Below are 57,671 nucleotides of genomic sequence, written 5' to 3'. Positions count from 1 at the left end.
CCGACACCGTGAAGCTGCTCGCCAAAGGCCTGAACGAACGCCGCCAGTGGTTCGCCACCCACCCTGAAGATGCGCAGAAAGCCATCACCCAAGGTGCCTCCAAGCCCGATCCCAAACTCGACCCCGCCGAACTCGCCGCCTACACCACGACGGCGGGTGTGCTCATGAATCTGGATCGCGTCGTGACCCGTGACTGAAGAAGAGAAGTAGGCAGTGCTCAGTCCACCCCGCACAACTGAGCACTGAGCACGACCCCGCCCACATTCCCTTCTTGACCCATTCCCACCTTTCTGTCTTTCCTCATCCCGTGACTCCCGAACAAACCAACCTGCTCCTCCTTTCCCTCGCCTCTGTGGCCGTGCTCATCGTGCTCATCGCCTGGGTGCGCATGAATGCCTTCCTCGCCCTCCTGCTCGCCGCCATGGTCATGGGTCTCGGCTCCGGCATGGACCCCATCGCCATGATGACCGCCTTTGAAAAAGGCATGGGCGGCACCCTCGGTGGCATCGCTGGCATCCTCGGTCTGGGCACCATCCTCGGCGGGCTGCTCGCCGCTTCTGGAGGCGCGGAAGTCTTGGCAAAGGCCCTCATCGGCGTCTTCGGGCCGAAGCGCGTCCACTGGTGCCTCATGATCCTCGGCCTCCTCATCGGCCTCACCACCTGGTTCGCCGTCGGGTTGGTGATGCTCGTCCCCATCCTCCTCACCCTCACCCGCGAGACCAAGGAGCCCTTCCTCAAGCTCGCCATCCCCCTTCTCGCCGTCCTTTCCATCATGCACGGCGTCATGCCCCCGCATCCCGGCCCCGTCGTCGCCCTCCAGGCACTCCATGCCGATCTCGGCAAAGTCATCCTCTGGGGCCTGCTCGCCGCCGTTCCCGTCGCCGCCATCTCCGGCCCGATCTTTGCCAACTGGGTCATCAAGCGCGTGAAGGTCGAGGCCCCCGAGCCCCCGCCCGTCGATCCCGCCATCGCCGCCCGGCCAAAACCCTCCCTCGGCATCACCATCGCTGTCCTCACCGTCCCCATCCTCCTCCTGCTCACCCAGACCATCGCCGAGCTCATGTTTGCTGACAAAACCCACACCGTCCGCCAGATCACCGCCGTCATTGGCAATCCCACGTTGGCTCTCGGCATCTCCGTCATCTTCGCCGGCATCGCCTTCCGCTTCTCCCGCAGTGAGGCCCTGAAAATGGGCGAAAAAGCCATCGCCGCCGTCGGCATGACCCTCCTCGTCGTCGGGGGTGGCGGTGGGTTCAAAGGCGTCCTCGAGGCCAGCGGTGCCGCCACCGCCATCGGGGCCATGGCCACCGCCGCCCACCTCCCGCCCATGATCTTTGGCTGGCTCTGCGCCGCTCTCGTCCGCGTCGCCACCGGCTCCGCCACCGTCGCCATCACCACCGCCTGCGGCCTCGTCGCCCCCGTCGTGCTCGGGCATCCTGAAGTGAACCCCGAACTCGTCGTCGTCGGCATCGGCTGCGGCTCCCTCTTCCTCTCCCACCTGAACGACGCCGGCTTCTGGATCGTCAAAGAGACCCTCGGCATGACCGTCTCCCAGACCCTCCGGACCTGGACCGTCACCGAGACCCTCGTCGGCATCACCGGCCTCTTCGTCGCCTGGGGCCTCGACAGCGTGTTTTAAACAGACAGGCCCATCAGCCGGGCCACCTCACACCGCCGCCCCGAACAACGCGCCGACTCCCGCCGTCAGCCCCATCGCCAGAGCGCCCCAGAAAGTCACACGCAGGGCTGATTTCAAAACGGGCGAGCCACCTGCACGAGCTGCCAGCGCCCCCAGCAGCGCCAGGAAAAGCAGCGAACTCAGCGACACCGTCCACACCAGCGCCGACGCAGGCACCACCAGAACCAGCAACAACGGCAGCGCTGCACCGACGGCAAAAGTGCCCGCCGAGGCAAAGGCCGCCTGCACAGGTCGCGCACTCAGCGTTTCAGAAATGCCCAGTTCATCGCGAGCATGAGCCGTCAGCGCATCTTTCGCCATCAGTTGAGTCGCCACACGCCCGGCCAGATCCACATCGAGACCACGCCCCACATAGATCCCCGCCAGCTCAGCGTGCTCATGCACAGGGTCCGCCGCCAACTCCTGGCGCTCGCGCTCCATGTCCGCCTGCTCCGTGTCGGATTGGGAACTCACCGACACATACTCCCCCGCCGCCATCGACATCGCCCCGGCCACCAGCCCCGCGATACCCGCGACCAGCACATTCCCCGGACTCGACTCCGCCGCAGCCACCCCCACGATCAAACTCGCCGTGGAAACAATGCCATCATTGGCTCCCAGCACCGCAGCCCTCAGCCAGCCAATCCGATGTGCCCGATGATTTTCAGTATGTCTCATGCAGGCAGTTTCTGGCGCATGAGCCACCCCCGCAAGTAGGATCATCCTGCAAAAGATTGCGGGCGCTCACCTTCTGTGGTGTAGGTCCTTCAGGTCTGGTGAGGTGCATCACCCCAATGATGTGATTGTCTGGCTGACTGCGGGTTTCTCCCACCCACGACACACCATCGGACTCCACGCGAAACGACATCATTTCGGCGACACACTCTTTGGTGCCCACTCGGCCTTCGTCACAAACCCGAAATTGAATTCATGGGAACCCGCCCCATGATTCGTCTCAAGCATCGTAAAACCTTTGCTCCCGCCGCCGTGGACCTCAAGCTCATCAACCGCGAAATCCTGCTCTCCTTCTGGAAGGTGCATGTGCTGCATCATGCCGCCGAGGGTGAGGTGATCGGCCAGTGGATGCTGAAGGAACTCGCGCACCATGGCTACGACGTCAGCCCAGGTACGCTTTATCCCTTGCTCAAACGCATGGAGACCAACGGCTGGCTCACCTCCACCGCCGACGCCACCCGTGGCCCCAAGGCCCCGCGCAGCTACAAAATCACCAAGGATGGCCGCGAGGTGCTGAAGATCGTCCGCAAGCAGCTCAAAGAGCTCGGCGTCGAAGTGGGGAAGCACTAAAAAGCGGTCCTTCGAGGAAAGATATTTGCGCTCCCACGTTTTACGGTGCCCGTAATCGCCGCCCGTTCTTCATTTGTCGCTATTCGTCACTCCCGCATGTCCCTGCCTCGCTTCGCCCTCCGCCATCCCTGGACCATCCTCGTCATCGTCGTGGCGATCCTCCTCGGCGCTTGGCAGGCGAAGGAAAAAATGGCGCGCGATGTCTTCCCGCCGCTGGGCATTCCCACCATCTACGTCGCGCAGCCTTATGGCGGCATGGATGCGGCACAGATGGAAGGCTACCTGACCTACTACTACGAGTACCACTTCCTCTACATCGCGGGCATCGAGCATGTGGAATCGAAGAACATCCAGGGAGCCTCCATCATGAAGCTCCAGTTCCATCCCGGCACGGACATGTCGGCTGCGCTTTCCGAAACCATCGCCTATGTGAACCGCAGCCGCAGCTTCATGCCGCCCGGCACGCCGGGGGCCTTCGTGACGCGCTTCGATGCCGGCAGCGTGCCCGTGGGCAATCTCGTCTTCGCCACCGACAACCCCACGCGCACCGTCGGCCAGATGCAAGACGCCGCGCTGAACATGGTGCGCCCGCTCTTTGCCACGCTGCCGGGCGTGAGCGCTCCACCGCCCTTCGGCGGCAGTGCCCGCACCATTTTGATCAACGTGAAGCCCGACCGCCTCCGCGCTTATGGTTTGTCCCCCGACGACGTGGTCAAAGCGATAACCGAGGCGAACACGATGAGCCCCAGCGGCAATCTCGCCCTGCCAAACAGCTTCCCCATCGTGCCGACAAACGCCTTCGTGAAGAACATCCAGGACCTCGCCGCCGTGCCCCTGAAGGTCACCGACAAAGGCGCGGTCTATGTGCGCGACATCGGCGAGGTCAGCGACGGCAGCGACCTCATGACCAGCATCGCCATCGTGAACGGCAAGCGCACTGTGTACATGCCCGTCACGAAACGCAGCGATGCTTCCACGCTCAGCGTCGTCGAGCTGGTGAAAGCGAACCTCGGCAAATTCAAAGCCGCCTGTCCCGAGGACATCAACGTCACCTTCGAGTTCGACCAAAGCCCCTGGATCATCCACGCCATCGACGACCTCGTCAAAGAAGGCATCCTCGGAGCCGCGCTCACCGGCCTGATGGTGCTCATTTTTCTGCGTGATCTGCGCAGAGTGTTCATCGTCGTGCTGAACATCCCCATCGCCATCGCCGCCGCCGTTTTGGCGCTGTGGATCGGTGGTTATACGATCAATCTGATGACCCTCGGCGGCCTCGCCCTCGCCGTCGGCATCCTCGTCGATGAAGCCACCGTCGAGATCGAGAACATCCATCGCCGCATGAAGCAAGGCGGAGGTAACAGCCTGCGCCGCATCGTCCTGGATGCCTCCGAAGAAACCATCGGCCCGCGCTCGCTTTCGATGCTCTGCATTCTCGCCGTCTTCGTACCCAACTTCTTCATGACTGGCGCTGCGAAGGCTTTGTTCCTGCCGTTGTCCCTCGCGGTCGGCTTTGCCATGATCGCGTCGTATCTGCTCTCCAGCACGCTGGTGCCCATTTTGAGCATCTGGTGGCATCGGGAGCCTCGTCCGACGAGTCAGACAGGTCCGACGAGTCCGACTGCCTTGCGCTGGCTCTTCCTCCCCAGCATCTCCACGCGCCACATCCTCGTCCCCGCCTACCTCGCAGGCACGATCTTCGCCATCACGGTGTTCATTCCCTTCCTAGGCACCGAGATCTTCCCGCAGATCGACGCCGGCCAGCTCCAGCTCCGCCTCCGCGCCCCCACCGCCACGCGACTCGAAACCACCGAACAAATCGCCACGTGCACGCTCGCCATCATTGGCGAAGAAGCCCCCATCGCCACCAGCATGGGCCTCATCGGCGTGCATGCGCCAAATTACCCGGTGAACCTCATCCACCAATGGAACAGCGGCCCCGAGGAGGCCACGCTGCAAATCCAGCTCAAAGAAGATGGCAGCCGGATGCCCATTGACGAGCTGCGCGAAAAACTCCGGGGCCGACTTGCCGTCGAGTTTCCCGGCGTTTTGTTCTCTTTCGAGCCTGCCGACATCGTTTCGCGCGTCATGGCACTCGGATCTCCCACGCCCATCGAAGTCGCCGTCAGCGGCAAAGACTTCGCCGCCAGCCGTGCGCATGCCGAAACACTGCGCACCAAACTCGCCGCCCTCAAGGACCTGCGAGACGTGCAATTCAGCCAAACCCTCGACTACCCCAGCGTCGATGTGAACATCGACCGCGAACGCGCCGGCCTGCTCGGCGTGAAGATGAGCGATGCCACCCGCAGCCTCGTCGCCGCCACCGCCAGCAGCCGCTTCACCGTCCCGAACTACTACGCCGACCCCAAAACCGGCCAAAGCATGAGCCTCCAGGTACAAGTGCCAGCCACGATGATGAAAAGCCTCGAAGACCTGCGCAACCTCCCCATCAGCGCCGCCGACAAAGCGCCCGTGCCCTTGCGCAACATCGCCAAAATCAGCGAAGGTAGCACCATCGGCCAATACGACCGCTACAACATGTCGCGCACTGTCTCGATCATCGCGAACCTGCACGATCAACCGCTCGGCAGCATCGCCAAGCAGGTCGAAAAAGTCATCGCCGACAACCCCGCGCCCACCGGCGTCAATGTCGCCCTGCGCGGCCAGGTCCCGCCGATGAAGGAACTGCAAACCGGCCTGCAAACCGGCCTCCTCATCGCCATCGTCACCATCTTCCTGCTCCTCGTCGCCAACTTCCAAAGCCTGCGCCTCGCCGTGATCGTGCTCACCACCATTCCCGCTGCACTGCTCGGCGTCGTGCTCGCCTTGAAGCTCACCGGCAACACGGTCAATATCCAGAGCTTCATGGGCGCCATCATGGCCATCGGCGTTGCCGTCGCGAACGCCATCCTGCTCGTCACCTTCGCCCACCGCGCCCAGCTCGGCGGCATGACCAAACGCGAAGCTGCCCTCGAATCCGCCACCACCCGACTGCGCCCCATTTTGATGACCAGCCTCGCCATGATCGCCGGCATGATCCCCATGGCCCTCGCCAAATCACAAACATCTCCTCTGGCTATTGCCACCATCGGTGGTCTCGCTTTGGCAACCGTCGCCACACTGCTCGTGCTGCCCGCTGTGTATGCGCTGCTAGCGAGCAAGACGGCGAAGAACGCCTCACTGGAGCCCATCGACTGAGGTATGAACGCTCACGACTATTTGATCGATCACAGCAGCCTCGATTGGAACGAACTGTTGGAAGAGTGGGATTGGCTCCTGCCGAATAAGTTTAGCATTTGGCTACTCACACGCGCTGGTGACTTGTTCATCCAACTGCCCGATGATTCAATTATGATGCTCGAAGTTGGAGGTGGTGAATTGAACCGTGTGGCAGACTCCCCTGAAGACTTTTACTTGAAGCTAGATGAACCAGACCAAGCCCGGGACTGGTTCTCGATTCCTGTCATCGATGACATGACAAATGAAGGTCATGTTTTGGATTCAGGCAGATGTTTCAGCTATCGACATTTGCCAGTCTTGGGTGGCTCTTACGGGATTGAGAATCGCGTCAGCTTTCCCATTCGTGAACACTTTGGGGCCTGGGGATCGATTCATCGCCAGATCAAAGACCTCCCTGATGGTGCGCGAGTCATTATTGAAGCTACAGATTAGGTCCATCTACACATCAACGACTGAAATGAACCTCACCCCCAAATTCCAAGCCGCGATCAAGCAACTCAAGCTCGAAACTAAGTTCCTCGAAGCCGACTACTATCCCGGCGCTGCGGATGAAGAAACACGTCTGCGCTGTGAGAAACGCGTGAATGCCTTTTTAGACAAGTGCGAATCACTGCTCTCTCGCAGCACCACCGACCGCGTTCTTTATCGCGCCGCCGAAGAGCTTCAGGAGCAGTTTGATGAAGAGAACGCCGAGGAAGCGGAGCACGTCGGCAATTACATCGGCGACTTCATGAAGATCGTCGGCCTCGATGACTGGACTGAGTTTGTTTAACTTTGAATACCGCCATGCGCCCCCTGATCTTCCTCGCACTCACCACCCTCGCCGGAGCCCTCGAGCTCCCGACGACGAAACCCACCACCGGTCTTATCCACCGCTGGGTTTCCCTGCCCTCCACGCTCGCGCCATGGCAGCAGGCCACGCTGCATGCCAAAGTCACCGGCTACATCGCCACGCTCACCGTCGATAAAGGCGATGCCGTCAAAGCAGGCCAAGTGCTCGCCACGCTCGAAGTGCCCGAACTCCAGGCCGACATCGCCAAATCGAAAGCCGAAGTCACAGCGGCCAGCATCGAAGTGAAGCGCCTCCACGCAGCACGAGCGAAGTCTCCTGATCTCATCTTGCCACAAGCCATCGATGACGCCGAGGCCAAGCTCGCCATCGCCCAAGCTGGTCTGGAGCGCAGCGAAACACAGATCCAGTTCGCCACCCTCAAAGCACCCTTCGACGGCATCGTCACAGCCCGTCATGCCGATGTTGGTTCCCTCGCCATCGCGAACACAACGAAGCTTCTCGAAGTCACCGACCTCAGCACCCTGCGCCTGCAAATCCCCGTCACCGAACTCGAAACCGGCCTCGTGACCGTCGGCAAGCCAGTGAAAGCCCAAATCGACGCAACCGGCCCCACGCCTATCGAGGCCAGCATCAGCCGCATCGCCTACGCGCTCGATCCCGCCACGCGCACCATGCTCGCCGAGGCCGACCTCAAAAACCCCGACCTCAAACTCCGCCCCGGCATGTATGCCATGACCAAGATCGCCGTCGAAAAGCATGACAACGCAACGCTGATCCCCGTCGCTGCGCTCGTGATGGAAAAGACCAACGCCTTCGTCTTTAAGCACGCCGATGGCAAAGCGATGAAGACCGCCGTGAAGATCGGCTTCAACGATGGTACGAACGTCGAAGTGCCGGAGCTGAAAGCGGAGGACGTGCTTCTTGTTCCCGGAACCGTTGCACTGACCGACAAGCAGGCCGTCACCGCCAAACCCTGATTCGCAGCCAGATGAAAACGTTCCTCTTCCTCCTCGCCGCCACAGTTTCCACTGCCGATCCGGTCCACGTCGATCTCCCGACCGTGATGAAACTCGCTGGCGCGAACAACGACGAGATCCAACTCGCTCGAGTGAAGCACACGGAGACCATCGCGGAGTCGAAGCAGGCCTGGCAGCGCTTCTGGCCGTCTCTGAGCCTTGGCGTGGGCTACAAGCGGCATGATGGCAACATCCAGGATGTCGCGGGAGCGGTCTTCAATGCTTACAAGCAGCAATACACCGTCGGCACGAACATCATGATCGACTGGTCGCCGGGCGATCTCTATTACTCGGCGCTCGCGGCCAAACAAAAGGCACTCGCCGCCGAGCAACTCGCCGAGAAATCGAGGCGCGACATCGTGACTCAGGCCACAGCGCGCTACTTCGATTTGCTGAGCACGGAGGCCAGCGTCGCGATCATCGAGGACGATTTGCAACTGACGCAGGATTATGAAAAGCAGCTCGAAGGAGCCGTCACCGCCGGCACGGCCTTCCGTGCGGATTTGCTACGGGTAAAAACTCAGGTCTCACGCGCCAAGCTCGCCATTCGTCAGGAGCAGGAGAAGCGCGACCTCGCTGCTGCTGCACTCGCTGAGACGCTGCGTCTGCCAGCCCAGTCCGAACTCCGCCCCGCGAAGGCCGATCTCGTACCCGTGCGCCTCAATGGCAAAACCGGTGTCGCCACTCTGCTCACGCAGGCCACACAGCACCGCCCGGAACTCAAAGCCGCCGGAGCTGCCACCACGGCTGCGCAGCTTGAGAGCGACCGCGCCCGCATCGCCCCAATCATCCCGAATGTGCAGGCAGGCTACGGCGCAGGCGGCCTTGGCGGTGGTTTTGGCAACAACACGGGCAACTTCGACGACACCCAGGACTTCTACATCGGCCTCGGCTGGAAGATCGGCCCTGGCGGGCTCTTTGATAAACAGCGCAAGGTCATCGCCAACGCCCGCGAAGAAGCTACGAACCTGCAAACCGAACAGATCAAAGCCGCCATCGGCCGCGAGGTCGTCGAAGCCGCCGCGAAGTCCCAAAGCGCGCATGATCAGATATCCATCAATGACGAAGCTGTGGCAGCAGCCGAAGAGATGGTGAAGCTGGCCAAGGAACGTCAGGCAAGCCAGCTCGGCGTCGTGCTCGAGTACTTGCTAGCCCGCGAAGAGCTCACCCGCGCGCGCCAAAGCCGAGTACAGGCAGTGACAGAGTTCAACAAAGCCCAGCACGAGTTGAAGCGCGCTGTCGGGAAGTAACTTGAGCTATTCCAGCAACTCGGGATAGCGCGCATTTGCCATGGCGCGGCATTTGTCCAAACCGGTGCTCGTGCAGCCGAGGTTCATGACTTCCTCGGTCAGTGTACGACAGTCGGCGGCATTGAGCTGGCGGATGGCGTGCTTCACGCGGGGGACCTGACTTGTGGCGACACTGAGTTCATCGAGCCCGAGGCCGACGAGCAATGGCGTGAGCTCGACATCGGAAGCCATTTCACCACAGATGCAGACGCGAATGCCAGCAACGCGTGCGGCATCGACGGTCATTCGGATGAGGCGCAGCACGGCAGGATGCGTGGGCTGGTAAAGGCCAGCCACGCGCTCGTTCAGGCGATCCACCGCGATGGTGTACTGGATGAGGTCGTTGGTGCCGAGGCTGAAAAAGTCCACCTCGCCGGCGATGAGATCAGCCGACACGGCAGCGCTGGGGATTTCGATCATGGCCCCGATGGCGATGTCGTCACCGATGGGCACTTTGGCGTGGAGAAGATCGCGCGCGCATTCATCGAGCAGGGCGCGGGCTTCCCGCACTTCCTCCACACAACTGACCATGGGGAACATGATGCCGATGCGACCATGTGCGGAGGCACGCAGAAGAGCGCGGAGCTGACGGCGGAAGAGATCTTTCCTGCCAAGAGAGGCGCGGATGCCACGCCAGCCGAGGAAAGGATTGGGCTCGGCCTCGAAGGTCATTCGTGGGTCCATCTTGTCCCCGCCGAGATCGAGCGTGCGGAAGATGACCTCTCCGGGTGTCATGGCCTGCACGGCGCGGGTGTAGCAGTCAGCCAGCCAGTCTTCGCTGCCTTCGGGGTCCTCGAGATGAAGAAACTCGGTGCGGAAGAGGCCCACATGCTCGGCACCACTGTCACGGATGGCGGACATTTCCTCGATGAACTCGGCATTTGCGCTGACCATCACTGTGCTGCCATCGGAAGTGATGGCAGGCTGGTGACGCGTGGTGTGCAGCGCATCTTCGCGAGCATCCGTCTGAGCTTCACGGCTGCGATACTTTGCCAGCGTGGCTGCGGAAGGATTGCGGATGAGCAGACCTTCATCACCATCGAGCAGCACGGCGTCACCGGAGTGCAGTTCCTCGCAGATGTTGTGCATGCGCACGACGGCAGGCAGAGAGAGAGAGCGAGCGATGATGGCCGCGTGCGAGTTCGCACTGCCCATCTCGATGGCAAAGCCGAGTACCTTCGTGCGATCGAGCTGCACGGTGTCCGAAGGCGTGAGGTCATGTGCCACGATGATGACGGGATCATCAAACATCGGGTGATCCAGCATCTCACCACGCAGATGACGCATCACACGATGGGTCACGTCCTTGATGTCGAGGAAGCGCTCGCGGAGATAGGAGTCCGAGAGGCCGCGCAGGGCGTCCATGTGCTTGCACATGAGCCGATAATACACGGCGTCCACGCAGATGAGCTGCTCGCGCACGGTCTTCTCCACCTGCTTGCGGATGGAGTTGTCATTGAGGATGAGCAGATGGGCTTCAAAGATATCCGCCTCTGCGCTGCACTCTTCACCGGACATCGCCGTTTGCAGAGCCTCGATCTCTGTCTGAGTCACCTCAAGGGCACGGTGCCAGCGGGCGAGATCGCTCTCGACCTCTTCGGGGCCGATGGGCGTGGCGTCAGGTTCATCGAAGTGATCCTTCATGACATGCACCACGGCATGGGCCACGCCGGTGGAGACGGCGGTTCCTTGCCAGATTTTTTCGGGTGCGATGATGGCTTCAGACATGAGGCGCGGATGATGGGGAGCAGGACATCCCTTGGCAATCACGAATCAGGCCAGAGCCGACGAATCCGTATCGACATCAATTTCGAGATTGGATAAATGGGAGGGCATGTCCTCCATGAATCGCCGTCGTTTCCTCCAGTCCAGCGCCGCACTTGCTGTGCCTACCTTTGTCTCTGCGGCTCCGGCAGCCACGCGCATCATCGACACGCACACGCATTTCTATGACCCCACGCGTCCGCAAGGCGTGCCCTGGCCGGGGAAAGGGACGAAGCTCTACCGCAAGGTGCTGCCTGCCGACTGGCGCGCTTTGGCAGAGCCACATGGCATCAAGGAGACGGTCATCGTCGAAGCCAGCCCGTGGGTGGAGGACAACCAGTGGATTCTCGATCTCGCGGCGAATGAAAAATGCATCGTCGGCTTTGTCGGCAATCTTGATCCGACCACGCCCGAGTTCGCGGCGAACGTGAAGCGTTTCGCCGCCAATCCCATCTTTCGCGGAGTCCGCTGGCGATCTGATCTGGTAAAACTGGATGCGCATCACGAAGCCGCCCTGAAAGGAGCACGCGTGCTCGCCGATCACGGGCTCGAACTCGATCTCAATGGTGGCCCCGATGCTCTGCCCCGCGCGGCGAAGCTTGCAGCCGAGATGCCCGATCTGCGCATCGTCATCAATCATCTCGGCAGCAGCGGCGATCCGAAGTCGCTCAAACCAGAGTGGAAAGAGAACATCACCACCATCGCGAAGCAAAAGAACGTCTGGATGAAGGTCTCCGCGCTCGTCGAGCAGGTGAAAGGCGCGGAAGGCAATGCTCCACACGATGTCGGCTATTACCTGCCCATCCTCGATCATCTCTGGGAGAGCTTCGGCCCGGATCGCCTCATCTACGGCAGCAACTGGCCGGTCAGTGACCGCGCCGCCCCTTACGAGGTCGTGTTCGGCATCGTGCGCGATTACTTCAGCACGAAAGGCAGCGAAGCCTGCGAGAAGTACTTTTGGAAGAACTCGCGAGATGCCTATCGCTGGATTGAGCGCGGATGAAAAGACGCCCGGCCTTGCGGCGGGGCGTATTCTCCGCATGTCTGCATCCATGGACGAAGCCACCCTCCAATCCGCCCTCTCCAATCCTCAGAACCTCGGCGAAATGCCCGACGCTGACGCCGTCGGCACCGTCGGATCGCCAGACTGTGGCGACATGGTCCGCATGTGGCTGAAATACAAAGAGCAGGATGGTCGCAAGGTGATCGACAAAGCCAGCTTCCAGTCCTTTGGCTGCCAAACCGCCATCGCCGTTGCCAGTCTGGCCACCGAACTCATCCGTGGCAAAACCAAGGAGGAGGCCCTGCAAATGAGCGCCGCTGAACTCAGCGCGCCGCTCGGTGCCCTGCCTCCGATGAAAATCCACTGTGGTCAGATGGTGGAAGGCGCGCTCAAAGCCGCCCTCGAAGCTGAGCAGGGCTCTGCTGCACCTGCTCCCGCCACACCGAGCATCACCACAGGCCCCACTCTCGCCGACGCCCTGAATGCCTCCGGCAAGACCGCCGGTAAAATCAAGATCGTGCTGCAATCCTAATCTCTCATGGCCCGCGTCGAAAAAGTCCCCACGGCTCCCTTCAGCCCCTTTTATGGCTGCGCCATCATGCTCATGGCCGCGCTCACCTTTGGCGGCATCATTGGATGGAGCGCCTACTCACTGTTTCAGCAGGACAAGGCCATCGCCGAGTTCGCGCAGGATCAGCCGCAGAAATTTGCCGCCATTGAACTGACCCCGGAAGCCAGGTCTGCCTTGGAAAAGAAGCTCGCGGATTTGAAAGCAGGCTCTGCGACGGAAATCACGCTGAGCATTGCCGAACTGAACGGGCTGCTCCTGCTGGCCCCGGACTCGGGCTACGGCGTTTACACCGAGATGCTGCGCTTTGACCACACCGAACCGGAGAAGAATCGCGTGATCGCCCGAGTGAGCCTGCCGATGAATCACATCAAATTCTGGGAGGACAAAAGGCGCTACCTCAATGGCGAAGCCGCCTACGAGGTCATGGTGCATCAGGCAGGCGTGGATGCGAAGGTCGTGGACGTCAAAGTGCCCGGCAAGACCGTCGCGGAAGGTTTCATCGCTGGCATCGGCACCTGGACACTGCTGGCACCTTATCAAAAGATCGAGCCCATCGGCAGCGCTTTGAAGCTCGTGAAGAAAGCCACGGTCACGGCTGCAGGAGTCACGCTGAGCACGAAGCCCTGAAAGTCGGCGCACACAGAGCCGTTCTCAGCGGCCATGAAGCGCACCGCCTTTGTTTCCAGCCTCCTCTGTCTCGCCACCACCATCACCTTTGCCGCCGATGCCCCGGCCAAAAAGCGTGTCCTCCTGCTCGGTGACTCCATCTCCATGGGCTACACGCCTGTGGTGCAGAAGCTGCTGGCGGATGAGATGACCGTCCTGCGCCCGATGCGCGGCACGAAGATGGAGAACTGCAGCGGAACCACCGCAGGCGTGGCCAACATCGACCGCTGGCTCCAGATCGACGGAGGTAAATGGGATGTCATCCATTTCAACTGGGGCCTGCATGACCTCAAGCACATGAAGGCCGATGGCAAGACGACCTCCGACCTCGCCATTGATCCTCCACAGGCCACCGTGGAAGTGTATGAGAAGCAACTGCGGGAGATCCTGGCCAAGCTCAAAGCCACTGGCGCGAAGCTCGTCTTCGCCACCACCACGCCGGTGCCCGATGAGCCGATGAAGGTGTATCGCAACAACGCCGATGTCATTCGCTACAACGAAGCCGCACTGCGAGTGATGAAGGACAACGGCATTGCCATCAATGATCTCTACACACTCGTGAAGCCACGCATGAAGGAACTGCAGATCCAGCCAGCGAATGTTCACTTCGTCCCCTCCGGCTCCGAAGTCCTCGCCGCCGAGGTGGTGAAGGCCATTCGCGCCGCCTTGAAATGATGCAGACTGCCGAAGAACAATCTTGAACGAAGGCGTGGCGGCGGGTGTATTCTCCGCTGCCATGCGTCGAACCCTTCTCCTCTCCACTCTAGCCATCAGCGCCCTCGCCTTTGCCGAGGAGCAGAAGCCCAAACCGGCGGAAGCCGCAAAGCCCGCCGAACAAGCGGCTGCGGCAAAGCCGGACCCGCTCGAAGCCATCAAAGCCGAGACGGCCAAGCTCGTGGCGGAGCGGGAGAAGATCGCAGCGCAGATCGCTCTGGATCAGACGAAACTAGATGAAAAGCTGGCCCCTCGGAAGCGTGCTCTGGCCGAGATCCAAATTCAGATGGAGGAGATGAAAATGCAGCTCGACCTCGCTGAAGCCGAGCGCCGGGCCAAAGATGACCCAACCCTGGTGGAACTGCGCCGGAAGAATGAGAAGCTGCTCATGGAGTATGGCATCGCCAAGAACGAAGCAGACATCGACGGCTTCAAGATGCGTCTGCAAGAGAACAGCGTTCGCAGCAAGACCTCAGCGCTCAGCTTGCAGATGGAGCTTCAGCAAAAAGAAGCCGACGCACGCAGCTATGCCGTGGGCAAGGCTCCCGCGTATCCAAAAGATCCACTCGTGGGCAAGAAGCTCGTGCTTTCCGACCGCACCATCGGGCTCAATGGCGTGATCACCCAGAAGACCGCCGACAGCGTGGCGGACCGCATCGCCTACTATAACAACCGAGATGCCGAAGCTCCCATCTTCATCGTGATCGATGACTGCCCCGGCGGCAGCGTGATGGCTGGCTACAAGATATTGAAGGCCATGAACGGCTCCACAGCGCCGGTTTACACCGTGGTGAAATCCTTCGCCGCGAGCATGGCGGCATGCATCACCACGCTTTCGAAGAAGTCGTATGCTTATCCCAATGCGCTCATCCTGCACCATCAGCTCAGCGTCGGCGTGATGGGCAATCTCACGCAACATCGCGAGAACGTGAAGGAACTCGAAGAATGGTGGAAGCGTCTCGCCGACCCCGTGGCGCAGAAGATGGGGATCTCGCGCGAGGAGTTCATCGCCCGCATGTACAAGGAAGCCTCCACGGGCGACTGGAACGAATTCGCCGATGATGCCCAGAAGCTGAAGTGGGTGGACGTGATCGTCGAAGAGATCGAGGAAACCGCGCTGCTTCGCCATCCTGACACCGTTCAGCCGCAGCCAACGAATACACCAACTCGGATCTCGGGTGACCCGATGACCTCGGCAGGCATTGTCGAATCCACCGATGAACGCGGCAAACCCATCTCCCTGCTGCCACGCCTGAATCCGCTGGATGCCTACTGGCTCTACAATCCCGATGGTTATTACCGCATGCAGTAATCCATGAGACGCATCCATCTCGTTTTCCTCTTCGTCGTCTTGCTCCTGATCGGCCTCGGCTGGTTTGGCTGGTGGGCTTTTGGGCGGTCGCCTCAAGACCAGCTCATGGCCCGCCAGACTGCGTTCCTCCTCGCCATAGAGGAACGTGACTGGGACGACGTGAAGGCCATGCTCACCGACGATTACATGGACGACTATGGGCATGATCGAGATAGCGCTGTCGAAGATGCACGGCAGGTGCTCGGCGGATTCTTTGCACTCACCATCAAGTCTCAGGTCGTGCAAATGCAGGCTGTGCCGGATCTCGGGATGGTGAAGATCAAGATTCGCATTGAGGGCAAAGGCATGGGCTTCAGCGATGCGGTGATCTCGCAGGTGAACAGCATCGAGCAACCGTGGTTCTTCCACTGGCATAAGAAGGGCCGCTGGCCGTGGGACTGGAAGGTCGTGCAGATCCACAATGACGGGCTGCATGTGCCGCAGCTTTGATTGCTCTCCGCTCAAGTCTGGCTTTATAGCATCCTTCACATGCTTCGCTTCCTCCTCAGCCGCGTCTTGCAGGGCATCGCCGTCATCCTCGGCGTGCTTTGCATTACCTTCCTGTTGCTGCGGATGGCTCCAGGCGGGCCTTTCCAGGGCGAGCGCGTGGTCGCAGAACATATCCGTCAGGCCCAGGCGGCGCGCTACGGCTTCGACAAGCCGCTGCCCGTTCAGCTTTGGAACCACATCGTCAGCTTCGTCACCTTTGATTTCCCCCCTTCGCCCATGATGCCGGGACGTGGTGTCGATGAAGTCATCGCCCAGGGATTCCCCGTCTCCGCGCAGGTGGGGCTAGCCGCCCTTTGCATCGCGCTTGCCATCGGCATTCCGGTGGGAGCGCTGGCCGCGTTGAGACCAAATACGCTGGAAGATCGCGCCAGCACGGTGGCCGCCACGCTCGGCATCTGCACACCGAGCTTGGTGCTGGGGCCGTTGATCGCGCTGATCTTCGGACTGAAGCTGCGCTGGTTCAATGCCTCCGGCTGGTATGATGCCGACGACTGGGTGCTGCCCGCCATGACGCTGGGCATCATTTACAGCGCCTACATCGCACGCCTCACACGCGGAGGCTTGCGTGAAACACTCGCGCAGGAATTCATCCGCACAGCACGAGCCAAAGGTGCCTCCGAGACAGCTATTGTCTTCCGACACGCCTTCAAACTCGCCTGCCTGCCCGTGCTGAACTTCCTGGGGCCAACGGCAGCAGGATTGATGACCGGCTCTATCGTCACGGAAAGCGTGTTCCAGCTTCCCGGACTTGGTCAGCACTTCGTCGGAGCGGCGGTGAATCGTAACTACGAACTCGCCATGGCCACTGCTGCCTTCTACGCGCTGCTGATCGTCGCCTTCAATCTGCTCGTGGATGTCGTGCAGGCCATGTTGAACCCCAGGATTGGATTCAAGGAATGAGCCAGTCCACCTCCCAGTCTCCGACTCAGCAGGCCTGGCAGCGGCTCACTCGTTCGCCTGTCACCATTGCGGCCATGCTGACGCTGGCCTTCATGATCCTCATCTGTGCCGTGGGGCCGTGGTTTTCGCCCTATGGCGAGAGTGATCAGGATCTCGAACTACGCGCGACCGCACCCAGTGCCCAGCACTGGCTCGGCACTGATCCACTCGGGCGTGATCTCGCCACCCGCATCCTTTTCGGGGGACGCGTGTCCCTGCTCGTCGGTGTCCTCGCCACCGCCGTCGCTGCAGTCATTGGCGTGGGTTATGGTCTCATTGCAGGGCTCAGCGGACGCCGGACAGATGCGCTGATGATGCGTCTGGTGGATGTGCTCTATGCTTTCCCCTTCATCACGTTCGTCATCCTGCTCGTGGTCATCTTCGGCAGGCAGTTTGTGCTCATCTTCGTGGCCATTGGAGCGGTGGAATGGCTCACCATGGCGCGTGTCGTGCGCGGTCAGGTTCTGTCTTTGAAGGACCTCGAATTCGTCCTGGCGGCACGGGCCAGTGGAGCTGGGTTCTGGCACATCCTCTTCAAGCACATGCTGCCGAACGTCATGGGGCCCGTGATCATCTACGCCAGCCTCACCGTTCCTGGCGTCATGCTGCTGGAGGCCATGCTGAGCTTCCTCGGACTCGGCATTCAGCCACCGGATGCGAGCTGGGGTGTCTTGATCAGCGAAGGGGCAGCAAGCATGGCCGTCCACCCATGGATGCTCATCGGCCCCAGCGTGTTCTTTACCCTCACGCTCCTGGCCCTGAATCTCCTGGGAGATGGACTGCGTGACGCCTTTGATCCGAAGTCGGCGCGTGAGTGATCGGGCGTTGCACCGCCTCCAAAATCACCCCAAAATTCCTCACGACGCTCCGAGGCAAAATGAATAGCCTCGCCCCGCTTGCATCTACAAGCCACCGACATGGAAACCATCCCCACCTCATCCGCTCCGGCTGCCCAGCCCGGTCTCTCGACAAAGAAGATCCTTCTCATCATTCTCGGTGCCGTGCTTCTGACGGCGGGACTCGCCATCGGCGGCACCATCTGGTGGGTGAAGTACAATTTCGATCCGGCCCCCATGAAGCCCGTGGTGCTCTCCGAAAAAGAGCGCACCGACTTCGATTCGAAACTCGCTCTCTTCGGCGATCCCCCCATGGCTCCGGTCACCGTCAATGTGTCCGCAGCACCACAGCAGCCGCCTCCACCGCCGGCCGTTCCGCAGATCGAGCCTGGTGCCGAGAACCGCACCATCATCATCACCGAGCGTGAAGTGAACGCCTACCTCGCCAAGCAGAACCTCGGCGAGCATGTGCAGCTTAGTTTCAGCGAAGGGAAGATTGCCGCAGGGCTCATCATCATCGCTCCGCCGGACTTCCCGCTCTTTGCCGGGCAAAAGGTGCGAGTCCGCCTCACCTTCGGCAGTGGGCTGACCCCCGAACACAAGCTCTCCTTCGCGCTCGATGACATCAGCGTCGGTGGCATCTCCATGCCAAACGCCTGGCTGGGCGACATCAAAGGCGAGGACCTCGTGGCCAAGAACCTGGAGTCCGATCCCGCTCTCCAGCGCTTCCTCGCAGGCATCCAGACCTTTGAGATCCACAACGGCAACCTCAAAGTCGTGCTGAACCAATGATCGACTGGAGAAGCCTCTCCACGGTGGGCAAAGTCAGTCTTCGGGAGCGCCTTCCTCGCCGTGGCCTTCTTCGGCCATGCGCTGGATGATGGTGCTGAGGTGGGCGATGTAGCCGTGGACGTCGAGGTGCTCGTCTTCGGGCTCGCCTTTCACGGAGTAGAGCCAGCCGACTTCATAGGGGTCGCTGCGGACGACGCAGGCGTCCTCCTTGAGGTAGGGGTTTCCCTCCACAAAGCTGCCTTTCATGACGCAATAGACGTCAGACGCTGCCTTGAAGCCTTCGACGCTGCCGATGGTCTGGCCGGGCTCAACGGGCTCACCGGCTTTGGGTTTCCAGTCGGAGTCCACGAGTTCCCCGAGCATGCGGGTGGCGAATTTGGTGAAGCCCACGCGCCAGAGCCCCTCCTGGCCCTCCACGGGTGCCATCCAATAATGGGAGCGGGAGTAGCGGTAGGTCTCGGGGAAACGGGCGGAGAAACGGGCGTGCTTGAAGCGAACGGTCGGGAGGGACATGCGGGGTGGAAACTGGTTTGAGGAAAAGCTAGCGCTAGGTGGAGGGGATGCGAGCAATCATCAAGTGGGTGAGTGAAGGCGATACACAGGGTTCTTCAGCTCTGGACCCCGGAGGGGTCGTCACTCGTACCCGGAGGGGTCGTCGCTCGTACCCAAGGGGTCATGAACGCTATGGGGCGGAGGCACCGACGGCGCTACGTGCCCTATTTGGCCTCTAGGCAGAGGACCTTTCCGGGGGCGTTCCGCACATAGAGGCGGCCATTGGCCAGGACGGGGGCGCTCCAGCAGCGGCCGCTGAGGACTTGGGCCCGGGTTTGTTCGTCGAATTTCTCGGGGGTGATGCGGGCGATGACGAGCTCGCCTTTCTCCGTGAGGATGATGAGTCGGCCATCGGCGGCCATGAGGGAGCCGAAGCCGATGCTCTTTTCTTCCCACGCGACTTTGCCATCGGCGAGCTTCACGCACTTGAGGGCGCAGCGGCTGTTCTGGTCGCCATCGATGCCGTAGAGGTGGTCGCCGATGAGGACGGAGGAGTTGAACTGGTTCTTGAGGACCTTGCTTTCCCAGACCTTCTCGGGCTGGCTGGAGGTGAGCTTGAGGAGGGTGCAGCCTTTATTATACCCGGTGGAGATGAAGAGGGTGTCGCCGCTGAGGATGGGGTCGGTGGCATTGACGCCGTAGCGGGTGGCCCAGCGGTAGGACCAGACGGGGGTGCCATCGGCGACCTGGACGGCGGTGTAGGCGTCCCCGGAGCCGATGACGACGAGCTTTTTGCCATCGCGGGTGATGGGGTAGGGGGTGGAGTAGCCGGCGCTGTCGGTCTCGCTCTTCCAGGCGATCTTACCGGTGGCTTTTTCCACGGCGAGGCCGGCTTTGCCGACGTTGAGGATGAGGAGGTCGCCCTGGACGAGGGGGGCGCCTGCAAAGCCCCAGTCGGGGAGGTTGGCCCCGGTTTCTTTCTGGATGTTCTTCTCCCAGACGACTTTGCCGGTGGGGGCGTCGAAGCAGAAGAGGTCGCCCCAGCGGGAGAGGTGGTAGGCTTTGTCGCCGTCGAGGGTGGGGGTGTTGGAGGTGCCGCCCTCGTAGTATTTGTCGCCGAGATCGGCGGGGTAGGAGTGGCTCCAGAGGACTTTGCCGGTGGCGGAGTCGAGGCACCAGACGGTGTCTTTGCCATCGGCATGGCCGGAGGTGAGGACGCGCTCTCCGGCGACGACGAAGGAGGCGAAGCCGAGTCCGACTTCGGCTTCCCAGAGGGTCTTGGGCTCGGCGCTGATCTTCCACCCGGTCTCGGTGGAGATGCCGTCATAGGTGGGGCCGCGCCAGATGGGCCAGTCTGCGGCGGTGGCGAATGAAGCGCCGAGGGCGAGGAGCGTGAGGGTGGGGAGCAGTGGGGGCGTCTTCATGCGGGAGCAACAAGGCGTGGTGGGGAGGGGATGGCAATGGAGGAAACGCTCAGGGCTTTCGGGGTAACCGCTCAGGGCTTTTTGACCGCAGGGGCGGCAGCGGGGGCTGCGGGAGCGGACTTGAAGCAATAAACGTTCCCATCATCTGCGCCGATGATGATGTAGTCTCCAGCGATGGCGGGGGAGGTCTTGATAGGGGCACCGACTTCGTATTGCCAGAGCTCCTTGCCCTCTTTGAGATCGAGGGCGTAGAGGTAGCCGTCGTCACTGCCGAAGAGGGCGGCTTTGCCCGCGCAGATGACGGCGCTGCTGTCGATGCGGTCGCGGCTGCGGAATTCCCAGAGCTTGGCCCCGGTGGTGCGGTCAATGGCGTGGAAGCGCTTGTCCCGACCGCCGCAGAAGACGGTCTTTTCCCAGATGGCGGGGGCGGCGTAGAACTCGAACTCGCGCTCGCCGTATTCCCAGATCTTGGCGCCATCCGCCATGCTGTAGGCACCGACGCGGTTGCCGTAGTGGGAGACGTAGATGACGCCATCGGCAATGGCGACGTTGTTGCCGATGTAGGAGCCGACCTCGATCTGGCGGACTTCTTTGCCGGTTTTGACATCATGGACGTGGAGGACGCTGTCGCAGCCACCGAAGACGACCATGCCATCGCCGACGGCGGAGCCTCCGTTGATGTAGTAGCCGGTCTCGGCGGCCCAGTCCTTCTTGCCGGTCTTGGCGTCGATGCAGTAAACGTTGTAGTCGTAGCTGCCGATGAGGACTTTTTGCACCTGGGTGGCGGGGTCCGTCCAGACGTTGGCGGCGGCGTGGATCTCGGCGTCGGTCTCGAACTTCCAGACCTCCTTGCCGGTGTCGGCATTCCAGGCATAGACGAAGCCGTCCTGGCACCCGGCGATGACGAGGTCCCCGGCAAAGGCGGCGGCACCGTCGAAGGCCCCCTTCCCATCAGCCTGCCAGAGCTTGTCCCCCTTGGCGAGATCGAGACAACGGAACTGGCCGTCTTTGCAGCCGACATAGACTTTGCCCGCGCGGACGACGGCACCGCTGACGAGCATCTCGGCCTGGCCTTTGGGCTTGGCCATCATGGGGTGCTGCCAGGCGAGGTCGAGGGGGAAGCGGAGCTCGACGGGGGAGAGGCCGGTCATGGACTCGCTGCCGCGTGAGTGGACCCAGTCACCGGGAGTCTGGGCGGAGGCGCTGGCGGCGATGGCGAGGCAGAGGAGGCGGAGGCTGGACATCATGGGGGGTGATGACCAAACGTGTCACAGCGGGGGCTAGTTGCGCCAGCCAAAAGAGAATGAGGGGGCGACCTCAATGGCCGTAAACGCCGCGACAGATGGCGTGGGCTTTGTTGACGAAGTTCCAGTTCACCACACGCCACCACGCGTCGATGTAGGCGCGGCGGTTGTTCTTGTACTTGAGGTAGTAGGCGTGCTCCCAGAGATCGAGCGCGAGGATGGGGCGGCCTTGCTCCCGCCAGTCCACGAACTCATTCATGAGGGGGTTGTCCTCGTTTCTGGTGGTGGTGATGACGAGCTTCTGGTCGGGGCGGTAAACGAGCCAGGCCCAGCCGGAGCCAGAGTGATTCATGGCGGCCTCGGTAAAGGCCTCTTTAAACTGGCTGAGCGTGCCGAACTCCTCATCGATGGCCCGCGCCGCCTTGCCATCAGGACCGTGGGACGTCTTGTCCGGCGGAGCCAGGAAGCGCCAGAAGCTGGTGTGATTGACGTGCGCCCCGCCATGGACGCGAATGGCCTGCTGCGCTTCTTCGGGAAGCAGTGACTGCACGCCCGTCGCAGGCTTAGTCTGAGCGATACTCAGGGTGAGGATGGAATGGCGAACCCGGGGCGGACGGTTCATTCGCATGATGCAGGGCATGAGCGAGGTGACATTGCCGACGGAAAGCTCCACCTCATTCAGGGCATGTCTGAGCTGATTGACATGCCGAGCGTGGTGCTCGTGGTAGTGGATCTTGAGCGTGGTGGAGTCCAGGTAGGGCTCCAAGTCATTCAGGTCGAAGTTCAGAGGTTCCTGATGGAGAGGGACGCCGAGAGGGGCGGGGCGTTCCGCAGCGCCCCAGACAGAGCCGGCGAGCGCTGGGAGTGCCGAGGCTAGAAATGCACGACGATGGATGAGCGGGAGTCTCATAAATCAATGAATTACCAATTTCGCTGTACGGTGGCAATCCTAGAATTGGCTTGGCCGGTGCAAGCTGAATACTACCCGTCTCAATTTTGCAAGAAGCCGCATTCCAAAAAAATCCCCGCGCTGGTGGGCGCGGGGATCGAGGAGGGTTGGACAGCCGGATCAGAAGTTGATCTGCGCCTGGAGGCCGATGTAGTTCGCATCGGTCTGATCGTATGGTGCCACGGCGGTGTTGGTACGCTCGCCACGGCTGTATTGCAGCGTCAGCTCCAGCTCAGGATAAGGGATGTAGCGCAGGCCGATGGCGACTTCGTCCACATTGCTGCGTGGGGCATTGGTGGCGAACTTGCGGCCGCCGTCGTTGTATTGGTAGCGGACGAAGGGGATGAGCTCGGCCTGATTGGTGAAGATGTGCCGGTAGCTGGCCTGGACGTAGCCGCCCATGAGCTTGCCGGACTCGATCGCGCTCATGTCGTCGCTGAGCACGGGGCCATTGCCCCAGTTCCACTCGGCTTCGAGGCCGAAGGGCTGTGGGTACACGATGGCGGAGATGCCGACGCGCTGATCTTTGACGCCACGGGCATTGAAGGTGGGAGCCGCGAGTTTGCCGATCTTCGCGGCGGTGGGGACATAGTTGCCGGTGTAGCCGTTGATGCCGAACTCGATGAACTGTCCGTTGGGCAGTTCGAACGGATAGGAGGCGCGGGCCACGAAGTGGGGCTGGCCGTTCTTGTCGTTGTTATTGATACCTTGGCCGTTGTAGGCACCGATGGCGACCAAACCGTAGTCACCCGAGCCACGCAGGCCCATTTTGACGAGGTCTTTGAAGCGGTTGCGGATCTCGTACGGAGCCCACATGAGGTAGGCACCGATGTCACGCTCGCCTTCGACAGCGGAATTCATGGAATCCGTACGCTCCAGGGCGAGGCGGTTCTGGGAGGACTGGAGGTTTGACCAGCCGTAGGGCACCTTGGAGAGGCCGAAGCGGACGCGGAACTCGCGGGCGGGATCAAGGGAGATGTCCGCGTACATGTCGCGGGCCTGAAGGACATTCGCGCCTCCGAGACCAGCCATGTAATCTGCCTGGGCATAGTAATAAAGATGGCTGGTAATGTCACCACTCCAGATGAAACGACCACGGCGGATGCCAAAGAGGGCGTCGTCATTGGCGATGTTGGAGTCATTGGGCTGGTGATAATCAGGGCCATTACCCTCAAACATCGAATAGCCGCGGAACTGGATGTAACCACGCGGCTTGAGGTGCTCATACCATTTGTCGGCGAGCAAATCGTCGATCTCTGCCTTGGTGACGGTAGAGGGGGAGGTGTTATCAGTGATCTTCGAGAGCTCCTCGACCTGCCCTTTGGTGCCCATCAACACATTTTCGAGCTTCTCGACTTTGCTGGCGAGTCCAGATTCGGGCGGTGTGCTGGCGGCGGCGATTTGATCCACCTTCGTCTTCGTGCCGTTCAAAGCAGACTCGAGCTGCTTGATGCGCGCATCTTGAGCAGCCAGGCGTTGCTCGAGCGCGGCATTTGAGCTGACTGGAGCACTGGCAACCGCAGGTGCTGCGGCAGGAGCTGGTGCGGCAGACTTCGCTTCATCGGCACGCATCGCGGCGAGGAGCATGTCGTGCTCGGCCTGGGTGATACTGCCCTTCACTTTCATAATGCTGAAGAGCTGCTCCATCGCCTGACTGGCGAGGATGGGGGAGGCTGGAGTGAGGGCCACCGTGGCGGCAGTGAAGAGGCTGAAAAGCCTCCAGCGAGTGCGGGTCGGATTGATGAGTAGCATTGGATGAATAGGAGCGTGATGGTGAAAACCGCCCTCGGGGGCTGACGGCACTGTCACCCTCATGGAAATGATGGTGACAGTTCCGCCATGTAGCGGATCCGACACATAGTTGGCGAGATTTCCAATGTTACATCTTTGTCACATCGTGAGCCAGGCTGACATCAAAGGCATCCAAGTCGTTGATCATCAACAATTCCTTTTTGTGACAGCCCCTGTCACAAATGACTGACGGAGATCTTGTGTGACAACATCTTGCCATTTGTGACGAACTCGTCACACGTCAGCTTTTGCCACCCCGCTGCTCCCTCTTTTATAGGCGCAACCTCCAACAACCACACAACACGACTTCATGAAATCCGCCCTCCTCTCTCTTGTCCTCCTCGCGACGGCTGCGGCCAGTCTCCAGGCACAGACCACCCTCCGCATCCGTGGCTCAGACACCCTCGGTGCCAAGCTCGTCCCCCAGCTCGCTGAGGCCTTTAAAAAGAGTGGTGGCAAGGTCAGCTTCGACATCGCGGCTGAGGGCTCCTCCACCGCTTTCACCAATCTCGCCTCCGGCACCGCTGAGATCGGCATGTCTTCCCGCAAGGTTAAGGCTGACGAGCGCGCCCTCTGCCGTAGCAAAGGCGTCACTTTGACCGAGTTTGAAGTCGCCTGGGACATGATCGTCATCGTGGTGAACAAGAACAACCCCGTCTCCGACCTCAGCAAAAAGCAGGTGCTCCAGATCTTCGCCGGTGACATCACCGACTGGAGCGAAGTGGGCGGCACACCTGGACACATCTCGCTTTACACTCGTAACACCTCCTCCGGCACTTATAAGGACTTCATCGGTCTCGCCATGAAGGGCCGCGAATACGGCAAGAACAGCCAGAAGATGGCCGGCAATGAGCAGATCGCGTCCGAAGTAGGCTCCAACGCCAACGGTATCGGCTATGTCGGCCTTGCCTATGCGAACTCGAAGGGCACGAAGATCGTCACCATCGGCGGAGCCATGCCCAGCGTCGCCACGGTGAAAGAATATCCTTATTCCCGCCCCACCTACCTCTACACCAGCGGCGAGCCAACCGGCACGACCAAGGAATTCATCGACTACTGCCTCAGCGCCAATGGTGACAGCATTGTTGGCAAAGTTGGCTTTGTGCCGAAGTCCCAGGCGAAGTAAAGCACGAGAGATTTGACACTGAATCCCATCCGGCGAAAGAGAGCGCCTCCTTCGCCGGATGTTTGTTTTTATTCCGTCACCCGTGACTTCCCCACTTGGTGGATACTCCCGCTCCAACTGAACGCCCCCCGCTCCGCAGCCTGCTCCTCAGGAAGGGGAAGCGTGCCTCTGTCGGCATCGCCTCGCAGGGAGCCATCCGCAGCTTCTTCGCGGCGAACGCCAGTGTCACCATCGTGGTGCTCGGACTGATCATGGTCTTCCTGCTGAAGGAGGGCGCGGGCTTCCTCGGCACCTACAAGCACGAGCTGGAGATCTACCGCCGTGCCGGGCTGGAGTTCTGCGACATCGTGGACATCCCGCTTTCCGAACAGCAGGCCTTTTCCAGCAAGCTGCGCCGTGCCGTCACCACCAGTGTCGATCCCATCATTCAAAACGTCCGCGCCCGCCGTGACGCCGCCTTCCTGCTTAAGCGGGAGATCGAAGATCTGACGAAGCTCGCCCGAGAGCCGCTGGAGGCTGCTTTGGAAAAGGAACCCGCTGCTCTGCCTGCGGAACTCGATCACCTTCGCCAGCAAGTCGCTACCGCCACGGCCAAAGCTGCTGCTGAGGCCAAAGTCTCCGACCTCTTCACCGCAGACGAAGCCAAGCGACTGCGCGCCGAATTCGCCAAGCTCACCCCCGAGGTCAGCGACCTCCCGCCCATGCTCACCGAATTGAGCGCCGCTTTCCTGGCGAAGGATAAAGAGGCCAAGCAGAAGTTCGGTACACTCGTCGATGCCTCCGACGAACTCGAAGAAGCTCCCGAGCCATTGCGCGAGGTGCTCGACGAACTGAAGGAGGAAGTCCTCGTCACCAAAGAAGCCGCCAGCGAGCACTTCACTCTCGAAGAAGGACGCCAGAAGCTGCTCAAAGCTGCTGCCAAAGCCAAAGACGCCGACGAAAAAGCCGCGTTGCTCGAAGAAGCCAAAGCCTCCGAAACCAAGGAACCCAACTACATCGAGAGCATCAAGCCCGTGCTCGAACGGCGTGATGAACTCATCAAGCAAGTCGTGGCCTACGCGGCGGCGGCCGATGAAGCCGCCGTGCATCTCCCAAAGGAAGGTGGCACGTCTGAAGCCACCAAACTGCTGAACGAAGTGCGCAAGCAGCTCCCCATCCACGCCAAAGCCATGCGTGCCAGTGTGGACTCCCTGAGATCCTGGAAGCAGGACAAACCCGTCTCCATCTTCACCGTCATCGGAGCCTTCTTCTTCGGCACGAACTGGCTCACCAACTCCTCCTGGCAGGACTTCTTCGGTTTCGTGCCCCTGCTCGCAGGCTCGCTGGTCATTGCGCTCATCGCCATCACCCTTGCCACCCCGTTGAGCGTCGCCGCCGCCATCTACACCAACCAGTTCGCCTCGGATCGCGAGAAGGAAATCATCAAGCCTGTCATCGAGTTCATCCAGGCCATCCCATCGGTTGTGCTTGGTTTCATCGGCATTTCCTTGGTCGGAGACCTGATCAAAGAAGTGAGTGAAGTGCCCTGGCTGAGCTGGCTACCCGGCTTCCCGATTCAGGAACGTCTGAATATGTTTAACGCCGGCTGCCTGCTCGCCCTCATGGCCGTGCCCACGATGTTCAGTCTCGCCGAAGACGCGCTGAACAATGTCCCCCAGTCCTACATCGACGCCTCCGATGCGCTCGGTGCCACGAAGCTCCAGACCGTCTTCCGCGTCATCGTTCCAGCCGCCTTGTCAGGCATTGCTGCTGCCGTGTTGCTCGGCCTCGGACGTGTGATTGGCGAGACGATGGTCGTGCTTCTGGTTGCCGGGAACCGCATCGCCATTCCTGATTTCAGCAGCGGTGCAGGCGTGGTCTTCCAGCCTGCTCACACTCTCACCGGCATCATCGCCCAGGAACTCGGTGAAGTCTCACGCGGCAGCGCCCACTGGCAGGCGCTGTTCATGGTCGGCATCGTCCTCTTTGTCATCTCCCTCGCCGTGAACGGCTGCGCCCGCGCCGTCGTCCGCCGCTTTGAACTCCCGAAAGCATGAGTGAACACACCATCAATCCTTTCGCAGGAGATCAGACCTCCGTGCAGCGACGCGAGACAGCGGTTCGTTGGTCATTGCGCCTGAGCACGCTGCTCATCGTCGCTGTCACGGTTTCCATCGTGGCGCACATTTTCATCAAAGGAGCCCCCATCACCTTCCGCAGCGAGTTTCCCTTTGTGAATATGAAGTTCCTCACGGAACTGCCCGGCACCTTGCACGTCATTTACGATAAGCAGGGTAAGGCTACCGAGACCGATGTGAACGGAGCCGATGCCATCAAGAAGCAGCTCGGCGCGAACTTCCGCGAGGAAAAGACCATCTCCTACTCCGGCGGCGGCATCCTCGGTCCCATCGTCGGCACAGCTTTGCTCGTCATCGTCAGTGTCGCTGTCGCGCTCTTCCTCGGTGTGGCCAGCGCCATCTACCTCAGTGAGTATGCCAGCAAAGGAAAGCGCGTGGAGATGATCCGACTCGCCATCCTCAACCTCGCCGGCGTGCCCTCGGTCGTGTTCGGCCTGTTCGGTCTCGGTGCCTTCGTTTTGACTGCGCCCGTGCTCACGGACACACCACTGGATCGCAGCATCTTCTCCATCCCGCTCGGCTTCACCTACCTCAGCTTTCAGGGTTGGGACACCTGCGTGCTCAGCGGTGGCTTCACCCTCGCTTTCGTCATCCTGCCCGTCATCATCACGGCCAGCGAGCAGTGCCTGCAAGCCGTGCCGCAGGGCTTCCGCGAAACCTCCATGGCACTCGGAGCCACCCGCTGGCAGACCATCTGGCGTGCCGTGCTGCCCTTCGCCACACCGGGCATCCTCACCAGCAGCATCCTCGGCATCGCCCGTGCGGCGGGTGAAACCGCGCCTATCATGTTCACCGCCGCGCTCGCCTTTAAAGACAAGCTGCCATGGCAGAAGGATCTGCCGCCTCTGCCTGCAGATGCGGGCATCTTCGCCCAGTGGGAGCAGAGCGTCTCACGCTTCCTCGGCATCTTCACCGAGTCCGTCCAGGCGTTGCCCTACCACATCTACACACTCGCAGCGCGCATCCCTCACAACGAATACTCCGAGCGTGCGCAATACGGCAGCGTCTTTGTCTTCCTCGTCCTCGTCGCCTCCCTGGCCGCTACTTCCATCTGGATGCGCCGCCGTTTGCGCAGCAAGTACAAGTGGTGAACTGAAGCTATTTTCAGTTCTCAGTTTTTAGTTCTCAGTTTTCAATCCTGCCGATGTCGCCCCAGATCCCAAGTCCAGCCCAACCTCACGTCGTCGAGGTCAAAGACATGGACTTCGCCTATGGCAGCAAGACCGCGCTGCATGGCATCAACCTCGCCGTCGAACGCAAGCGCGTCACCGCCCTGATCGGACCTTCCGGCTGTGGCAAAAGCACGCTGCTGCGCTGCATCAACCGCATGAACGACCGCGTCTCCAGCGCCCGCGTCATCAAAGGCGAGATCCTCGTCAAAGGGAAAAACATCCATGATGACGATGTGGATCTCACCCAGCTCCGCAAGCAGGTAGGTATGGTCTTCCAGAAGAGCAATCCCTTCCCCAAAACCATCTACGAAAACGTGGCCTACGGCCTCCGCGTGCATGGCGAAAAAGACCCCGAGGTGCTCGACGAAGCTGTGCAGCGCGCCCTGAAACAAGCCGCCCTCTGGGACGAACTCAAAGACCGCCTGCAAGCCCACGCACTCGGTTTGAGCGGCGGACAGCAGCAGCGCCTCTGCATCGCCCGAGCCATCGCCACGCAGCCGGATGTCTTGCTCATGGACGAGCCCTGCTCCGCGCTCGACCCCATCGCCACGCTGAAGATCGAGGAGCTCATCCACCAGCTCGCTCACGACTACACCGTCATCATCGTCACCCACAACATGCAGCAGGCTGTCCGCGTCAGCGACTACACCGCCTTCCTGCACCTCGGCAAACTCATCGAGTTCGGCGAGACCGAGCGCATCTTCGACCGCCCGAAAGAAAAGCTCACCGAGTCTTACCTGCGCGGCACCTTCAGTTGATCTCCATGTCTTCCGCCGCGCCAGCCACGCCCGACAGCCACTTCATCCAAGTGGAAAAGTTCAACTATGCCTACGGCGACCACCAAGTGCTCTTCGATGTCGATCTCGACATGCACCGCCAGGACATCACCGCGCTTATCGGCCCTTCTGGATGCGGCAAAAGCACGCTGTTGCGCTCCATCAATCGCATCAACGACCTCGTGGACATCGCTAGAGTGGTCAGCGGCCACATCAAGATCGACGGCGTGGACATCTACTCGCCCGAGGTCGATGTTATCAGCTTGCGGCGGAACATCGGCATGGTGTTCCAGAAGTACAATCCCTTCCCCCGCAGCATCTTTGAAAACGCTGTCTATGGTCTGCGTGTCGCCGGTGTGAAGGACAAAAAAGAGCTCGAAGAAGCTGCCGAACGCAGCCTTCGTCTCGCCGCCCTCTGGGATGAGGTCAAAGACCGCCTCCACGAGACCGCCACCGGCCTCAGCGGCGGTCAGCAGCAGCGTCTTTGCATCGCCCGCGCCGTCGCCCTCCAGCCGCGCATCCTTCTCATGGACGAGCCCTGCGCGGCGCTTGATCCGATCGCCACCGCACGAATTGAGGACCTCATCGCGCAGCTTCGCGGGCAGTTCACCTTTGTCATCGTCACGCACAACATGGAGCAGGCGAAGCGGATCGCGGACAAGACTGCCTTCTTCTACAAAGGCAAAGTCATCGAGTGCGACGACACCATGACCATCTTCGGCAATCCGAGACAGAAGCTCACAGAACAATACGTGACGGGGAGATTGGTCTGAAGTGCCGTGCTCATGTACCGAAAGAGGCGCTCCTGGGAGCGCCTCTTGAGTGAACTTGATTGATGGGGCGATCAGCGGTCGAAGAAGCTCTCTTCCTCGCGATCTCCAACCTTCAGATAGCGGTAGTACACCTCGAGCATCAGTGTGCAGAGCGTCTGGCGATAAACCGGATCAGGAGCATCTCCACCGGGCCAGTTGGGGCGGCCCTTTTTGAAGCTACCATCGGGCTGCTGAGCGCCGAGGATCTGTGGGAGGAATTGCTGGTTGTAGAATTTCCACTCTTCGCCACCGGCCTGGAAGAAGGTCTGGGTGTAGTAGTACCAGCAGTAGGGGTTGCAGTTCTTGTTCCAATCGAGCGGCTCGGCCTCAAGGAAGCGATGGAGGAAGTCGATGGCTTTCTTGGTGGCGGCAGTTTTGCCTTTGGAGGCTGTCTGCAATGCCAGAGATCCGGCACCAGTGAGGCTCCACTGATTGTAGTGCTTGTCACGATCAGCACCGCCGAAGCCGCCATCTTTAGTTTGTTTAGTGAGGACGTAATCGACCATTTTGTCGAGGGCGCTGTGCAGGCCATCGATTTTCAAGCTGCTGTTCTTGGCGGCCTTGAGAGCCTGGAACTGCCAGCCGGCGACGGACAGATCCTCGCCGCCGCTGTCTTTGTTATAGCCGTAAGGCTTCCCAGCTTCGATGCCGCCATAAGTCCAGGAGCCGCGCTTGTTTTGGTTTTCAATGATGAGCTTCACGCCCTTCACGAAGGCGTCCTTCATGCCTGGCAGCTCTTTGTTACCGAGGCGGGCGAGGGTGTACATCTCGCCCAAGGCATAGGTGGCGATGCCGTGCGCATAGGTGCTGCCACCGCTTTTGATTTCCTCGCCGATGTAGCCGTATTCGTTCTTGTTGGAGAGTTCGATGAGGTAGTTGATACCCTTCAAAACGGTGTCGCCGTAGAAGGGCGAATCTGGCGTCTCGCAGCGGCCGAGGTAGCAAAGAAGGGCGAGCCCGGTCATGGCTGCCTTGTTTGGACCAGGCCAGGAGCCATCGGGGTTCTGCTTGGTCTTGAGCCATTCGAGGGAGTTGGAAACGGCGCGTTCGCACTCTGCGGTGCCACCACTATCAGCGAGCTTCTTCAGGCGTTCCTGGGGAGAGCAACGACTGCGCATGGACGGTGGCAGACTCACAAAGCCCTGCATGCCTCCCATGCCCATGCCAGTGCCGAAGCCACCACCGGCTCCGCTTTTGCCAAAGCCTCCACTCCCCATCGAACCGCCACCGATCATGGAACTGACATCCGGCACGTCCAGCAGGTCCGGCGGAGCATCTGGCAGCGTGATCGCGGAGTTCGCGCTCGTGCTGACGATCTTCTTCATCGGCATCGTCTTGTTCAGAGACGTGCGCTTTTTCTGAGACACTTTGTGCTTCATTTCTGCACTGGCCGCAGCGCCCTGCTGGCTGCCACCACCAGGGAGGAAATCGACCTGCTTCTGAATCATCTGCGAGCTGACGACGATGGCTCCGCCGATGATGAGGATGCCGGCATGGATGGCGATGCTGAGTGTGAGCGAGCCGCCACCGACCTTGCGCCAGAGCTGGACGATGGGATTGACCTTCTTCGTCTCCGTGGGCACGAAGCCGGGCGGATGGAAGACGTGACCTTCCTCATGATGCTCGGCTTCAACGACGGCTGGGACCACAGGCTCGGGCTCGGCACTGATGGCTGGCGCCGGTGGCACGACGGTGCTGGGCGCAGGAATGGCTGATGGTGTTGCGATGGGCACAGCCGCAGGAATAGGCGCTGGCTCGGGCATGGGTATGCCTTGTGGCGGCGGCATCATGCCGGGCTGCATGGGCATGGGATAGCCCTGCGGGTAACCTTGCTGAGGATAGCCGGGTTGCGGATAACCCTGGGGGTAGCCTTGCGGATAGCCCATGGGCTGGGGATAACCGGGGGGATAGCCCATCGGCTGGGGATAGCCTTGCGGCGGCATCATGCCGGGCTGCATTGGATAGCCAGGCGGATAACCGATGGGACCAGATTGATATCCCTGAGGAGGCATCATGCCGGGCTGCATGGGATAGCCAGGCGGATAGCCCATGGGTTGTGTGCCCATACCAGGATGTTGTGGCGGTGGGGTCGGGGCGGGCTGGTCAGAAGGTGTCTGCTGGGGGTCCATGACGGTACAAGAATGGTTCTAAATTCAAGATTAACGAAATCGAGAGCTGTGAAGCAAGCCAGGAATCACCTTTTTTAGCTCATATCTTACCTGGCCAGCTGGGAAAAAAAGACCGCCGCCATCCGGCGGACCGAATGGCGGCAGTGTGGTGAAATGGATCTTCAGCACTTCATCAAATTGGATGGGAGGGTGCCTCAGAACCGTGATTACTTCTCTTTGCAGCAATCTTTGCCGCAGGTCTTGCCAGCGTCTTTGCAGCACTCAGCGCAGGACTTGCCTTTGTCTGAGCAGCATTTTTTACAGGCTTCACCGGCCATGAGGCTGGTGGAAAGGGCGGCGAGGGCAAGGATGGAAAGGATCGTTTTCATGATGTTGGATAAATTTAGATTTTGGATTTCTTTGACTGATTTTCTCGGCCGGTGGGCATGAGATGCCCGGTGAAAAACGGTACGCTTTTGGCGTCGGGGCTTCCGTATCGGTACAATTCGGCAACGTTTTGCCTGGAAGGATCTCCACAGAAGCCCGGAGACCTCAGAGCAGCAGGGCGCAATATCGCTGGTAGAGCGGCGCGTAGCCTGCGGGTGGGGAATGACCGTCACGGACGTGTTGCCGTGGTGAGTTTTCTACCGATGCAGTTTGGAGTAGATGCTCCGGCGCGACCCAGGTGAAAAGTGGAAGCTCACTTAGCAACGGGCGCGGCGCTGCAATGGCGGAGGGTGTCAGATCGCGCTGAAGCGTGTCATCGCAGCATTCACAGTGGCGCGGTGGAGGCGGAGCAGACTCAGCGGAGCGCTCCTCGGCAGTGAGAAATTGATGACAAGCAGAGCACGCAGCCGCATCCTCAGTCTTCATCAGCCCCGTCCAGCAGCAAAGATGCAACGGCACCGCCATAAGCAGAGCGAGCAGGAGCTGGGCGGCAGAGGCATTCATGAGCAGCATCAAAAACGCTGGGTGAGACAACGTTCGATCATGGGAGACAAGCGACCGTTTCTTATTCCAAAAAATATTTCACCTCAGGCACGTGGATGAAACTGCTGGTGAACTTGCTTCAGCCGACGCTGATCCACATGAGTGTAGATCTGCGTCGTCGAGATGTCCGCATGGCCGAGCATCTCCTGGATCACACGCAGGTCCGCGCCGTTGTTCAGCAGATGAGTGGCAAAGGAGTGCCTGAGAAGATGGGGATGGACATGCACCTCCAAACCCGCAGCCTTGGCCCGCTCCTGAACGATCTGCTTCACGCGCGCCGTCGTCAGGAGGGTGCCGTGGATGCTGAGAAAGACATGGCTCTGCGTCTTCGGCGAAACGAGGGACGGGCGGGAGTGATCGAGGTAGGATTGCAGCGCCTCCCGCGCCTCACCTCCCACGGGGCAGAGACGCGTCTTATTCCCCTTCCCCACCACCCTGATCCAGCCTTCTTCCAGGCTCAGATGCTCCAGGCGTGAGTTCACTAGTTCTGAAAGCCGCAGCCCACTGGCGTAAAACAACTCCATGATGGCCCGGTCTCGTCGGTCCAACGGTCCGTTGCCGGAGATGGACTCGATGAATTGCCGCACCGTCTCTTCATTCAGCGTGCCGGGGAGATGCTTCTCCACTCTTGGCGGCAGGATGGCTTCCGCCGGATCCCCCACCCGCTTCCCACGCGCCGCCAGCCAGCGGAAGAAGATCTTCATCGCCACCAGCTCGATCCGCGCGCTTGAGGCAGCCAGGCCGTCCTTCTTCCGTCTTGCCAGATAATCCGTGAGCAGGTCCGTGGTCACATCAGCCACCATGGATACTTCGCGATGCTCTTTCAGCCAGGAGGCCAGCCCCTCCAGCACACGACGCACGAGCAGTTGGTAGTTCGTGGACAACCCACGCTCCGTAGCAAGGTAGAGGATGAAGCTGTCGATGGCGGCGAGCACGCCCGACATTCACGCAAAGCTGCCCCGACGCAACCTGCGCAATTTTCGCCCACCAAGGCGCAAAAACTAAGGACAACCGCTTTCTGGCGTTTGATGATGACGCCCTCCCCCGCATGAATCTTCGCCCCCTGCTGCCCTTCCTTTTCATCACCCTGCCTGCCGCCGCTGCTGACTTTAAAAAGGACATCGCACCGATCCTGGAAAAGAACTGCTACGAGTGCCACAGCCAGAAAACAGGCAAGAAAAAGGCCGGCTACGTCTTCGATGACCTCGAAACCCTGAAGCTCGACATCAATCCCAAAGGAGCGATCGTCCCCGGCAATCCGGCGGAGAGCCACATGTTTGTCGTCATCGCAGATGCCAGCCACGAAGCGCACATGCCGCCGGAAGAAAACCTGAGCCCCCGCGACATAGAGAAAATCCGCGAATGGATCACCGAGGGTGCATCACTCGACGGCAAAGGCGCAAAAATGACGCCCGTCTCCAATGCCGGCAAAGCCAAGCCGGACCTGCCACCGATCATGACCTGGACGAACTTTGAGGGGAAAAAGATCAAGGCCGGCTTCGTCCGCCTGGAAGGCGACACTGTGATCCTGCGCATGCCCGCCAATGCCCAGGAAGTCCCCTACCCCATGAGCAAGCTCGACGCCGCCAGCCAGCAGCAGGCCAAAGACTCTGCTCAGTAATTCTGAAAGCGTTACATTTAATCCTGGGGGCCAGGGCTGGAGCGTTACAGGCAGCGGAGGTCAGCCAGCCACCCTAGCCAGTGCAGCGACTGGAAAAGACGGCCTGTGGACAGCTCTCAGACCCTCATTTTCAAAAACGAGAGGCAAAAAAGAACAGTTCTCCAAAAAATAAGGTTTACTTAACTATCTAAAATCATTAAAAGACGCGGCATTCGCTGCCATGACTCTCGCTCCCGATACCCTGCGCCCTGAGACCTTGGCTGACCTAGAGGCCAGCCTCGATCAAATGAAGACGGCCAACTACTTCCTCCGAGTAGCTCTCGATCAAGTGCCCGAAGGCGTCATTATCATCGAAGCCGACTCCCAAACCAGCGGCGGTCCGCAGGTTCTCTTCAGCAATACCACCGCTGCTGCCATGGTCGGCGCAGAGCCTGACAAAGGACTGCGCGGCATGTCGCTTTGCGATCTCGCCGTCGGTGACATTGAGGCTGCCACACTGCGCCAAGGCCTGCATCTCGCGATCGAAAACGGCGGCTCCCATGAATGTGAGTGCCGACTCCAGAACTTCTACGGCCAGGAGCCTCAGAGCTGCCGCTGGCGGATTCGGGCCGTCTTTAACAGCATGCGCAAGCTGCTGAACTACACCCTGATCGTCTCGCCTGTCACCATCGTCTCGGCAGCCTCCGCCAAAACGATACCTCTGAAGGCCGACGATCTCGATGCCAGCTCCGACCAACTCAAAAAGGACAATCTCGCCGCACTGGCCCAGGGCATCGCCCACGACGTGAACAACCTCCTCGGCCCCGTCACCGTCCGCCTGTCCGACCTCGTTCAGAAGGTCGGCAGTGACCCCGCCCTCAATGAAGAACTCCAGCTCATCTTCAGCGGTCTGAAACGCGCCCGCCAGTTCACCTCCCAGGTCGTCTCCGCCTGCAAAGCCCAGCCTCACGAAAAGAAGCCCGTCGATCTCACCCCCATCGTCCAGGACACCGTCAAATTTGCCAGCGCCGGAGCCAACGTAAACGTCAACGTCCGCCTCGGACAGCACCTCCGCTGGCCCATCGCCGATGGCACCAAGATCAGCCAGGTGCTGCAAAACCTCATCCTCAACGGCATCCAAGCCATGCCCCAGGGCGGCCACATGGATGTCGATGCCGAAAACTTCGAGATCGCCCTCGGCCAGGACCCAGTCCTGATGACCGGCCCCTACATCCGGCTCACCGTCCGGGATCGCGGCTGCGGCATCGCTCCGGAAAACCTCACCCGACTCTTCCGCGAATCCTTCACCACCAAGACCGACGGCAACGGCATCGGCCTCACCACCTGCAAGCGCTTCATCAAAGACCTCGGCGGCGACATCCGCGTCACCTCTCGGCTCAATGTCGGCACCGAGTTCTCCGTTCTCCTCCCCGCCGTCCCGCCGCCAGCGCCCGAGACCGCCGCCTCATCTTCCTCAAACAACGCCCCCGTCCCCCTCAAAAACGGCCAGGGCCGCGTCCTCATCGTCGATGACGAAGACGACCTGCGCAAAGTCGCCCACATGATCCTCAAGCGCTGCGGCTACGAAGTCGTCGAGACCGACAACGGCCAGGACGCCGTCCGCATCTATCAAAGCCTCGCCCGCACCGGCACCGCGCCCGATGTCGTCCTAATGGACCTCACCCTCCGCGGCGGCATGAACGGAGGCGAAACCGCCGCCGAGATCCTCAAATTCGACCCCGACGCTCGCGTCGTCGTCACCAGCGGCAGCGTCAATGAAGACGTCCAGATGACCTACCTCGAAAAAGGCTTCGTCGGCGTCCTACCAAAGCCCTACGAGGCTGGCGAACTCACGCAGGTGGTGCATCGCATCATCACGATGATGAAGCGCTAGGCCACCTAGGCCGCCGAGCTTGTCGCCACAGAAGCAGCAGCATGCTGCTCAGCCACCACACTCTGCAGCGATGCCCCGGTGACGCCGTTCACGGACACCAGACTCGCCACGCCGTAGCCAAATCCCTCCATCTCGTTCTGCCAGATCTCCCGGCCCGTCAGCGCATCCAGCCCATACATAAAGCCGTTCACCGACACGATCAGCATCCCGCCGTCCAGCAGCAGCGTCACGTAGCCATTGTGATACGCCTTCCACTGCCAGACGATCTGACCCGTCCCGCGTTGCAGCGCCGCCACCCGTTTGTTGAAGCCGGTAAAAATGAGATCGGAGAGTTTCATAAAATCAGCAGGCCTTCTCAAACGCATCCGCCACCCGCAGCAGCGTCAGTTCATCCAGCGGCTTGCCAATGATCTGAAGCCCCACCGGCAGATGCTTGCCACCTTCCTCCGCCGTGCCGCAGGGCACGCTGATCGCCGGAAGCCCGGCCAGATTCACCGGAATCGTGAACACATCCTCCAGATACGCCGCCAGCGGATTGTCCTTCAGTTCCCCCAGCTTGTGCGCTGGCGTCGGGCTCGTCGGACTCACGATCACATCCACCTTCTCAAAGGCCTGCTCGAAGTCCTGCCGAATCAGCGTGCGCGCCCGCTGCGCCTTGATGTAGTAGGCATCATAGTAGCCGCTGCTTAGCACATACGTTCCGAGCAAAATGCGCCGCTTCACCTCCGGGCCAAAGCCCTCCTCGCGGCTCATCATGTAATGCTCCAGCAGATCATTCGCCGCCGCACTGCGGTGACCATAGCGCACCCCGTCAAAGCGCGCCAAATTCGCCGAAGCCTCCGCCGGGGCGATGATGTAATACGTGCTCACACCCACATCGGTATGAGGCAGACTGATCTCCACTGGGATGGCATCCAGCGACTCCAGCTTCTTGATCGCCGCGTTCACCGCGGACGTCACGCCCGCATGGATGCCGGAGATAAAATACTCTTTGGGCAGGCCGATGCGCAGGCCTTTGATGTCCCTGCCGATGGCAGCCGTGAAGTCCGGCACCTCCACATCCAGCGAGGTGGAATCACGTGCATCCTTGCCGCACAGGTGGTTCAGCAAAAGAGCGGCGTCTTCCACCGTCTTCGTGATCGGTCCGATCTGATCCAGAGACGAAGCAAAGGCCACCAGACCGTAGCGCGAGATGCGTCCATACGTCGGCTTGATCCCCACACATCCGCAAAGCGCCGCTGGCTGTCGGATCGACCCGCCCGTGTCAGAGCCCAGCGTCGCGATGGCCAGATTCCCTGCCACTGCCGCCGCACTGCCGCCGCTGCTGCCACCCGGGATGCGCTCCAGGTCACGCGGATTCCGCGTCACGCCCAGCGCCGAGTTTTCCGTCGAGGAGCCCATCGCAAATTCATCCATGTTCATGCGCCCAAAAGGCACCGCACCGCCCGCTCGCAGCTTCGTGATCGCCCCCGCGTCATACGGCGCCGTGTAGTTCTCCGCCAGCATCCGCGAACCACAAGTGCAGGGCTCGCCCGTGACATTCATGTTGTCCTTGATGCCAATCGGGATGCCTCCGAGCGGCTGGGAGAGATCCGCCTTATCGGCCTCCTTCAGCGCCTTCTCCACATCCCAGGAAAGATAGGCTCCGATGCTCCCATTTTGGGCCTCGATGGCCTTCGCCACATCCGTCACGATGTCACGAGGCGTGATTTCTTTAGCGAGCAGGCGCCCACGAAGAGCGGCGATGGTGGAGTCGGCGAGAGACATGAAGGAAAAGGCGAATGACGAATGAAAAAATCAGAATGACGAAACCGGAGAGATCACTCGATCACCTTCGGGATCTGGAACTGGTCCATCGCACGGCGTGGAGCGTTCGAGAGCGCCTCCTCCTGGGTAAATCCAGGCCGCGCCACATCCGGGCGCACCACATCAAAGACCGGCATCGCATGAGCGCTCGGCTCGGCGTCCAAAGTATGGCTGCTGAGTTGGTCGATGTGACCGAGGATGCGGGTGAGTTGCTCTTGATAATGCACCGCCTCCTCGTCCGTGAGGGCGAGGCGGGAAAGCTTGGCGATGTGGCGGATGTCGATCTGCGGGGATGGCATGGCCCGCTTTGTACAGCGCAGCGGCCAGCGTGCAAGAGGGGAACGAGGCCAGGGTTGATTGAGCGCGCCCTCACCGTCGCCACATTTTCAGAACCACCCACGTCGGCGGAAGGGTAACCGCATCGTTACGGCGTCCAAATTTACAGCCGCAGGCGCACCTAGCAGAGTTGTCAGCAGGAAGCCAACAGGTGGGCGGTGATTCACGGCACCAAGACACTCCAGGTATCCGTGACCAAGCCAAGAATAACCAACGCCTAAACCAAAGATGAAACTCAAAACACTTTTCGCTCTGCTCGCCGCCGCCTCCATGGCGTCCGCCTCACCCACCGATCTGTCTTTCCCGCCCAAGACCTCCGGCGGTCATGACCTCAATCACTCCCCCGTCGGGCAGAGCTTCACCGCCCTGGCCTCACAGGTCCGCGCCGGGCTCCACCTCGCCGATGGCGGCAGCTTCACCGACTGGTTGGCCACCGTCTATCCAGGCCAGATCATCCCCGGCTCCTACCCCTACGCCATCGCACCCAGCGTGACACTGCGCCTGGAGCTCATCAGCGGCGAGGGCACCACCGGCCCCGTCCTCCACACCACCACCACCACCCTCACCGCCCCCTTCTTCGGCTTCGTCGATGTCGATTATGCCGCCGCAGGCGTCAGCCTCACCGTCGGTGGAAAATACACCCTGCTCGTCACCGACATCTCGGGCAAAGTGTATCCCCAAAACGTCAGCGGCTGGACCGTCTCCGCCGTCAGTGACAGCACCCTCGGCTCAGGTCAGCACGTGAAGGACGCCTCCGGTGCCATCGTCGGCTACCTCCCTTACGGCGCCTACCCCGGCGGCCTCCCCGTGCTCCAGGGAGCCCTCGTCGGCAATGACGCCGGCATCGGCGACAACGCCTTCCAAGTCATCGACCTCGCCCCCACTCCCCCCGTGGAGCAGACCATCTCCGGCGTGAATGCCGTCATCACCGCCTACGCCCCACGCAGCCCCGGCTTCATCGTCATCAACGGCGGCCTGGAGCTCAACGACCACCTCTGGACCACCAATCTCAATCCGCAAAACACCACCTTCCTCGGCGGCCTCATCAACTGGTACCAAACCGGCCTGCTCGTGGACTACACCGGCATCGTCAGCCCCCAGGGCCTCATCCTGACCTCCCTCACCGTCAAGCCCGCCACCTCCGCCCTCGTCCTCCCCTCCGGGAACTTCCCCGATGGCACCGTCGGCGTCGCCTACAGCACCCCCGTGGCCTTCAGCGGCGGCCTGCCACCCTACACCGGCAGCGTCACCGGCCTCCCTGCCGGCCTGAGCTTCGATGGATATAACATCATCGGCAAGCCCACCGTCAGCACCGTCGCCACCCTCACCATCACCGTCGTGGACTCCCTCGGTGCCGCCGCCTCCGCCAGCCCCACCCTCACCATCAATCCCGCCCCCGCCAAATACACCGTCAAAGACGAAGGCAAAGGCAAGATCACCGGACTCGGCGCAGGCTTCGTGCTCGTCGGCACCAAAAAAATCGCCTGGGATGCCGCCACCATCATCAAAGTGAACATCTCCAAAGGCTTCATCACCTACATCGACGCCAGCGTCAAGGTCGGCCAGAAAGTGCAATGGAAAGGCCTGCGTGACACCGCCACCGCCACCGGCACCGTGCTCGCCAGCAAGATCGAGATCAACTGATCCCGCCCCCCGCCCACTCTCAGCCCACCAGCCACCACCGCGCCAGCCCTCCCGAGGCTGGCGCGGTCATTTTTAGAGCAAGCGTGAGCGACCGCCCGCCGGAAAAGTAAATGGAGAAGCAGGGGCAAGGCGTCGTGAGCAGAAGCAGCGGCTACAGGCCGCTCCCACGACCTCTCCCATTCCCTCCGACCTTTCCCAGCCACTGCCCTGCGCACCGCATGGGAGTCGCGAAGCGTCTTGGAGTGCGGCGGCTGTGACGCCGCTTTCCGGCGTCTCCTCGTTTTCGTTCGCCGTGGGCACCGTCGAAAGCGGTGTCGCCGGGGCAGGCTTGCGCCGTGCCCCTCTGCCACCGCACTCCAAAACGCTGCCGCGCCGCTCCTGATCTGCCGACCTGGACGGAGCGCCCCCACCGTAGGCCGGGGGTGTTGGGCGCAGTGCAGATGACCCTCGCGGTGGATCACATTCGCCCAATTACCCGGCTTCCCTGGAGGTCGTGAGCACCCACGCGTCTCCGCCCCAGCCCGTCACCGCACTTTCCTCTGGTCAAACGGCTCCCTTTCCGGCTTCTTCATCTCCAGAGGCCTCAGTGGCGTCTTCCTAGCCTGCATGAAAACCGATCCTGCCACCACGAAGCGCATCGTCCGCTACTTCCTCTCCTACGCGCATGACGACGGCAAACACCCGGAGAAGCTCCTCGCCGAACTCGACAAACAACTCCGCGCTTGCAAGGACTTCACCTTCCAGCGCTGGCAGGACACCCACATTCTGCGCGGAGAAAAGTGGCACGAGGAGATCCAAAAGGCCGCCAAGGAATGCGACTTCGGCCTGCTGCTCGTCAGCCCCGCCTTTCTCGGCAGCCAATACATCAGCGAGCACGAGCTGCCACTCTTTGTCAGGGGCGAAAAGGCCTGCGTCCCTGTCGGCCTCTGCCGCATCGACTTCGGCAATCACGACACCAAGGGCCTTAGCGAATCTCAGATCTACCTGCACGCCACAGCGAATGGGAAAACCCGCAAATACTTCGCCGACTGCACCGGCAAACAATCCGCCGACTTCGCCCTCACCCTCTACAGCAAGATCAAGGAACGCCTGATCAAGCTCTTCTCCGCCGCACCCACCGACCTTCCGCCCTTTCCCGCCAAACCGGAAAAGACCACTAACAACCTGCCGCGCCTACCTGCCTTCTTTGGTCGCAAGGTGGAACTCGACACCATTGCCAAGGCCTTGCTGCCAGCCACGCGCACCTGGGGTGTGCTCATTGATGGCACGGGTGGCATCGGCAAGACCTCCCTTGCCATCCGTGCAGCAGAGATCGTCGCGCCGCAGTTCGACCGTGTTCTCTTCGTCTCCACAAAGGTGCAGAAACTCACCCCGGAGGGGTCCGTCGCGGTTTCCAACTCCATCGTCGCGGCCTACCCGGAGATGCTGAACGAGATCGCTCGACTGCTCGGTCTTCCCAAGATCGCGGAGAAGCCCGAGGAGCAGCGTCCGGGGTTGATCAAAACCGCCGTCCAGCAGGAGAAAGTGCTGCTCATCCTCGATAACTTGGAGAACCTCGACAAGCCCCAGCAAAACCTGCTTTTCGAGTTCGTCTCCGACCTGCCACCGTCCTGCAAGGCCATCGTCACCAGCCGCCGCCGCACCGACGTGGATGCCCGCATCATCCGCCTGGAAAAGCTCGACCAAGACGCCGCGCTCGAATACCTGGAGGAACTCTCCATCGGTCGTGACCTGCTAAAGAAAGCCTCGCGCGATGACCGCCTGCACCTCTATGAAGAGACCGGTGGCAATCCGCTACTGCTGCGCTGGATCGTCGGTCAGTTGGGACGCGGCGGCTGTCGCAATCTCACCAGTGCGCTCGATCTCTGCCGCAAGGCTGCCAAAGAAAATGACCCCTTGGAGTTCATCTTTGGCGATCTGCTGGAGACCTTCACCCAGGCCGAAACGAAGGCCCTCGCCGCGCTCACCTATTTCACCCAAAAGATCGCGGTGAAGTTCATCGCCGAACTCGCCGATCTCTCGAAGACCGCCACCCAGACCGCCTTGGGGGATCTCGCCAACCGCGCCCTCGTCATCCCCGACGAGGCGGAAGAAACCTTCGCCCTCGTGCCCATGGTAGCCGCCTATCTGCGCAGCAAACGCCCCGAAGTCGTGGCAGAAACCGGCGACCGCCTCGAAAAGCGCGCCTACGCCCTCATCATCGAGAACGGCCGGGAAAAGCACGACCGCTTCCCCACCCTCGAAGCCGCCTGGCCCGGCATCGCCCCCGCCCTGGACCTCTTCCTCGCCGCTGACAATGCCCGCCTCCAGACCGTGTGCGATGCACTCCAGCGCTTTCTCGATTTTCAGGGCCGCTGGGATGAATGGCTTGCCCTCAACGAGAAAGCCGAAGCTAGGGCCGTGTCCGCCGCCGATCACAATAGCGCAGGGCGACGAGCCTATCATGCCGGCTCCATTCACGGTCTGCGCCAGCAGGGCGACGCCGTGCTCGCCTGTGCCGACCGCGCCGCCGCGCAATGGGCCATGGGTAATGCCGGTGCCCGTGAGCACGCCATCGCCATCCGCTTGCGCGGACTCGGCCATGATTTGAAAGGAGAACACCGCGCCGCCATCGTCGCCTACCAAGACGCCCTCGCCCTAGACCGGAACCTCGACGCCGAGAGCGTGGATGTGGCTATCGGCCTGAACGACCTCGCCGATGCCGAGCGACTCTCTGGCGACGGTGCCTCTGCCGGGGAGCATTACCGCGAGGCGCTACGCGTGGCCCGCGCTGTCGGTTACACTGAGGGCGTGGCTTACATCACTGGCAATCTGGCTCTTCTGGCCCTCGACCGCGAGGACTGGCCAGCGGCCGAGACCCTCGCAAGCGAGGCCCTGCCCTTGGCCGAGAAGGTCGGCCGCCAGGAATTGATCGCCGCCGACAACCACTATCTCGCCCAGGCCCTCGTGCGCCAAGGAAAGGCCGCCGAGGCTCTGCCCCATGCCCGGAAGGCAGTGGAGATCTTCACCCGCCTCGGCTCACCCTATCTCGCCGAAGCCCAGGCCCTCCTCACCGAGTGCGAGACCGCCCCGTAAGGCTCCCATGGTGCGCGGACTTCCAAGTCCGCAGCATCTGGCAAACACTCCACATCCTCAAAGTCTCCGAGCAGGGCGGTTTCACCGGAGGCGACGTCTTGGGTTCGCCCGACCTGCTGCGGAGTCGGAACTCCGCGCTCCTGAGGGCGCTTCTGACGGAGCGCGGAATTCATTCCGCAGCGGCTCGTGCGGCGGTGGATTCGTCTTTGGGGGGAACGATGCCGTCCCGCCCCTCACCCAGCCTCTCCCCTCAGGGGAGAGGAGCCGGTCTTTTCGCCGCCGCAGACAGGATCGCCGAACGACGTTTCCCTCTCCCCCGAGGGGCGAGGGCCAGGGTGAGGGGAGGCGGTCCAGCGTCCATGCCCTGCGCACCACGCAAAAGTCGCGAAGCGTCTTGGAGTGCGGCGGCTGTGACGCCGCTTTCCGGGGGCTCCTCGTTTTTGTTCGCTGTGGGGGCCGTCGAAAGCGGTGTCGCCGGGGCAGGCTTGCGCCGTGCCCCTGTGCCACCGCACTCCAAAACGCTGCCGCGACGCTCCGCCGGGGGCGTCGTCAGGGATCGCCGATCCCGCCTTGGAGACTGGCGCCGTCATCGCCGATCAGGGACATGACGTCTTGATTGGCGAGGGCTTCGGGATCGAGGACGACGCCGGCACCGTCGTTGGCGACGACGCTGCCGATGTCTTTTTGGAGGACGACATCGGCAAGGCTGGCGCCATCCATGCCGAGGAGGGTGTTGATGATCTTGGACATCTCGACGGGCGGGATCTGCTTGCTGCCGATCTCGACGATGTTGCCGCCACCAGCGGCGACGATGTTGCCACCACCGGCGGCGACGATGTTCCCACCACCTGCGGCGACGATGTTCCCACCTCCAGCAGCGACGATATTACCGCCACCGGCGGCGACGATGTTGCCACCGCCCGCCGCGACGGTGCTCGGGGGATTGGCGAAGGTAATGAAGCCGAGGGGGGCGAGACCGGCGCCGTCATTGGAGACGACGTTTCCGCCACCAGCAGCGACGATGTTCCCACCGCCTGCAGCGACGATGTTGCCGCCACCACCGGCGACGATACTGTTCACGGTGTGGAGTTCGTTAAGGATTTGATGAACGTTACGGTAGGCATTGGTGGTGCCGCCGACGAGGACCTGCTGGCCTGTGGTGGCACCTGCGACGAGAGCGATGCTGCTGGGGATTGATCCGGGATACACAATATAGGATTTCTCGGGCACCTTGCCATCCAGCAGATGGCCGGGTCCGATGATGGCACTCCTGCCGCGGCCCAAGGGAATGACGAGAGTGCCATTGTCCATCTGCACGAAGTCGGCTCCGCCTAGGCTGACGACATTCGAGTAGAGGGTGATCTGTTTGGTAAAGTCACCGAAGAGGATGCGCAGGCTTTCATCCACCCAGTTGCCGAAGCCCTGCATGACGTCGCCGACGCCCTGCCACCAGTCCACGGCACCACTGCCATCCTTGATGACTTTGATGGTGATCGGGCTGGCGGACCTGGCGGCGGCGTTGCTGACGGAGATGTAAGCGGATTTGTCGGTGATCGAGCTGCCGGGGAAGAACCGGTTGACTTCGACGGTCATTTTGACGCAGTAGATGGCAGAGGGCGGGATGTTGGCGAACTTCCAACGCACGACGTCAACGGTGCCGTCCTCGGGCCGACGCTTGCCTGCGATCTGCTCGATCTTGAAGTGACCGGGGCCGAAGTAGGTTGATTTGGAGTCGTCACCCGCCACCGGACTGTATCCCAGAGGGTCAGCGGAGAACAGCCTTGTCCCGTAAGGCACCTGCATCGCCACCTCGCCCGCGCCGGAGATTTCATCGCCCATGTTGCCAAAGAAGATGAAGAAGTCGCATAGATTACCTTCCTGGACGGAGGCATAAGAGATTCGTCCGATGAAGACACGCGTGGCGGTAGGCGTCTGCTGGATCGGGGTGGTGATGGTGAAGCTGCCGTCGGCGTTCATCTTCGCGACGACGGGCGGAAGTGGCATGGCGTCGGTGGCTTTTTTCCCGGCGGGAGGCGGGGCGGAGATAGAGGTGGTCGTGACCTTGGTGGCGACGACGCGGGGGGCGATGAGGGCGCTGTAGTTCTTGAGCAGGCCCTTCACGAGTAGTGTGGGAGGGAACGGCGTGGTCATGTTTAACACGAGCTGGCGGGTGACGGTGGCACCAGGGGCGACCTCGCCGATATCAAAGACGGCAGTGCCGGGTGAGCCGGTGATGGCTGCATCGTAGGTGGCGTTGCGTTTGTCGATGGGCTGGCGTCCGCTGAGGGTGGTGAAGCCCGCTGGGATGGGGATGCGGAGCTGGGTGTCGTTGGCGAAGAAGTCGCCTTTGTTCGTGAAGGTGAGGTCGTAGGCGATCTGATAAACGCCGGGCGTGCCGCCGATGAAGCCGTTGTCGCGCGGGCGTGGGCGCTCCATGGCGAACTCAAGTTTGGCGACGACTTTGGCAAACTCGATGGGCGGTGTGCCGATGACGGGGTAGTAGAAGTCCGGGCAGGTGAGCTCCAAGCCCGCGCCTTTTTTATGCACGGCGGAGCTGAGCGCGGCGATGTATTCACCACGCGCGACTTTGGGCGTGAGCTGCACGCGGTAGGTGAGTTTGTGCGTGTTCGGCGCGGTCATCGGCGGGAGATCGCCGAGGTCGTACGAGAAGGTGCGGATGGCCTCGGGGCCGTCGTATTTGCCGTTGCCGTTCTGGTCGAGGAACTCGGATTTGCCGGAGGCGAAGTCGGTCAGGTCTTTCTTGCCGGTGGTGTCGATGATGCCGTCGTTGTCGCGGTCGATGAAGGGCTCACCGCCGGGGGAGATCAGGCTGCCATTCACATCGAAGAAGAGGAAGTCGGCGGAGCTGTTTTGCACGTTGCCGTTGATGCTGAATTTGCGCATGAAGGCATCGGTGTCATAGACGAAGCGGCGGAGGGTGCCTGCGGTCACATCGGTGGTGAAGTTCAGTACGACGCCAGTGGCGGTCTTGGAGAGGGTGAACTCGGTGGCCGAGGGCACGGTCTTGACGAAATAGATCGTGGTCATGGTTAGCCCGGCTCCACCCGTGAGGTAGGGGAGGCGGACTTTCTGGCCGACGGTGAGTTGATGAGGGACTTCGGAGGTGAAGGTATCCGTGAGGGCGGAGCCGATGATGGGGTTGTCGGCATTGATCTCGGTTTCGAAGGGGATGCCGTCGTAGATCTCGGTCTCGGCGGCGGTGGCGGTGCCATAGTTCCAGGCACCGATCTCATACTCGATCTGGCGTCTGCCATCGACGAAGATGCCCGCGATGTCGGAACTGCCGAGCTTCGTCAGGGTGTCTGAGACGGCGAGCTTTTGCAGGCCGATCTCTGGACGTGAGGTGGGCGGCACGGCGGAGACGAAAGTACGGGCGATGTCGGAGAAGGGAATGTAGCCGCCGCGCGCGGCGATGACGCCGCCGCTGGGTGGTGTGCCGGTGAAGTCGAAGTTCAGGTTTTGGATCTGTATATTGAAGGACTCGCCATTGCGCGTGAGCTTTTCAAAGAGGTCGTAGGCGACGCGCACGGTGAAGCGCAACTGGCGTGAGCCGCCCGCCTCGATGTCGCCGACATTCCAGGTGAGCATGCCATTGTGGGGCGTGAAGCCAGGCTCGGTCAGTCCGACGGGTGTTGTGATAAGATCGGAAGCCGGGACGCCAACGCCGAGGTAGTTGCCATTGCCAGCGCCGTAGGCGGCGGTGATCAGGCGCGCGCCGGTCGGCACTTGGTCCGTGACTTTGCCGCCGGTGACGAGGTAGCTGGCTTCATTGCGGATGGTGAGGGTGTAAGTGATGAGATCGCCGGCAACGACGATGCTCTTGTCCTTCGCGGCGGTGATCTTGATCGGAGGCGAGACGGTGGTGCGGAAGGTGGGCATGAAGACCTCTTTGCCAGTGCCGATCTTGTAGGTGAGCCGGTCGTTTTGGATGAGGCGGTTGTACTCGATCTGTTCGACGGAGTTCACCTGGACGGTGAGGAATTCATTCACCTCGGCCCCGGCGTTGATATTGCCGACATTCCACTGCGTGTCGGTGGTGACGCCGTTCGCACCTTTCACCTCTTTGAAATAGGGGGCGATGGCATGGCTGGCGGAATCAAAGCGGGTGCTCTGAGGCAGGCGGCTGTTGAGCAAGACTTTGGTGGCCGTGGCGGTGCCGATGTTTTTGCATTTGATGCTGTAGGTGATGAACTCGCTGGGCTTCACGGTGAGGCCGGAGAGATCCGAATCTGTGGCGACCTTCATGGTCAGCTCCAACACGGGAGCTGCATTGATGGTGAAGGGACCGACGACAGGGCCGGCATTGCTGCGGTGCTTCAGCGCGTAGGAGCGGGTGCGGAAGTAAAGCTTACCGACGGGGAATTTACGAGTCTCCCCCACCCAGGTCAGACTGGTGTTGGTGGAGCGTGAAAGCAGCGGCTCGGGCAGATTCAGCCAACTGCCCGCATCTTTGGGATTCGTGGTGTACTGCACCTTCACCTGGATGTCTGCGAGGTCCCAGCCCTGCTCCTGACGGGCTTTGAAGGAGAGTGTATCCCCTGATTTGCCAGTGCCCGTCTTCATCAGTTTGCCATTCACCGCGACGGTGAACTCATTGCATGGTGGAGTGAAGGGCTGGACGCTGCTGTCGCTGTCGCCGATCGTGACGGTAGTGCTGGCAATGCCGCCCAAGTCCACATCGAGAGGAGCCACCAAGGTGAGCTCGAGGGTTTCATCGAGCTCCTGGTCCTCGGCATCGAGCAGTGGGGTGACGATGATGGTTTTCTCAGACTCGCCATCGGCAAAGACGAGCGGGCTTTCGGAGAGGGTGAAGTCCAGTCCTTCAATGGCCGTGCCAGCGGTGACGGTGAACGGCACCTCGATCTCGCCAGCGGTCAATCCTGTCCTGACCACGCGGACGGTGATGGGCTCTTCGTCATCTTCATTACCCGCATAATTGGCGGCCTGGAAAGCGACGAGCTGTGAGATGGCGAGCGCGGTTTTGGGCTGTTTGAAGACTGGCTGGAAGGCATTCCCACCGCTGCTGGGAAGCGTGATTGGGATGAGTGGGTTGAGCGTTTCGTCGATCTCTTCGGGCTTGATAAGCTCGATCCGGTGTGTGCCAGAGTCATCGGTTTCCAGGGCCAGAAATGCGCCATCGGAACTCCAGGAGACATACTGGGGGGCATGGCTGGTGACGAGATCTGTCGTCAGCTTCTCTCGTGGGTTGTTGGTCGCGTGCTCGGGGATCAGCGCACCGGAGCCCGTGTCCACGGTGAGCAGCGACACACGCGCAGCACTGGTGGACGGATTTTCTTCAACGAAGGCGATCCGCGAGCCATCTGCCGACCATGCGACAGACTTCTTCTGCGTGGCGAAGTCTGAGGGCAGGGTCAGAGTGACCGTGGCAGACACACCTGGGATGATATCACCAGCACCATCCATGACCTGGAAAGCCTGGATGAGGCTGCCCTCGGTGAGGGCGAGATATTTGCCGTTCGGGCTCCAAGCGAGATTCGGCTCACCGGAGAAACTGGTGAACACATCGATCAGTGGATTCGTGGATGCATCGAAGGGCAGCGGGGCGCCATTTTCGTCCAGGGCTGCAATCACCTGGATGTGTGAACTTGAGTCCGCATACGCGATGTGGATGCCATCCGCCGACCACGCCGGGATGGCATTGAAGAGAACCTCTGAGCTTGAGTCTTCGAGGATGTTCACCGGGACATTGGTCGTGCCGTTCATGGACTCCGCCTTCATCACGAAAAGCTCACCCGAGAACGTGGTGAAGGCCACCATCAGGCCATTCGGACTCATGGCGCAGCGGATAGGGCTGAAGGTGTTGTCGGTCAGGACGACTTTGTCCGAGCCGTCCGCCTCCATCAGCACCAGCTCCGACGAGCCAAACGAGCCGCGCGTGTAGAGGATGCGCCCGGGTGAGACGACCTCGAATGAAGTAGAGAACTGAGTTTTGGTGTCCTGAAAATTCGTCGCCGCTGCGACCACCCGGAAGAAGCGAGTGCCCGCAGGAATGAGGGTGGCATCCAAAGTCCACGCGCTGCCGTTCCGCGTCATCTGCCCTCCGCCCGGAAGATCGGTCCAGCTCCCCTCATTATCGGGAGTCAGCGTACTCTGCACCCGCAGGAAAAGACCTGCCGCTGCCGAGTCGAGGGTGGCCGTGAAGGTCCAGGGATCACCGGGTTCACCAGTGACAATGAAAAAGTCCTCCGGCACTGGCAGCACCACGGGCGGGCTGATTTGGCCTGGCTGGAAAGAAGCACGCCTGCCGCCGGGGGTGCCTGTACCAGAGTTGGTGATCTCTGTGAGAGCCACGCTTGGATTGGTGATCACATCCTCAAGCGCCGGATTGATCGAAAACAGAGTGTTCAACTCCGGCACGCCTGCGAACCGATAGCCATAGATGACCCGGCTGCCGTCTGTGCTCCAGGAAGGTTCCGAGACGTAGTTTGGCGCCTCGTGAACATAATCTGGATTCCATCCCCCGGATTGGTCGCGGAAGAGAGATACCCTGCCGTCATTGAAGCCATCGTCAGCCACGGGAAGGATGTCCCCACCCGCCGCCAGCGGCTCTCGCACCGTGAGGAAGGCGATGTCCGTTTTGTCCGGAATGCCAGGAGGTGCGGGAAGCAGGGAAGATAGAATGATCCGCGTTCCATCCGGACTCCATGCCGGGAAGTCGTTGCCGACAAAAATGCCGCCCGTCACTTTGTTCGGAGCGTTGCTTTCCGCACTTTCAGGTGTCAGCGTCCCAGCGCCATTCTAAATCTCCAGCGCCCAGAGGGATTGGCTATCGGAATAGGCCAGGAACCTCCCATCCGGACTCCACGCAGGATTCTGCGCCTGGGCATTCACGCTGGTCACCTTCACGGCCATATTGGAAACGCCTTCAGGTGTGATATTGCCGGCGCCATCCACCGTCTCCAGCACGTAAATCTGCGGGTCAAAGGCGTCCGCAAAAGCAAGGCGTCTGCCATTGGGTGACCAGCAGATGCGTCCAAGGGGGCTGACGTTTTCACGGACCATCACTGCGGGATTGTCCATCGGGTCCAGAGGCTCCGCCTTCATGACCCACAGTTTCGGGCCATCCAGCCCCTGCTTCGCCACAAAGGCCACGTGGGTTCCATCAGCGGTGAGGGCGGCATAGCCGTAATTGGAGAATTCCGAACCGGCGATGGCAGTGCGGTTGCCTCCACCTGCGTTCATGAGCACCAGTTCCACGCCGTGTCCGTCCGAGTCATTGACGAAGGCGGTGGTGAACTGCTGATAGACGATTTTCCCGCTTTCTCCGCCGCCCAAAGGAATCACAACGACGCCGTCCAGCGCCCAATTTTCCGGGAGGCCGGCGGTGACGGTGGTATCCGTAAATGTCAGCCGGGTGGAGGTGGAGGTGGCTGTGAAACGGTAGGCAGTGCCCTGTGACCATTGGTTTTCATGAGGCGGAATGGAAGTCTCCACCACAGGTGCCAACGACAGGCCGAAATCCTCATCAAACGCCTCCACCGCGACTGCCTGATCTGTGGGGTCTTCCCCCTGCGTCTGGGTGACCCAAAATACCACCTCATAGGTCATGCCTGTAACCGTGGTGAAGGTCCGTGACAACTGTCCACCCGTCTCCCCGGCGAGACCGAACTCGACGAAGTGCGTGCCAGCCAGCGCGTCGGTCCCGGCGGCATTGCCATTCTTCACATAAGCCAGCCCGCCTGAAATGGGGACATCCCATCCTTCCACAATATCGCCTCCTATCAGCGCCTCACTAGTGGTCGCGCCTGGCAGCCCTGGGCTTTCAAAGCTCCCATTCATGAAGGGGGCACCATACAGCTTTGCTCCGCAGCAGAACATAGTGGCAATGATCAGACATGGAAGAATTCGAATTGTTTTCATGCAGGAATAGTGGTGGATAAATCTTCCTTTACCCGGCAGGCACAGATTGTTTCAGACCGTTTTTAAAAAATCCAATGCCCCAACCATCTCCAAGCCCTGACTTCCCCTCCACCCGCTGGACGCTCGTGCGCCAAGTGCAGGCGGGCAGCGAGGTGGATGCGCGGCTGGCGATGGAGGAGATCTGCCGCACCTACTGGTATGCCATCTATGCCTTCGCCCGCCGCCAGGGCTTCCCAGCGGCGGATGCGGAAGATGTGACGCAGGTGTTTTTTCAAAACCTGGTGACTCGCGAGACCATCCAGGCTGCTCGTGAGGAAAAAGGCAAACTGCGCACCTTCATGCTGGCGATGCTGCGGCAGATCATCTCGAAGCAACTGCGCCACGAGAATGCAGAGAAGCGTGGTGCTGGTGCTCACAATGTCATCTCCTTCGACGATGCGCTGGCGGAGCAGCTCTACTCCCAGGAGCCTCCCGGCAATCACGACACCGACCGCCTCTTCGATCGCGCTTGGGCCGCCAGTGTGCTCAGTGCCGCTGAGACAAAGCTGCGAGCGGATTACCAAAAGGCCGACAACATGGAGGCCTTCGAGCAACTGCGCGAATTCCTGCCGCTGGGCGACAACGCCACGCCCTACGCCGAGGCGGCAAAGCACCTGCATATCAACGAAGCCACGCTGCGTCTCCAAATCCACCGCATGCGCAAGCGCTACGGCAAGCTCATCGAGGCAGAGATCGCCCACACTGTGAGCGACCCGTCTGAGGTGAAATCCGAGCTGGAGCACCTCATGGAAGTAATTGGCAAAGGAGGCTAAATTCCCAGATCATCCTTCAGGCAGCTCCTTTATTTCGCACTCTGGCAGCGCAGTTTTCAGATCGGCGATGCCCTTTGCTGTGATCGCAGTTCCTGCGAGGGTGAGAGTCTTCAGTCCACGCAGCTTCTTCAACTGCTGGAGGCCTGCATCCGTAATCTTGGTGGTGCCGGTCAGTGAGAGTGCCGTGAGCCTGCGCTTGTCAGCGATAAGACTCAGCCCACGCCCCGTGAAACTGCTCCAGCCCTCGATTCTGAGGGAATTGAGAAAACTTAATCGTTCGAGATGGATCAGCTCAGCATCCGGCAATGGCAGCGGACCGGGTGATGCAGCTTTAAAGACAAAGGTGTACAACCGTGTGAGGTCGCGCACGCATGACAGCGCCCTGCCATCATCTATCGCATTCATGCGCAGGTCGGAGATGCTATGAACGCGGGAGAGGATTTCCAAATGCTCACGCGCAGCAGCATCCACATGCAGCGTGCCGATGCGTACACGCCCGATGACCAGCGGCCCGGCAGGCAGTTCGGAAAACTTCCGCAGGTTGCGGCTTTCGCCTTTGAGCAGCAGATCAGGGCCGTGGGACTCAGATGAGACTGGATCTGAAGACAGAGGCAAAGTGAAGAGCCAGGCCGCCAGCTTGCGCACTTCTTGATCCGTCACCGTGGGAGCGGTGGCAGGCGCTGGGGCGGCAGAGTCCCACTCCACCAAGTAGCCACAGCGGTTGGAATAATGCACTGGGGACCAAGCGGAAAGGCCGCCGCCACCACCATTGTTATGCTGGCGGAGACGCGGTGTGCGCGCAGTCGGCGGCTTCGCCAGAGACCAGCAGGTGTACTCAAAGGGTTCGCCAGTGACCCATTGCCAGCCGTTGCCGCTTTCCAGGGGTTTCCCCCCGATCCACCAGCCTCGCTCCGGCAGTGCCCGCTTATCTTGCGATGGCAGATGAGGGGAGAATTGCGTCCACACCCAGTGGTTTTCCTCTGCGCTTGTCAGTGTGGCCAGATGCCCGCCGAGGCTCGCCGCGTTGGCCTCAGCCTCCATCCAAGTGAAGGCTCCTGGGATGTATTGATATCGATGCCCGCGAAACTCCACCGGCGGCACTTCAGGCAGTGTCTTCCCTTCATCACCGGTCACCCGCATTGCCTCCGCTGAGTGAATGGCGATCTGTGCCCTGTGGCTGCCGATGGCAAACACCGGCCGACGCGTGAGCGACGAAAGATAGAGTGGAGGTGACTGGCTGAGTTGTTTCCAGTCACCCTTCCACCGATAAACTTCGACACCGTCGATCCACGCAGCCATACCTTCATCGCGGAGAAGCAGACGTATCTCGCGGGCTTGCCCGATCGGAAGAAAAGAGGCGGTCTGACGCCGCACCCAGGAGCTGTCCCTGTCCGCATTGGCACCATTCAGCGTCGTCATCCCGACGAACGAAACCCTATGACTCTGCCGCTGGTCAGAAAAGAGGATCCCACCCGATGAATCTCCATGTCTGAAGCCGAGATGCACCAGGCCATCCTCCCCGGAAAGCTTGGTGATGCGAAAGCGCAGATCACAAGCACCAGTCTCGTCCCACGACAGACCACACAGAGACGGCTGGGCTGCGGAGGCTGGCGGTCCATGAATGCTGCCATCGATGGACACCCAGTTTCCTTGCAGAGATCTCCGCAGGACGCCGCCATCGTTTTTGAGCATGTTCTTCCATGAAGAAGATGGGTCTGATGGCTCCATGCTTGTCTCTTGATCGTCAGAGTGCATGTGGCTGATGACCAACCCGACCATGCCACCGAGCACCAACGCCGACATCACACCTGCCATCGCCACACGGCCCCAGGCGATGCGACGACGCAGCGCCACTTGCTGCGTAATTTTGGTCAATGCCCTGTCTGATTCGGCAGTCGCAAGCAATCGTTCCCGGCAAGGGGAGCGGACTGCACTTAATAGCTCGCGCATCTCAGCAACACTCTGCTGCCGCTCCTCGCGATCCTCTTCCATGGCCTGGCAAATGATGGCATCAAATCTCGCGTCGAGGCCCGGCACCTTCTGCGATGGCAACTTGAACATTCCACGAGGCAGATCGCCTGTGAGCATCTGGTAAAGCAGCACACCCAACGAGTAGATGTCCGCGCGATGGTCTGCCGTGCTGGCTTTGGAAAAAACCTCCGGCGCGGCATAGCCGTGGCTGCCCATCGTGGTGCCGGAAAGCGTCAGTGATGCGGTCTCCGGCGCGTCGATCTTCGCCAGGCCGAAGTCCGCCACCTTCACCTTTCCATCGCGACTGATGAGGATGTTTGAGGGCTTGATGTCACGATGCACCATGCCTTCCGCATGAGCACAGGTCAGGGCATCACACACCGCCAGTACGATGCGCAAAGCCTCCTCCACCGGCAGCTTTCCCTCGCTCTCGATTCGCTTTGCCAAGTCCGTGCCCTCCACAAACTCCATCACATAAAATAGCTGCCCATCGCTCGTCGTGCCGAAGTCATGCACTGGCACAATGCACGGATGCGAAAGTCGCGCCATCGCCTGCGCCTCCACCTTGAACCGAGCCGCGAAATCCATGTTCCCCTGCCCCATGTGCACCGACAGCAACTTCACCGCCACGATGCGATCCAGCGCCACCTGCCGCGCCTTGAAGACCATCCCCATCCCACCACGCCCGATGAAGTCGAGCACTTCATAGTTCGGCAGGATGTCCTGCAAAACATTCGCCTCCAGGAGATGCCCATGCCCAATCGCCCCCGACGATGGCTGTCGGCTGGATGCTTGAGATGGATCGTCCGGGGCTCTCATGAGACGCCCGGATTATCTGTGTGTTTGACTCAGCGGCTAGCGCAAAAGCAACGGATCAGGTGATTCGATCACTTCTTCTCCAGCAGCGCCTTGGCTTTGTCCGCCGTCATGCCCATCGTGGGCAGATCGTAGCCGAGGGTGTCGCCATTGGGTTTGAAGCCGTTGCCATCGGCATCGACGTAGATGGGGTTGTTGTAGGCGCAGGGGCGCATTTTGGCGTAGTCGCTGGTGCCGAAGCCGACCTTCGAGTCACCGTCTTCATCCATGGCGACGACGATGAGATGGGCGTCATGTTGCAGCGGCACGTGAATCGTCTGCTCAAACTTCACGACGCCGTCCTGGAACATCTTGGGGTTCGCAGCGCGGGTGAAGTTCAGCTTCGGATCGGCCTTGGAATTCACCAGCACCTGCACGCGGTCGATGTCGATCCAGTCGGTGCATTGCACGCGGACTTTGAGGTCGATGCCGCCCGTAGCGCGGTCGTCATCACCGGCGATCTTGCCGTTCTGCGTGGTGACTTCGAGGAAGGGACCGGTGGTCAGCACCATGTTGCCCTGCTTCACACGCGGGGAGAGTTCGGCCCAGTCGATCTTGGCGGGCTCGTCCGTGCTGCTGGGGATGTAGCCGCGCCAGCAGCCGACACCATTCCCATACACGCTGTGCGCATCCGCAACGCCGACGGCGACGAGGCGATGCCCTTGATTCAGGAGCTGACGCCAGACGAACTCGCGCACGGTGCTGGCTTTGGCGGCGAGGGCACCTGGAGCGCGGCTAACTTTAAAGGGTGCGTCGTGGAGGATGTCGGTGCCGGGGCCGTTTTCGGTCTCGGTGGCATCGATCATGCCGCCGACGCCGACGAAGCCGCCATCAGCGATGCCATCGCCATCGCGGTCGATGAACATGTTGCTCAGGTCGGGATGATTGAACTGGATGTAGCGGTCGGCGCGCTCGCCCTGCCAGCGGCGGAGGGTGAGGGCGGTGATGCGTGGGTCGTCATTCCAGACGGGAGCACCGCCGTCCTGCATGAGGGGATCTGGCTCGAAGGGGAAGGCATTGAAGTGCTGGCGGCTGCCGGTGAGCTCCATGCCTTTGACGGTCTTGATGTGAGCTTCGAGGCCGAGGGCCTTGATGGTGGGCTCCCAGTCGTAAAGTCGGTTATGCTCGGTCGTCGGCGCGAACTCCAGGTGCTCGACGGCGATGTTGATGAGTCGGCCATCGGTGTCGCAGACGTTGTCGCCGCTCGGCGTGCTGTGGTTGTGGAAGTCGCTGCTGATCCAGCCCTTCGTATCCACGAGGCGCTTCAGCGTGCCTTTGAAGACAAACTCCTGCCCGGCGGCGAGGGTCACGTCTTGAGCCAGATGGCCATACTCGGGACCACGAACCACGACGACGTGATATTTCCCCGGCGGGAGCTGCTGGGTGAACTGGCCCTTCTCGCTGTGATACTGATCCACACAGCCATGGGCACGCCATTTAGGGCCGAGATTCAGCTTCGGCGCGCCTTCATCCAGCGGGGCAAAGTGCGCTTTGTAGGGGATGGACTGGCCGGACGCATCCGTAATGTCGAAGCGGATGCGGGAGGCATCAGCGAGAGCAACCTTCGGCGAGGTGGTCTCACCTTCAGCGACGATGAGGCTGACCTTGCCCTGCGGACGACCGAGGTCATCGATGAGCAGTTCAGCGGGACCGATCGGCAGCTTGAGGCTGTAGCTGCCCTCAGCATCGGGATAGGCGGTGAGCGTCTTCTTGCCATCCATGACGGAGATCGCGGCCGTGGCGATCCCCTTGCCATCGGCTCCGACGATCTGGCCGCTGATGCTGCCAAGCTTCACGCCCTTCACGGCGCGTGCTTCTCCCACGGCCTGCGCGGGTGAGGTGCCCACGGCAAAGAAGCGCGCGATCACGACCTCCTGTTTGGGCGCGAGCTCGATGGTCTCTGCCAGCTTCTCGATGCCCGTGAGACTCAGCGTGACGAGTGCGTAGCCGCATTTGTGCGCGGGATTGATGGCGTCCGCCCAGCGGATGTCGTCAGCAGTCTCGCCGGTGCTGTCAAACTTGGTCAGGTCGTCCTTGGTGCTGACCTTCTGCGCCGCATCAGATTCATTGCGGAGGATGGTGGTGATGAAGATGCCCTGGATGCCGTCTTTGACGCGGTATTCGTTGCGCTTGAAGACGCCGCCATTCTTCGCCGCCGTCTTCACGGACTCCACCGCAGCCTCGCCTCCGCTCTTGGTGGCGACGGTTTTCACATACGAGACCTCGCCATGGCCGGCGGGGCCGTAACAAACGAGCTGATCATTGGCCGCACCACGCAGAGTCAGATCGTAGAGGCAGCCCGGCGAGACGC

Annotated in this window: 45 protein-coding genes (1 of these 45 running past the window's edge); 27 read left to right on the top strand and 18 right to left on the bottom strand. The window is 61.0% G+C overall.

Annotated elements, in window-relative coordinates; genetic code table 11:
• Nucleotides 1–197, top strand: the final stretch of a protein-coding gene (locus AC6FTP_RS04590; protein WP_497205725.1) for a PSD1 and planctomycete cytochrome C domain-containing protein. The gene continues 2,860 nt to the left of window position 1, outside the view; the window shows 197 of its 3,057 coding nt (coding positions 2,861–3,057); its start codon lies beyond the left edge, outside the window; the stop codon is at nt 195–197.
• A gap of 110 nt (nt 198–307) precedes the next feature.
• The gene (locus AC6FTP_RS04585; RefSeq protein ID WP_497205724.1) at nt 308–1,639 is read left to right on the top strand and encodes a GntT/GntP/DsdX family permease; all 1,332 of its coding nucleotides are present in this window, start codon (nt 308–310) and stop codon (nt 1,637–1,639) included.
• A gap of 27 nt (nt 1,640–1,666) precedes the next feature.
• On the opposite strand, the gene AC6FTP_RS04580 is transcribed toward AC6FTP_RS04585, so the two are convergent.
• Nucleotides 1,667–2,356 (bottom strand): VIT1/CCC1 transporter family protein, encoded by a 690-nt coding sequence (locus tag AC6FTP_RS04580; protein WP_497205723.1) that lies wholly within the window; start codon nt 2,354–2,356, stop codon nt 1,667–1,669.
• A 267-nt stretch (nt 2,357–2,623) separates the two neighbouring features.
• On the opposite strand from AC6FTP_RS04580, the gene AC6FTP_RS04575 reads away from it, so the two are divergent.
• The 6 genes from AC6FTP_RS04575 (at nt 2,624) to AC6FTP_RS04550 (ending at nt 9,279) form a co-directional block, all read left to right on the top strand.
• Nucleotides 2,624–2,983 carry a PadR family transcriptional regulator gene (locus tag AC6FTP_RS04575; RefSeq protein WP_497205722.1) on the top strand — a complete coding sequence of 120 codons (360 nt, stop codon included), beginning with the start codon at nt 2,624–2,626 and terminating at the stop codon, nt 2,981–2,983.
• A gap of 96 nt (nt 2,984–3,079) precedes the next feature.
• On the top strand, nt 3,080–6,178 hold the full coding sequence (locus AC6FTP_RS04570; protein ID WP_497205721.1) for an efflux RND transporter permease subunit: 3,099 nt from the start codon (nt 3,080–3,082) through the stop codon (nt 6,176–6,178).
• Between the two features lie 3 nt (nt 6,179–6,181).
• Nucleotides 6,182–6,652: a T6SS immunity protein Tdi1 domain-containing protein gene (locus tag AC6FTP_RS04565; protein ID WP_497205720.1), complete on the top strand. Its 471-nt coding sequence runs from the start codon at nt 6,182–6,184 to the stop codon at nt 6,650–6,652.
• 25 nt (nt 6,653–6,677) lie between these two features.
• Complete coding sequence (locus AC6FTP_RS04560; RefSeq protein WP_497205719.1) at nt 6,678–6,992, top strand: DUF4844 domain-containing protein; 315 nt, start codon at nt 6,678–6,680, stop codon at nt 6,990–6,992.
• Nucleotides 6,993–7,006: 14 nt separating this feature from the next.
• Nucleotides 7,007–7,990 (top strand): efflux RND transporter periplasmic adaptor subunit, encoded by a 984-nt coding sequence (locus AC6FTP_RS04555; protein ID WP_497205718.1) that lies wholly within the window; start codon nt 7,007–7,009, stop codon nt 7,988–7,990.
• 11 nt (nt 7,991–8,001) lie between these two features.
• The gene (locus tag AC6FTP_RS04550; RefSeq protein WP_497205717.1) at nt 8,002–9,279 is read left to right on the top strand and encodes a TolC family protein; all 1,278 of its coding nucleotides are present in this window, start codon (nt 8,002–8,004) and stop codon (nt 9,277–9,279) included.
• 6 nt (nt 9,280–9,285) lie between these two features.
• Here the strand turns inward: AC6FTP_RS04550 and ptsP are convergent, their stop codons facing one another.
• Nucleotides 9,286–11,046, bottom strand: coding sequence for a phosphoenolpyruvate--protein phosphotransferase (gene ptsP / locus AC6FTP_RS04545; protein ID WP_497205716.1), 1,761 nt, complete (start codon nt 11,044–11,046; stop codon nt 9,286–9,288).
• 106 nt (nt 11,047–11,152) lie between these two features.
• Here ptsP and AC6FTP_RS04540 point away from each other — a divergent pair, with 106 nt between their 5' ends.
• The 9 genes from AC6FTP_RS04540 (at nt 11,153) to AC6FTP_RS04500 (ending at nt 18,464) form a co-directional block, all read left to right on the top strand.
• Nucleotides 11,153–12,085 (top strand): amidohydrolase family protein, encoded by a 933-nt coding sequence (locus AC6FTP_RS04540; RefSeq protein WP_497205715.1) that lies wholly within the window; start codon nt 11,153–11,155, stop codon nt 12,083–12,085.
• Nucleotides 12,086–12,122: 37 nt separating this feature from the next.
• Nucleotides 12,123–12,617 (top strand): iron-sulfur cluster assembly scaffold protein, encoded by a 495-nt coding sequence (locus tag AC6FTP_RS04535; RefSeq protein WP_497205714.1) that lies wholly within the window; start codon nt 12,123–12,125, stop codon nt 12,615–12,617.
• 6 nt (nt 12,618–12,623) lie between these two features.
• Nucleotides 12,624–13,283: a hypothetical protein gene (locus AC6FTP_RS04530; protein ID WP_497205713.1), complete on the top strand. Its 660-nt coding sequence runs from the start codon at nt 12,624–12,626 to the stop codon at nt 13,281–13,283.
• Between the two features lie 33 nt (nt 13,284–13,316).
• Entirely contained in the window at nt 13,317–13,997 is a 681-nt protein-coding gene (locus tag AC6FTP_RS04525) for an SGNH/GDSL hydrolase family protein (RefSeq protein WP_497205712.1), read from the top strand.
• A 61-nt stretch (nt 13,998–14,058) separates the two neighbouring features.
• Nucleotides 14,059–15,348, top strand: coding sequence for a ClpP family protease (locus tag AC6FTP_RS04520; protein ID WP_497205711.1), 1,290 nt, complete (start codon nt 14,059–14,061; stop codon nt 15,346–15,348).
• Nucleotides 15,349–15,351: 3 nt separating this feature from the next.
• A complete protein-coding gene (locus AC6FTP_RS04515) occupies nt 15,352–15,837 on the top strand; it encodes a hypothetical protein (RefSeq protein ID WP_497205710.1) in 486 nt (161 codons plus the stop codon).
• Nucleotides 15,838–15,876: 39 nt separating this feature from the next.
• A complete protein-coding gene (locus AC6FTP_RS04510; RefSeq protein ID WP_497205709.1) occupies nt 15,877–16,797 on the top strand; it encodes an ABC transporter permease in 921 nt (306 codons plus the stop codon).
• Nucleotides 16,794–17,654 (top strand): ABC transporter permease, encoded by an 861-nt coding sequence (locus AC6FTP_RS04505; RefSeq protein WP_497205708.1) that lies wholly within the window; start codon nt 16,794–16,796, stop codon nt 17,652–17,654. Before AC6FTP_RS04510 ends, AC6FTP_RS04505 begins: the two co-directional genes overlap by 4 nt.
• A gap of 99 nt (nt 17,655–17,753) precedes the next feature.
• Complete coding sequence (locus AC6FTP_RS04500) at nt 17,754–18,464, top strand: hypothetical protein (protein WP_497205707.1); 711 nt, start codon at nt 17,754–17,756, stop codon at nt 18,462–18,464.
• Between the two features lie 33 nt (nt 18,465–18,497).
• Here AC6FTP_RS04500 and AC6FTP_RS04495 read toward each other — a convergent pair whose 3' ends face one another.
• From AC6FTP_RS04495 to AC6FTP_RS04475, 5 genes are all read right to left on the bottom strand, one after another.
• A complete protein-coding gene (locus tag AC6FTP_RS04495; protein ID WP_497205706.1) occupies nt 18,498–18,977 on the bottom strand; it encodes a glycine cleavage system H family protein in 480 nt (159 codons plus the stop codon).
• Nucleotides 18,978–19,180: 203 nt separating this feature from the next.
• Nucleotides 19,181–20,380, bottom strand: a complete 1,200-nt coding sequence (locus tag AC6FTP_RS04490; protein WP_497205705.1) for a PQQ-binding-like beta-propeller repeat protein — start codon at nt 20,378–20,380, stop codon at nt 19,181–19,183.
• 71 nt (nt 20,381–20,451) lie between these two features.
• Nucleotides 20,452–21,627, bottom strand: coding sequence for an outer membrane protein assembly factor BamB family protein (locus AC6FTP_RS04485; protein WP_497205704.1), 1,176 nt, complete (start codon nt 21,625–21,627; stop codon nt 20,452–20,454).
• Nucleotides 21,628–21,697: 70 nt separating this feature from the next.
• The gene (locus AC6FTP_RS04480) at nt 21,698–22,534 is read right to left on the bottom strand and encodes a superoxide dismutase (protein ID WP_497205703.1); all 837 of its coding nucleotides are present in this window, start codon (nt 22,532–22,534) and stop codon (nt 21,698–21,700) included.
• Nucleotides 22,535–22,693: 159 nt separating this feature from the next.
• Complete coding sequence (locus tag AC6FTP_RS04475) at nt 22,694–24,325, bottom strand: porin (RefSeq protein WP_497205702.1); 1,632 nt, start codon at nt 24,323–24,325, stop codon at nt 22,694–22,696.
• Between the two features lie 349 nt (nt 24,326–24,674).
• Here AC6FTP_RS04475 and AC6FTP_RS04470 point away from each other — a divergent pair, with 349 nt between their 5' ends.
• The 5 genes from AC6FTP_RS04470 (at nt 24,675) to pstB (AC6FTP_RS04450) (ending at nt 30,328) form a co-directional block, all read left to right on the top strand.
• Nucleotides 24,675–25,490 (top strand): phosphate ABC transporter substrate-binding protein, encoded by an 816-nt coding sequence (locus AC6FTP_RS04470; protein ID WP_497205701.1) that lies wholly within the window; start codon nt 24,675–24,677, stop codon nt 25,488–25,490.
• Nucleotides 25,491–25,588: 98 nt separating this feature from the next.
• Entirely contained in the window at nt 25,589–27,526 is a 1,938-nt protein-coding gene (gene pstC, locus AC6FTP_RS04465; RefSeq protein WP_497205700.1) for a phosphate ABC transporter permease subunit PstC, read from the top strand.
• A complete protein-coding gene (gene pstA, locus AC6FTP_RS04460; RefSeq protein WP_497205699.1) occupies nt 27,523–28,698 on the top strand; it encodes a phosphate ABC transporter permease PstA in 1,176 nt (391 codons plus the stop codon). The genes pstC and pstA overlap by 4 nt, the downstream gene beginning before the upstream one ends.
• Nucleotides 28,699–28,751: 53 nt before the next feature.
• Nucleotides 28,752–29,537, top strand: a complete 786-nt coding sequence (gene pstB / locus AC6FTP_RS04455) for a phosphate ABC transporter ATP-binding protein PstB (RefSeq protein WP_497205698.1) — start codon at nt 28,752–28,754, stop codon at nt 29,535–29,537.
• Nucleotides 29,538–29,542: 5 nt separating this feature from the next.
• Nucleotides 29,543–30,328, top strand: a complete 786-nt coding sequence (gene pstB / locus AC6FTP_RS04450) for a phosphate ABC transporter ATP-binding protein PstB (RefSeq protein WP_497205697.1) — start codon at nt 29,543–29,545, stop codon at nt 30,326–30,328.
• A 71-nt stretch (nt 30,329–30,399) separates the two neighbouring features.
• On the opposite strand, the gene AC6FTP_RS04445 is transcribed toward pstB (AC6FTP_RS04450), so the two are convergent.
• From AC6FTP_RS04445 to AC6FTP_RS04430, 4 genes are all read right to left on the bottom strand, one after another.
• Complete coding sequence (locus AC6FTP_RS04445; protein ID WP_497205696.1) at nt 30,400–32,433, bottom strand: prenyltransferase/squalene oxidase repeat-containing protein; 2,034 nt, start codon at nt 32,431–32,433, stop codon at nt 30,400–30,402.
• 269 nt (nt 32,434–32,702) lie between these two features.
• Nucleotides 32,703–32,864 (bottom strand): hypothetical protein, encoded by a 162-nt coding sequence (locus AC6FTP_RS04440; protein ID WP_497202332.1) that lies wholly within the window; start codon nt 32,862–32,864, stop codon nt 32,703–32,705.
• Between the two features lie 163 nt (nt 32,865–33,027).
• Nucleotides 33,028–33,426, bottom strand: coding sequence for a hypothetical protein (locus AC6FTP_RS04435; protein WP_497205695.1), 399 nt, complete (start codon nt 33,424–33,426; stop codon nt 33,028–33,030).
• A gap of 83 nt (nt 33,427–33,509) precedes the next feature.
• Nucleotides 33,510–34,409, bottom strand: coding sequence for a tyrosine recombinase (locus AC6FTP_RS04430; protein ID WP_497205694.1), 900 nt, complete (start codon nt 34,407–34,409; stop codon nt 33,510–33,512).
• A 104-nt stretch (nt 34,410–34,513) separates the two neighbouring features.
• Here AC6FTP_RS04430 and AC6FTP_RS04425 point away from each other — a divergent pair, with 104 nt between their 5' ends.
• On the top strand, nt 34,514–35,086 hold the full coding sequence (locus tag AC6FTP_RS04425) for a c-type cytochrome domain-containing protein (protein WP_497205693.1): 573 nt from the start codon (nt 34,514–34,516) through the stop codon (nt 35,084–35,086).
• Between the two features lie 220 nt (nt 35,087–35,306).
• Nucleotides 35,307–36,959 (top strand): hybrid sensor histidine kinase/response regulator, encoded by a 1,653-nt coding sequence (locus AC6FTP_RS04420; RefSeq protein ID WP_497205692.1) that lies wholly within the window; start codon nt 35,307–35,309, stop codon nt 36,957–36,959.
• Between the two features lie 5 nt (nt 36,960–36,964).
• On the opposite strand, the gene AC6FTP_RS04415 is transcribed toward AC6FTP_RS04420, so the two are convergent.
• The 3 genes from AC6FTP_RS04415 to gatC are packed head-to-tail and all read right to left on the bottom strand — an operon-like array spanning nt 36,965 to nt 39,064.
• The gene (locus AC6FTP_RS04415; RefSeq protein WP_497205691.1) at nt 36,965–37,297 is read right to left on the bottom strand and encodes an outer membrane protein assembly factor BamB family protein; all 333 of its coding nucleotides are present in this window, start codon (nt 37,295–37,297) and stop codon (nt 36,965–36,967) included.
• Between the two features lie 4 nt (nt 37,298–37,301).
• Complete coding sequence (gatA, locus tag AC6FTP_RS04410; RefSeq protein ID WP_497205690.1) at nt 37,302–38,726, bottom strand: Asp-tRNA(Asn)/Glu-tRNA(Gln) amidotransferase subunit GatA; 1,425 nt, start codon at nt 38,724–38,726, stop codon at nt 37,302–37,304.
• A 53-nt stretch (nt 38,727–38,779) separates the two neighbouring features.
• On the bottom strand, nt 38,780–39,064 hold the full coding sequence (gene gatC / locus AC6FTP_RS04405) for an Asp-tRNA(Asn)/Glu-tRNA(Gln) amidotransferase subunit GatC (RefSeq protein WP_497205689.1): 285 nt from the start codon (nt 39,062–39,064) through the stop codon (nt 38,780–38,782).
• A gap of 265 nt (nt 39,065–39,329) precedes the next feature.
• Here gatC and AC6FTP_RS04400 point away from each other — a divergent pair, with 265 nt between their 5' ends.
• Complete coding sequence (locus AC6FTP_RS04400; protein ID WP_497205688.1) at nt 39,330–40,745, top strand: hypothetical protein; 1,416 nt, start codon at nt 39,330–39,332, stop codon at nt 40,743–40,745.
• Between the two features lie 606 nt (nt 40,746–41,351).
• Nucleotides 41,352–43,820 carry a tetratricopeptide repeat protein gene (locus AC6FTP_RS04395; protein WP_497205687.1) on the top strand — a complete coding sequence of 823 codons (2,469 nt, stop codon included), beginning with the start codon at nt 41,352–41,354 and terminating at the stop codon, nt 43,818–43,820.
• Nucleotides 43,821–44,369: 549 nt separating this feature from the next.
• On the opposite strand, the gene AC6FTP_RS04390 is transcribed toward AC6FTP_RS04395, so the two are convergent.
• Together AC6FTP_RS04390 and AC6FTP_RS04385 are read right to left on the bottom strand one after the other, a co-directional pair.
• Nucleotides 44,370–50,546, bottom strand: a complete 6,177-nt coding sequence (locus AC6FTP_RS04390; RefSeq protein WP_497205686.1) for a Calx-beta domain-containing protein — start codon at nt 50,544–50,546, stop codon at nt 44,370–44,372.
• 54 nt (nt 50,547–50,600) lie between these two features.
• Complete coding sequence (locus AC6FTP_RS04385; protein WP_497205685.1) at nt 50,601–51,722, bottom strand: DUF642 domain-containing protein; 1,122 nt, start codon at nt 51,720–51,722, stop codon at nt 50,601–50,603.
• 74 nt (nt 51,723–51,796) lie between these two features.
• On the opposite strand from AC6FTP_RS04385, the gene AC6FTP_RS04380 reads away from it, so the two are divergent.
• A complete protein-coding gene (locus AC6FTP_RS04380) occupies nt 51,797–52,534 on the top strand; it encodes an RNA polymerase sigma factor (RefSeq protein ID WP_497205684.1) in 738 nt (245 codons plus the stop codon).
• A 9-nt stretch (nt 52,535–52,543) separates the two neighbouring features.
• On the opposite strand, the gene AC6FTP_RS04375 is transcribed toward AC6FTP_RS04380, so the two are convergent.
• Both AC6FTP_RS04375 and AC6FTP_RS04370 read right to left on the bottom strand, forming a co-directional pair.
• Nucleotides 52,544–55,324: a protein kinase domain-containing protein gene (locus AC6FTP_RS04375; protein WP_497205683.1), complete on the bottom strand. Its 2,781-nt coding sequence runs from the start codon at nt 55,322–55,324 to the stop codon at nt 52,544–52,546.
• Between the two features lie 68 nt (nt 55,325–55,392).
• On the bottom strand, nt 55,393–57,671 hold a 2,279-nt coding region (locus AC6FTP_RS04370; protein ID WP_497205682.1), incomplete at its 5' end, for a CehA/McbA family metallohydrolase.

Source organism: Prosthecobacter sp., assembly GCF_044378005.1.
Classification (GTDB): domain Bacteria; phylum Verrucomicrobiota; class Verrucomicrobiia; order Verrucomicrobiales; family Verrucomicrobiaceae; genus Prosthecobacter.
Note: the sequence above shows the minus strand (reverse complement) of the source record. Positions and strands in the feature narration are given on the sequence as shown.

Excerpts from the sequence above, each read along its gene's own strand:
- AC6FTP_RS04470 (WP_497205701.1), top strand. The coding sequence starts at position 24,675 with ATGAAATCCGCCCTCCTCTCTCTTGTCCTCCTCGCGACGGCTGCGGCC.
- AC6FTP_RS04530 (WP_497205713.1), top strand. The coding sequence starts at position 12,624 with ATGGCCCGCGTCGAAAAAGTCCCCACGGCTCCCTTCAGCCCCTTTTAT.
- AC6FTP_RS04385 (WP_497205685.1), bottom strand. The coding sequence starts at position 51,722 with ATGAAAACAATTCGAATTCTTCCATGTCTGATCATTGCCACTATGTTC.
- AC6FTP_RS04485 (WP_497205704.1), bottom strand. The coding sequence starts at position 21,627 with ATGATGTCCAGCCTCCGCCTCCTCTGCCTCGCCATCGCCGCCAGCGCC.
- AC6FTP_RS04435 (WP_497205695.1), bottom strand. The coding sequence starts at position 33,426 with ATGAATGCCTCTGCCGCCCAGCTCCTGCTCGCTCTGCTTATGGCGGTG.
- AC6FTP_RS04505 (WP_497205708.1), top strand. The coding sequence starts at position 16,794 with ATGAGCCAGTCCACCTCCCAGTCTCCGACTCAGCAGGCCTGGCAGCGG.
- AC6FTP_RS04395 (WP_497205687.1), top strand. The coding sequence starts at position 41,352 with ATGAAAACCGATCCTGCCACCACGAAGCGCATCGTCCGCTACTTCCTC.
- AC6FTP_RS04550 (WP_497205717.1), top strand. The coding sequence starts at position 8,002 with ATGAAAACGTTCCTCTTCCTCCTCGCCGCCACAGTTTCCACTGCCGAT.
- gatC (WP_497205689.1), bottom strand. The coding sequence starts at position 39,064 with ATGCCATCCCCGCAGATCGACATCCGCCACATCGCCAAGCTTTCCCGC.
- AC6FTP_RS04535 (WP_497205714.1), top strand. The coding sequence starts at position 12,123 with ATGTCTGCATCCATGGACGAAGCCACCCTCCAATCCGCCCTCTCCAAT.
- AC6FTP_RS04575 (WP_497205722.1), top strand. The coding sequence starts at position 2,624 with ATGATTCGTCTCAAGCATCGTAAAACCTTTGCTCCCGCCGCCGTGGAC.
- AC6FTP_RS04565 (WP_497205720.1), top strand. The coding sequence starts at position 6,182 with ATGAACGCTCACGACTATTTGATCGATCACAGCAGCCTCGATTGGAAC.
- AC6FTP_RS04520 (WP_497205711.1), top strand. The coding sequence starts at position 14,059 with ATGCGTCGAACCCTTCTCCTCTCCACTCTAGCCATCAGCGCCCTCGCC.
- AC6FTP_RS04380 (WP_497205684.1), top strand. The coding sequence starts at position 51,797 with ATGCCCCAACCATCTCCAAGCCCTGACTTCCCCTCCACCCGCTGGACG.
- AC6FTP_RS04490 (WP_497205705.1), bottom strand. The coding sequence starts at position 20,380 with ATGAAGACGCCCCCACTGCTCCCCACCCTCACGCTCCTCGCCCTCGGC.
- pstB (WP_497205697.1), top strand. The coding sequence starts at position 29,543 with ATGTCTTCCGCCGCGCCAGCCACGCCCGACAGCCACTTCATCCAAGTG.
- AC6FTP_RS04480 (WP_497205703.1), bottom strand. The coding sequence starts at position 22,534 with ATGAGACTCCCGCTCATCCATCGTCGTGCATTTCTAGCCTCGGCACTC.
- pstB (WP_497205698.1), top strand. The coding sequence starts at position 28,752 with ATGTCGCCCCAGATCCCAAGTCCAGCCCAACCTCACGTCGTCGAGGTC.
- AC6FTP_RS04495 (WP_497205706.1), bottom strand. The coding sequence starts at position 18,977 with ATGTCCCTCCCGACCGTTCGCTTCAAGCACGCCCGTTTCTCCGCCCGT.
- AC6FTP_RS04440 (WP_497202332.1), bottom strand. The coding sequence starts at position 32,864 with ATGAAAACGATCCTTTCCATCCTTGCCCTCGCCGCCCTTTCCACCAGC.
- AC6FTP_RS04510 (WP_497205709.1), top strand. The coding sequence starts at position 15,877 with ATGCTTCGCTTCCTCCTCAGCCGCGTCTTGCAGGGCATCGCCGTCATC.
- AC6FTP_RS04580 (WP_497205723.1), bottom strand. The coding sequence starts at position 2,356 with ATGAGACATACTGAAAATCATCGGGCACATCGGATTGGCTGGCTGAGG.
- AC6FTP_RS04570 (WP_497205721.1), top strand. The coding sequence starts at position 3,080 with ATGTCCCTGCCTCGCTTCGCCCTCCGCCATCCCTGGACCATCCTCGTC.
- AC6FTP_RS04430 (WP_497205694.1), bottom strand. The coding sequence starts at position 34,409 with ATGTCGGGCGTGCTCGCCGCCATCGACAGCTTCATCCTCTACCTTGCT.
- AC6FTP_RS04400 (WP_497205688.1), top strand. The coding sequence starts at position 39,330 with ATGAAACTCAAAACACTTTTCGCTCTGCTCGCCGCCGCCTCCATGGCG.
- AC6FTP_RS04415 (WP_497205691.1), bottom strand. The coding sequence starts at position 37,297 with ATGAAACTCTCCGATCTCATTTTTACCGGCTTCAACAAACGGGTGGCG.
- AC6FTP_RS04555 (WP_497205718.1), top strand. The coding sequence starts at position 7,007 with ATGCGCCCCCTGATCTTCCTCGCACTCACCACCCTCGCCGGAGCCCTC.
- AC6FTP_RS04425 (WP_497205693.1), top strand. The coding sequence starts at position 34,514 with ATGAATCTTCGCCCCCTGCTGCCCTTCCTTTTCATCACCCTGCCTGCC.
- ptsP (WP_497205716.1), bottom strand. The coding sequence starts at position 11,046 with ATGTCTGAAGCCATCATCGCACCCGAAAAAATCTGGCAAGGAACCGCC.
- AC6FTP_RS04420 (WP_497205692.1), top strand. The coding sequence starts at position 35,307 with ATGACTCTCGCTCCCGATACCCTGCGCCCTGAGACCTTGGCTGACCTA.
- AC6FTP_RS04500 (WP_497205707.1), top strand. The coding sequence starts at position 17,754 with ATGGAAACCATCCCCACCTCATCCGCTCCGGCTGCCCAGCCCGGTCTC.
- AC6FTP_RS04445 (WP_497205696.1), bottom strand. The coding sequence starts at position 32,433 with ATGGGCACACAACCCATGGGCTATCCGCCTGGCTATCCCATGCAGCCC.
- AC6FTP_RS04560 (WP_497205719.1), top strand. The coding sequence starts at position 6,678 with ATGAACCTCACCCCCAAATTCCAAGCCGCGATCAAGCAACTCAAGCTC.
- AC6FTP_RS04475 (WP_497205702.1), bottom strand. The coding sequence starts at position 24,325 with ATGCTACTCATCAATCCGACCCGCACTCGCTGGAGGCTTTTCAGCCTC.
- AC6FTP_RS04525 (WP_497205712.1), top strand. The coding sequence starts at position 13,317 with ATGAAGCGCACCGCCTTTGTTTCCAGCCTCCTCTGTCTCGCCACCACC.
- AC6FTP_RS04540 (WP_497205715.1), top strand. The coding sequence starts at position 11,153 with ATGTCCTCCATGAATCGCCGTCGTTTCCTCCAGTCCAGCGCCGCACTT.
- pstA (WP_497205699.1), top strand. The coding sequence starts at position 27,523 with ATGAGTGAACACACCATCAATCCTTTCGCAGGAGATCAGACCTCCGTG.
- AC6FTP_RS04375 (WP_497205683.1), bottom strand. The coding sequence starts at position 55,324 with ATGAGAGCCCCGGACGATCCATCTCAAGCATCCAGCCGACAGCCATCG.
- AC6FTP_RS04515 (WP_497205710.1), top strand. The coding sequence starts at position 15,352 with ATGAGACGCATCCATCTCGTTTTCCTCTTCGTCGTCTTGCTCCTGATC.
- gatA (WP_497205690.1), bottom strand. The coding sequence starts at position 38,726 with ATGTCTCTCGCCGACTCCACCATCGCCGCTCTTCGTGGGCGCCTGCTC.